The sequence below is a fragment of the Pseudomonas sp. GNP013 genome (assembly GCF_054343995.1).
In genome coordinates this window covers 4004027-4061697 of sequence record NZ_JBTGUT010000001.1, presented here as the reverse complement: position 1 = coordinate 4061697, position 57671 = coordinate 4004027, and the positions used below count along the sequence as shown (strand labels likewise).

The window sequence follows — 57671 nt, the reverse complement described above, 5'->3', positions numbered from 1 at the left end:
GCAATCTGGACCTGGAGGCCGGGTTGTATAAAGACGGCCCCGGCCAGAGTCAAAAATCAGGGTACGGCGCGCATAATCAAATTCCGCTGGCCCCGTCGGATTTTATGCGCGGCGTCTGGAAGTACGATTTGCAGGCGAAGGTCACCGAAAAAATTACCCGTTTCTGGAAAGATCATGCCGATGACTACCGAACAGTCCTGAAAGGCGAATTCATCTACCAGGCGCGTCAGCAACTGCAAACCCAATTGAACAGTCTGCCTGCCGAGCGGGCATTGCAGGTCCCTGAGCATCAGTTCTCCCGTAATGATTTTCGCAGGCTGATGGAAGCGATAGGCGGCGTGCCTGTGGATGAAAACCAGCCTCTGGGCGTCGAACAGTTGAAGGCCCCGTTTCCGGTCAGCGGCAGCGTGGACGTCCATGCCTTCGATATCAATGGATTCAAGTCCACTGATATTTTGCGTTTCACTCTGCCCGACACAGGCCCGCGCGAGTACTTGAAGGGCCGCCTCAACGGCAGGCAGATCCTCTATATACCGGGCGCCAGGCCCGCATTTCTTACATTCGCCTCACTGGAGAAAATGGACCAGTGGGTCGCCGACCAAGCCCGTTCTGCATCAACGCGAAAAGCTCTGGAATCGCACTTCTCATTGGAAAATCGGCAGGACAGGGGGGCCGATACCTTTTGGCTGAACCTGCTTTACGCCGTGAACCCGCTGACCGAGCTGATCGCGCTGATTCCCAGCCGCCCAAAGGAAGGCGTCGACGTGTCCCTGGAACATCTCGGTACGGGCGCCAGCGATAATCTGGAAGGTACCGTCATTGACCGCAGCAATTTCGCCATCAAGGACGATATTTTCAGCCACATGGCGCAACTGACAGCCGAGCGTATGTACAGCGACGCGGATGTTGCCATCAAATCCGACAGTGAAGTCACCCGCGACACCTGGCTTAACGACCTGTCGGTTGCTGCCCAATTGTTGGCCAGATTGGCGCCTCTGGGCGCGCCTGCTGCTGCGGCGGCCGTATTCACAGGCCTTGCGGAAGCTGCAGTGGGGGGCGAAAAAACTGTTTCTGGCGATACACAGGCAGAGCGTGCGGTTGGAAACGCCAAGGTGATCGACGGCATGCTCAACACCCTGTTTTCGATCAGTGGCGGGGCGAAAGTCGACGACCCCTTTACGCTTCCCCAGGAAGGGCCTCCCGTGATCGTGCCGGCGTTCAGCGAGGCCGATATCGGGTTACCTGACTTCAGCGAACACGCGTTGCCCGATGCCCTGTTGGAGGGCTGCACGATCAAGGGCGACGGTACTTACCAGGTCGGGGAGCAGCATTATGTGCGCTACGGCGAAGGCGGGGGTGAACGCGGGGTTTTCGAAATCAGTCGTGTCTACAAATCCGGAGGGCCTGTCTGGGTCATCAATCCGGTGACCAGAGCCAGGGTGATGCTGCTGGAGCCGACAGGCAACGGCCAGTGGCGTATGAACAGAATGCTCGGCGGTGTCAGGGAAGGGCAGCAGTTACCGAGCAAGCGCCCGCGAGACGCGACTGGGACCTCGGCTTCAGCAACGTCCAGCGACGGCCAGACCGGGCAATCCACGTTCAAGCGGCCCAGGTTGGCTGAAGCCTTTCCCGGTGAAAAGGCTGAGCTGGAGCCGCCCGTCAAAGGAAAGAACGTGTTCTACAAATATACGTCGCAAGACCGTCAGGCTTCGTTCGCCGCGCAACGCGCCTTCGAGCCATCCTCCACGCATTTGAACGGAACCCCTCTGCCCCGAGGGCAGGGCAGGCACTACTTTACGGACCTGGCCCCTGAAGACAGGCCAACGGAGCAGATATCCCGGCTGATTTTCGGGCGGCGAAAATATGGCAACACGCTGGATAAAATGACCAACTATTTCGAGGTCAACACCTCAGGCCTGGTGCTGTTGAGCGACCCGGATTACCCACATATCTTCTATGTGGACACCAAGTTCGACATCCCATTGCAGTACAGGACCGGCCCTGGCTCGGGGCTGACCAATCGAGTCATCTCTCGTGGTGAGACGCCCTATATGCCGCCTAATCCTGGCTAGGCAAAAGCGCAGGGGCCTTCACAATCGCCAGCAATCCAAAAAAAAGCCCCCACCCGGCCCACTGCGGATAGGGGACGCAGTGGGCCGGGTGGGGGCTTGTTCTACGACCGTGTTACTGCGCGATAGTTTTCACCGACACGCCACGTTCAATCGGCGTCGAGCGGCCGTAGATGTCTTCGAAGCGCTCGATGTCGTCTTCGCCCAGGTAGCTGCCCGATTGCACTTCGATGATCTCCAGCGGGATCTTGCCCGGGTTGCGCAGGCGGTGCACCGAGGCGATCGGGATGTAGGTGGACTGGTTCTCGCAGAGCAGGAACACGTTCTCGTCACAGGTGACCTCGGCGGTGCCGCTCACCACGATCCAGTGTTCGGCGCGGTGGTGGTGCATCTGCAGCGACAGGCACGCGCCCGGCTTGACCGAGATGTGCTTGACCTGGAAGCGCCCGCCCATGTCCACCGAGTCGTAGGAGCCCCACGGACGATAGACTTCGCAGTGGTTCTGGGTTTCGCTGCGGCCCTGCTCGTTGAGGGTGTTGACCATCTGCTTGACGCCCTGGACCTTGTCCTTGTGGGCAATCATCATCGCGTCCTTGGTTTCCACCACGACGATATTGTCCAGACCGATCACCGACACCAGCTTGCCGTTGCCGTGCACCATGCAGTTACGGCTGTCCTGGATCACCACGTCGCCCTTGCTCACGTTGCCGTTGGCGTCCTTTTCGTTGACCGCCCACAGCGAGGCCCAGCAGCCCACGTCGCTCCAGCCGGCGCTCAGCGGCACCACGCAGGCGCGCTGGGTTTTTTCCATCACGGCGTAGTCGATGGAGTTGTCCGGGCAGCAGGCGAAGGTGGCTTCGTCGAAGGTCACGGTGTCGGCGGTCTGCTCGCTGCGCTCCAGAGTCAGCAGGCAGGTGTCGTAGATGTCCGGATCGTGCTTTTTCAACTCTTCGAGGAAGCGGCTGGCGCGGAACAGGAACATGCCGCTGTTCCAGAAATAGCCGCCGCTTTTGACGAACTCGACGGCGCGCTTCTCGTTTGGTTTTTCCACGAACTGCTCAACACGGCTGACGCCTTCGGGCAGCAGCGAGTCGTTGGCCGACTTGATATAGCCATAACCGGTTTCCGGGCGGGTGGCCGGGACACCGAACAGCACCATCTCGCCGCGCTCGGCGGCCACGGTGGCCAGGGCCAGGGCGCGTTGCAGGGCTTTCTGGTCGTCGATCACGTGGTCGGCCGGCAGCACCAGCATCAGGTCGTCACGGCCTTCGTTGACCAGCATCATCGCGGTCAGCGCCACGGCTGGCGCGGTGTTGCGGCCGAAGGGTTCCATCAGGATGCGCTGGCACTCGAGCTTGCGGGCGCTCAACTGCTCGTTGACGATGAAACGGTGGTCCTTGTTGCACACCACAATCGGCGCGTCCATGCCTTCGAACACCAGGCGCTCCAGGGTTTGCTGGAACAGGGTGTGCTCACCGGTCAGGGCCAGGAACTGTTTTGGGAACTGTTTGCGCGAAAGCGGCCAAAGACGTGAGCCGCTGCCACCGGAAAGGATTACTGGAATCATCGGTATTTCTCCTTGAATCGATTGAGTCAGAGTCAATTTCAAAAGCTAATCAGCGGGTCGATACCGGGCGTTTCACCCACACTGGCGACAGGCTCGAACCTGTGCCGGTGACATACAGCACCGCCGCTTCACCACGTTCCAACGCAACCGGCTTCACATCGCCGACTTTCTTGTCACCGTCATACAACGCCAGGCTTACCTTCACCGGGTTGATTTCACGCTCGCCACGGCCCTTGGCGGCCACCGACTTGACCACATCGGTCTTGCCGTCGGCGGTTTTCAGGGTCAGGGCCTTGTCGCTGAGGTTCTGCACGCGCACCAGGGATTTCTGTTTGTTCTTGAACGGCGGCTCTTCGATCAGCTGCGGCTGGCCGCTGCCGCTGTTGACCAGGGTGTAGTAGTGATCGGCGGCCAGTTTGACCGGCACGGTCTGGCTGCCGACCTTGGCGCTGTAGTCACCGCCGGGCATGAAGCTGAAGTCGCTGCTGGCCAGTGGCGCAACCTCACTGAGGTTGGTGTTGCCCACGGTGGCACTGACTTCCTGGTTGCTGGCGTTGTAGATGCGCACAAAGCTCGAGCCTTTTGGCGCGGTGGGGCCGTACAGGGCGGCGTCACCACCGGCGAAGGCGGACATCGATACGAAGCTTACGCCGGCAGCGATGGCCAGGGACTTGGCGAGATGGCGCGCAGTTGTAGTGAAAGTCATGTGAGTTACCTCTCTTTCAGTTTTGCGCCCGGTCGGGCGTCTCGGATTTTTTAAGGGTGTTGTTCAACGCCATGTCTTGCTGGCGCATACCGGCTTGTTTGAGCTGCGCAACCCAGTCGGGGTCGGCGTCGCCGATTTCGTTGTTCACAGGCAGATAACGTTCAGGAAATTCCCAGATCAGCACTTGCGGCGGGTTGTTCTTGAAGTCATCGCTTTTCAGGTAGCTGAGCATCGGCAGGATCGGGCCGTGGCCGTCTTCGGAGTAGTTGATGACGTCGCTGTGCAGGGCCTGCTTGAGCGCGCCGACGAAGTTCCAGTTGGGGTTGGCGCTGTAGCTGGTGCCCACCAGTGCCACCGGGGTCTCGCTGTCGGCAAACAGGGCGTCGTCGCCTTTGTCTTCAGCCAGGTGCGTCACGCGCTTTTGCAGGGGCTCCTTGGGCGGCATCAGGTTTTCGAACAGCGGGTCCAGGGGCAGGAACAGGCGCAGGTCACCTTTGTGCGGCTCGGTTTTTTCCGCCTCCGTGACAAAGCGCTGCGGCTCGCCGCTCAACGGCGTTTTCTCGGAGATGGTTTTGGCCAACTGCCTGGCCGCGATTTCCGCGCCGTCCGGAGTCCAGTGGGTGTCGGTGCGCAGGAACACTTGCGTGCCAGCCAGCTTGGCCTGTTGCAGCGGCCCCAGCAGGTCCGGCGCGACGATCTTGTCGGCGGCGACACGGGCGTGGAAGTCCTGGTACAGGTTGGCGTGGATGCTCGCCGGTTTCACCTCATCCAGGTGCTCCGGGTACAGGCGCACCTTGGCCGGCACAATCGCCATCACCAGCTGGATGCCACGGGCCTTGAGCTGCTGGCGTACGCCCTCGACCAGCGCGTAGTTGTCTTGCAGGTTCTGGTCCTGGTTGGCGATGGCGTTGAATTCCTCATCGCTGTACAGCCAGTGATCGCGACCCAGTACCACGCCGGTGCGGCCTTCGTTGAACAGCTTGTAGTCCAGCGCTGCCCACAGGTTGGTGCCCAGGCGTTTGATCGGGAACTCTTCGTCGTAATGGGTCTCGACGGCCTTGGTCCAGCGACCGTTGAGCACGGTCGCGTCGGCGTTGGTGCTGAATCCCATGAAGCTGCGCAGCGACCAGGCGCCCAGGGCCAGCAGCAGCGCCAGGAACAGGCTGATATAGAGGACGCGTAATGAACGGGTCATGGTCGGCTCCCTCAGAATTGGAAGTAAAGGAACGGCGAGAAACTCTGCGCCGACAGTTTCAGAATCGACGCCACGAACAGCAGCAGCACCGCTGCGCGCATGGCGTAGCGTGGCCAGTCAGCGGTCCAGTAGGCCGGTTGCACGGCCGCATCGCGACCCACGCTGAAACCGGGCTGATGGATGCTGCCGGGGTTGTCGCCCGGTACCGCCTTGATCAGGCTCGGGTCGGCCGGTTTGGCTTTATCCGCAGGGCGGTTGGTGTAGAAGTCGCGCAAGCCGAAGAACGCCAGGGTGGCGTAGGCCACCACCAGGGTTGCCACTTGCAGGCCGGTGAGGCTGGAACGGTTGAGTTCCGACAGCGACCACTCGCCAAAGCTGAACATGGCGCCGTACATACGCCCGGCCACGTGCAGGTTTTCGGCGCGGAAGATCACCCAGCCCATCACCACCAGCAGGAAGGTGAAGGCCCAGCGCACCACGTTGAAGCTGCGCGGCGCGGTGTTCAGGCCAATGGCTTTTTCAATCGCCAGCCACATGCCGTGCCAGGCGCCCCACACGATGTAGGTGATGTTCGCGCCGTGCCACAGGCCACCGAGCAGCATGGTCAGGAACAGGTTGCGGTAGGTGGTCAGTGTGCCTTTGCGGTTGCCGCCCAGGGTGATGTAGAGGTAGTCACGCAGCCAGGTGGAGAGGCTGATGTGCCAGCGCCGCCAGAACTCGGTGATCGACTGGCTGATGTACGGCTGCTTGAAGTTTTCCATGAAGCGAAAACCCATCATCAAGCCCAGGCCGATGGCCATGTCGCTGTAGCCGGAGAAGTCGAAGTACAGCTGCGCGGTGTAGGCCAGCGCGCCGAGCCAGGCATCGCCCGTGGTGGGGTTTTGCAGGGCGAAGCAATGGTCGGCCACCACCGCGAGGGTGTCGGCAATGAATACCTTCTTGATGAAACCCTGCATGAACCGCGTGCAGCCCTCGGAGAATTTATCGAGGGTGTGCGTGCGGTTGTTGAACTGGTCGGCCAGGTCGCGAAAACGCAGCACGGGGCCGGCGATCAAGTGCGGGAAGATCGCCACGAACGCGGCAAAGTCGATGAGGTTGCGCGTGGCCGGGGTGTCGCCGCGATACACGTCGATGATGTAGCTGATGGACTCGAAGATGTAGAACGAGATGCCGATCGGCAACAGCACGTGGGTGAGGATGAACGGCTCCAGGCCCGCCGACTTCATCATCACGTTGATGCTGTCGACGCCGAAGTTGGCGTACTTGAAGTAGCCGAGAATGCACAGGTCGACGGCCACGCCCAGCAGCAGCCAGCGTTGGGCCGGCTTGGTGCGCACGCCCGCCGCACCGACCTTCAGGCCGATCCAGTAATTCCACAGCGTGACGGCGGCGAACAGCGCCAGGAAGTCCACTCGCCACCAGGCGTAGAACACATAGCTGGCAATCAGCAGCAGCAGGTTGCGATAGCGTTGCCCGCTCAAGTAGTACAAGCCGAGAAAGATCGGCAAGAACAGAAACAGGAACACATTGGACGAGAAAACCATCCCGATCTCTCCATGTTTAACCAACAGTCAAGGGCCAGAGCCCCCCCAAACCCCCCACGAAAAGACGGGGAGGGCGGTACAACATTCCCACTGAAGAAACCGGCTCAAACTGTGGGAGGGGGCTTGCCCCCGATAGCGGTGTGTCATTCAACACAGATGGCGACTGTTACACCGCCATCGGGAGCAAGCCCCCTCCCACATTTCTAACCGAGTTTGCTCAGGAACCTTTGTTGCCTTTTTCATGCGCCGGGTCGTAGACCTTGGTCAGGTCACCGCCCAGGCGGAAGGTCTTGAACGGTTGCATGCCGTGCTTGCGCTCGATCACGTCCGGGGCGCAGGTGTAGAGGGTGCAGAAGGGTTCGAGCCAGGCAAATTTCATGTCCTGTTTCAGGTCCTTCATGTCCTGCTCTTTGCCGTTCTTCTGCTCGAAGATCTCCGGGTCCTTGACCCCGGCCAGCACTTTGTCGCCCAGGCGCTTGAGCGCGCTGTTGTTTTCCTGGCGCAGGTCCACACCGTTCACCAGCGCGAAACTGGCGATCATCGACAGCGGCGGCAGGGCGTAGTTGTGGTACGACAGGGCGCGTTGCTGGCGCTTCAATTCATTCGGCAAAAAGCCCTGGTCGTCGACCTGGTTCACGCCGACCTTGTATTCCTTCACGGCCCAGTCAAACAGGTCGCGACGGTTGGTGGCGACGGACGTGGCCATCACCGACCAGGCGGCCCAGTAGGAATGGTTGTTGGTTTTTTCCAGCGGCAGGTTGTCCCAGTCGCTCACCACCTGGTCGGCGAGTTTGTTGAACCAGGCTTCGATCAACTGCGATTCCTGCTGGTGATTGGCCAGCGGGTGCGAGTCGGAGAACTTCAGGCGCACATAGGCCGAGGCCATGCTGCCCAGTGCCCATTTGCGCATGGACTTGCCGGTGTGGTTGAAGTCCTTGGACATCAAGGCGTCGGCCTTGGCCCACGACACCAACCAGTTCAGTGTGCATTCAAGCTGCTGCGGACGGCCGTCGCGCATGAACTGCATCACCCGCTTGCTGGTGTCTTTTTCCAGCTTGGTGATGTCGGCGGTGCTGTCGCGAAAGGCTTTTTCCGACTGCAGGTTCAGCGTGGAACGTGCCTTGTCGGAGCCTTCGTATTTGCTGCGAAACTGCAATGGCCCGGTGTAGGGCGTGGGCATGGTGTCGCAGTTTTCCTTGAAGTCGCCGGTCTTGAACGCTTCGATCGGGGCGAAATAGCCCTGGGGCGGACGCAGCGGCGCGGCGGCGTTGGCGGCGCCGGCAAAGATCGCCAGGCCGAGCAACGATGGAATCAATAACTTTTGCATAGGTAACCTCACTTTCCGAGTTGGGCGGTCTGTTGACCACCGCCTGGAAATACGTTGCGTGTGCAAATTTTCGCTTCGACTTTCTGCGCGGCAGCGCCCGCTTCGGGGCCCTGCACTTCCACGGCCAGCAGGTTCTGCGAGGCCCAGTCTTCATCGGTGCGCAGTTCAAAGGCGAAACGCCCGTCTGTATCGGATGTTTCGGGTTTCTCGATCTTGATGTCCTCGTGGCGCCCGTTCATGTACCAGAGGGTGGCTTGCAAGGTTTTCACCGACGGATCGGCGAAGCGGATATCGACCTGGTGGTTCACGTTACGCAGGTCTTTGTTCGAACTGTTGACCATCAGTTCGTTCTTGCCGGGTTTGAGCGTGGTGCTGGCACTCATCTGCGCAGGCTTGCCTTCGCAGCCGTTGTCGAGCAGCGCCATCATCTGGCGGTAGATGGTTTCCTGGTCCAGGCGATACAGCGGCGAGAATTCCCAGATAAGGATTTTCGGCGGGGTTTTCTGGAATTCTTCGCTGCCCAGGTACTGGATCATCGAGCCTTCCAGGCCACCGCCGGGGAAGGCGACATTGAGGATGTCGGCGCCGATTTCCTGTTGGAGGAAGCCGGCGAAGTTGTAGTTCTTGCCGCTGTGGCTGGTGCCCACCAGGGTGATCTGCGGGTTGCCCGAATCGCTGAACAGGTCGCCGTCGCCCGCTTCGCCCTTGGGCTCGGTGGTGAACTGGTCCATGTACTGGATCGCGTAGCTGGTGCCGCACAGCTGGCCGGCCATGTTGTGCAGGGTGCCGGTCTTGCCCATGCGCCCGGAACGCTTGGTTTCGAATTCCTGGCGAGGAATATCGGCAAATTCCGGCAGTGAGCGCACCTTGGCGCCGACGATCTTCGCGGTGCGCTGGGCGCCGTACGGGGTCCAGTGCTGGTCGCCGCGGAAGTAGAAATCGTGGGCCGGCAATTCATCCGGCAGTTGCTCGTTGGTCAAGGGCGACAGGTCCGGCACCACGTAGCCCATTTTGGCGAAGCGGCCGAGCATGGTTTTGTAGTTGCCCAGTGCCTTGTCGAAATCGAACGAGGCTTTTTCCGCCGGGTTGAGCTTGTTGCGGTTCACCAGGCCACGGGTCGGCTGGTAGACCAGCACCAGTTCCACGCCCTTGGCCTTGAACGCATCGTGCAGCTGTTGCAGACGCTTGTAGCCGGCGGGGCTGGTGTCGAATTCGGTGCGCAGGTCTTCCTGGGTACGGAACAGCCAGTCGCCCTGGGCTTGCACCAGGGTGGTGAAGTTCTGCTGGTAGCGCGTGGTGTAGTTCTTCGCGTCATGGGCGGCCGGGCACAGGCTGCAGCACGGTTCGGCGGTGAAGGTCGGCGCCTTCACTTCGTCGGCGCGCACGCCCTGGCTGGCCGCCAGCAGGCCGAGGGTCAGACCCGAAAGGCTCAGCAGTTTGATCATGTGTGGGTGCATAAGGGTCATCCTCAGTCCAGCATTTCGGTCTGGCGTTCGACAGGGTCGATCAGCACGGCTTTCTGCTGGCGCACCAGCAGGTCGAGAATTTCTTCCTGGCGTTCACCGAGAATCCCGGAGAAGCTGATGCCACTGGTTTTGGTCGGTGCCAGCATCGACACGCGGTACAGCTCGATGCTCAACGGCGAGTCGATCGACAGCGGCCCGCTGCCGTTACCGGCCAGTTCACCGCCGACCACGATCAGCGAGACCTTGGCGTCGAACGGGTCGAGGGCGATGTCGCGGTCGGTGTCGGTCAGGTCCTTGATGTGGCCGTACACGCCGGTCAGCCCGTTGGCCATCGAAGTGTTTTCGTACAGCTTGATGTTCACGCTGTTACGCACGCGGATGCCGTGACGACGGTTGCTGATCACCTTGTTGCCCCACAGCAGGTTGTCGCCGCTCTCATAGAGGGTGATGCCGTCGGTGTGGTTGCGGTAGATCTCGTTATCGGCGATCAGGTTGTTGACGCTGTTACGGTCGATCACCAGGCCCGAGAGCTTGTTGTCGTAGCTGCGGTTGTTGAAGATGAAGCTGTCGTTCACTTCGCGGGAAATGATGATGCCGTGCTTCTTCTTCGTGCCGTACACGGTGTTGTCCGCGATGATCAGGCCGTGGGACCTGTCGTGGGGGTCAATGCCGTAGACGATGTTGTCCTTGTAGGTATTGCCCTTGATCACAAAGCCCGTGGTCTCGTAGCAGTAGAAGCCGTACCACATGTCCGAGAACTCTGAATCGATGATCCAGCCAGTCGGCTCAGGGCGCTTGAGCACCTTGGCCATGTTTGGCGTGTACTGGGAAATACTCACCCCGTACGACTTGCTGTTGGCGTAGCCGAAGCTGGCCATCTTGCTGTTGGCGATATAGGTCTGGGTACCGCCCCAGGCCAGCAGGAACGGGCGGAATTCGTTGGGCGACTTGAACAGCGCCGGGCCGTTGGCTTTTTCATCCCAACCGGTAATTTTGGTGTCGCGCACAAACAGCTGGCCGTCGTTGATCAGGAACGAACCGGCTTGCTGGGACAGGCGCAGCTCCTGGGTTTTCCCGTCGATTTCGAGGATGCCCTTGCGGCCCACCACGATTGGCAGCTTGGCCAGGAACACTCCCGGCGACGTTTCGCTCAAGTACTGTTTGGGCACTTTGGCCAACAGGTCCTTGAGGTTCATGTAGCCGTCGTCGACAAAGATCGCCTGGGGAATGCCGTGCTGGCGCACCACCCATTCGGCCATCTTGTTATCACCGCCGATAAAGTCCTTGAGCGCGTCTTCCTGCATCATGCGACGGATGCTGACCTTGCCCGGCTTGCTGCGCACGATCTTCTTTTCCATCGCCGCCGCGGTGTAGCCCGAGAGGTCGGGCAGCGCCGGCTTGGCCATTTCCAGCGGCGCGGTGGGCGGGCTGGAAATGGTGTAGGTCTTGGCCTGTTGCAGTTCCTTGGCGATGGTCGGCGCCTTGGCCGCCGTGTCGGCAAAGGCCGTGGCGCTGGCCATCAGCATTGCCGCGACGAGTAGGCTTTGAGCATTCATTGCACAGGCTCCCATCAGAACTTCCAGATCACGTCGACAAAGGCGCGATGCATGTACGAGTCGACCTGGCTGCCATAGGCGTCGCCCGGCTTGAACACGCCGGCGCGAAAGCGCACCAGCGCCGACGGCTCGTCAATCGACTGGCTGAGCGCGGCCGGCAGCAGGCCTTTCTTGAAGTATTTGGTGACGACCAGATCCATCTCCTGGCCCAGGTCTTTCTTGCCGTCTTCAAGCGGCAGCGAGGTACTGGAGAGGATCGCGCCGGTCACGTCATCGGTGTTGTTCTGCACCGCGTCGATGCCGTTGCTGCCCACCGGCTTGTTGCCGTCCACGCGCCAGAACTTGTGGTACACCAGGCTGGCGTCGTAGTCCTCACGCAGCTGCCAGGAACCGAACAGGCTCATGGACTGCATGTTGTTCATCTCGCCGCGAAACGCTTCGCCGAAGCGGTGCACGCGGGACTGGGTGCCGGTCCAGTTCGAACGGTTGCTTTGCAGGCCGTTCTGCTCGTACTCGGCGCTGGCACGGGAGTACGCCGCGCCCACTTGCCACTGCGGGTCCAGGCGCAGACGCACGCCCAGGTCGGTGGCCCAGCCGCTGATGTTGTCGCTGCGCTTGGCGGTGGCAGGGCGGCTGCCGTCGGCGTTCAGCGCGTTGACCGTGTCGCGATCGCCTTTCATGCCGGTGACGCTGGCCCAGTAGTTGACGGTGTTGGTGTTGCGCCAGTTATAGGCGTCGCTGTTGGCTTCGATGCCGAGCCAGGTCAGGTCGCCGTTTTCGCGCTTGTCCAGCGAGTCGGTGGCCACGCCCGGTTCCGGGAAGTCGAGCTTGCCGTTGTCATGGGTGTGGTGCCCGCGCAGGCCGATCCACTGGCCCGGCGTCCACTGGTAGGCGGCGTCGGCGTAGAGGTGCTGGCGGTCCTTGTCGACCGGGGACAGTTCCTTGAGGTCGGTGCGGTATTCGCTGAAGCGTTCGGCGGCGCCCACATTGGCCTTGAGCAGGGTGGTGTCGAAGGTCCAGTTCAGCGCTTCGATGTTGGTGTCGCGCCATTGGCCGTCGTCATTGCGCAGGCGCTGGCGACCGAACTTGAGAAGCTCGCCGGGGTAGGGCGTGAAGCCGCCGTACGCCACCCAGAATTCGCGCATTGCCAGGTAATTCTTTTTGGTCTTGCGGTCGCTGTTGCTGGTTTGCTGGTTCTCGTCATCGGCCGACTGTTGCAGGGTGTCGGTTTCGATGATGTCGCTGGAGGCCACGGCTTGGCCCATGGCGTAAGCGCTCCAGTTGCCGCTTTCACCGTAGATCCACGGGCGCAGGTCGATACCGATACCGTTGACGTCGCCGCCTTTCTGGGTGCCCAGGTCGCGGTCGTCCTCGGACTGGCCGGTGACTTTGACTTCCAGGCCGAAGTTCTTCGCTTCGGTGAGCGCGGCCAGGGTCGGGCACGACCACAGCAGGGCGAAGGTCAGGCCGATTCCGGCCTTGACGAATGGGTTGAGCTTCATAGGGATTCCTCGCCGTCGTCTTCTTCATCCAGGGCGTGCAATTGCAGCGTGCTCTGGGCCAGGGTGCCGCGGGCGGCCAATTCCTGTTGCACCAGGCGTTGGCCTTCGGTGCGTTGCTCAGGCGTCAGCGGTGCTTCGAGCTGGGTGGCCAACTCATTGGCTTCCGGGGTGTCCTGGGCCTTGGCCAACTGGCTGAAGACATAGGCGTTCAATGGGTCGGGCTTGGTGCCTTTGCCTTGGGAAAACAGTTGGGCGATGGCGAAGTCGGCGCTGTTCTGGCCGTTACGCGCTGCGGTCAGCAGGTGGTCCAGGGCCTTCTGCGGATAGACCTTGCCCAGGTAGCCACGGCGGTAGATCTGGCCGAGGTAGTAGTCGGCAGCGACTTCCCTGCCCACGGCTTTTTCGAAATGCGCTTCGGCGGCCTTGGCGTCTGCCGGCACCCACTTGCCTTCGTAGTAGAGCTTGCCCAGCAGCAGTTCGGCGCGCGGCTGGTCGGCGGCGCGGCCGTTGTCCAGGTACTGCATCATCTGGTCGACGTCGCCCAGTTCCGGGAAGTCGTAGAGCAGTTGCGCCAGGCTGACCCAGGAGGCCGGGTAGCCGGGGGCGATTTTTTCCAGCAAGGCCTGGGCGGTTTTTTCATCCGGGGTGCCGAGGGTGGCATCGCCAAGCACGCGGGCGACGCTGTCGACGCGCTGCGCAGTGACGGTGCCACGGCTGTAGCCGGCTTCCAGTTGCTTGAGCAGTTCGGCCTGTTTTTCCGGCGCGGCCTGTTTCTGGTACACGGTGGCCAGCTCGACATAGCAGATATCGGTGGTGTTGAGCGCGGCCTTGCAGATGCGCTCGACGTCAGCCAGATGCTGGTCGTAGGTGTCCTGGGTGCGATACAGCAGCACCTGGGCCAGGCCGGCTTCCGGGTAACCGGCGGCTTGCCACTTGGTGATCTGTTGCTGGGCGTTCACGTTCGGGAAGCTGTGCGGGTATTGCAGGTACAGCATCGCCAGCGGGATCAGCGTGTTGCCTTCGCCATTGGCAAAGGCTTTTTTCAGCAGGCCTTCGGCTTCATGGTGCTCGGCTTCGGTGCTGCCTGGCTTGGCCACCAGCAGGCGGCCGAGGCGGGCCTGGGCGCGCGGCGAGGTGTCGGCTGCGGCGCGGTAAGTGGCTTCGGCCTGTTTGATTTGCTCGGGGTCACGGGTACCGACCTGGATATCGGCCAGGCCCACTTGGGCCTCGCTGTAACCCAGCTCCGCCAGCTGCTGGTAGTTCTGCTGGGCGGTCACGGTGTCGCCGCGCTTGAGGGCTTCGTTGGCCAGGCGCTGGTCGGGCAGGCCGGCACAACCGGCCAGGCTCACCGCAACCGCCAGCAACGCCACCGAACCCATGTGGGAGGGGGCTTGCCCCCGATGCGGGCGACTCGGTGAATCAGGCAAACCGCGCTGATCCCATCGCGAGCAAGCCCGCTCCCACAGCGATTGTGTTGTGCTTGAAATAGGCTTCACAGGCATGTCCTCGCTTACAGACCGTGAGCCATGGCTTTGTCGATCAGCCAGTTCAGCGACGGGCCACGGTCGCTGGTGACTTCGACCGGGCGGCCGGCGTAGGCGCTGTCCAGCGGTGCATCGGGCTTGATCTGCACGCGGATGTCGGAGGACAGGTCGGCGCTGTTCAGGCTGGTGCTGCTGACGATGGTGCCGGTACGCACCTGTTCTTCATCGGCCACCTGGAAACTCACCGGCGTGCCTGGGCGCACGTCGCCGAACTGGCGATAGGTGAAGCGCGCTTCGACGTTGGCCTGGGCGCCGCGCGGCACCAGTTGGAAGATCACATCGCCTTTGCTGGCGTATTGGCCGTCGGCGACCATTTGCTGGGCAACCACGCAATCGCACGGCGAGGTCAGGGTGCCGGTCATTTGCTTGCCGAACAGCTCTTCAACCTTGGCCGGTTGCAGCTGGTCTTCGTCCAGATGGCCCTTGAGGACGTCGAGCATGCTGGTGCTGAAGGTGGCCAGCGGTGCGCCTTTGGCGGCAATCGCGTCACCTTTGAGCAGGCTCTGCACGGTGCCGTCGCGCGGCATGGTCACGTTCATGCCGGGCACGCTGACCAGGCCGGCCTGGGCGTGGCTGACAAAGTACATGCCGTACACCGATTTGAAGACAAACCCGAACGCGGCCAGGCCGACGATGAAGATACCGGCGCTGAACACCACGGCGCGCAGGCGACCGAACGCGGTCATGCCGCTGCCGCCGTCCTTGACCTTGCGCGCCTTGGTGAAGTTGTCACGCTGCAGGGTGGCGAGCACGTCGCCCATGGTCACGATGTCGCCGGACAGGTGCGAGGTGATCAAGTGGCGCAGGGTGGAAATATCCTGGGCGTCGAGGTTCTGGAACTGGCAACCGGTGCGGCCGGTCTGGCGGTCGTAGGAGCGGATCTGCAGCTCCACGTCCATCGCCAGACCGAGGTTATCGATCACAAATTGCAGGCGGCCCTTGTGCACTTCACCCACGGTCAACGGCTGGGTGGCGGTGAACGCCAGGCCGCCGGCGGACAGGTCGATCACCCGTGCTTCGGTCTGGGTGCGGTCGGTGTTGAAAAAGCGCAGCTTGGCCGGGATTTTGACCCGGGCATGTTGGCGCTGGGCTTCGGACTCGTGGACAACGTTGGCGTTTACTTGGCTATTCATCGGTGTAATTCCTAGGTTAATTCAGGCTTGGCAGGGTCAGACCATCATCAAGAGCACGGCGACGAAAATGCTGCCGGCGGAGAAGGTCATGGTCCGAGACGACCAGGTGTTGAACCAACGTTGAAAGCTGGCCAAATCGCGGGTCAGTTTGGTGTCCTGGCGGGTCCAGGACTGTTGATCAAGGCGGAAGAACACGTAGATCTTCACCAGCGCGCCCATGATCTGGTTGTAATAGAGAATGACCGGGTAAGCCGGGCCGATGGTGTGACCGGAGCACGACAGCAGCAGGGTCAGGATCAGGCGGGTGATGCCGATCCACAGCAGGTACGCGAGGATGAAGGCGCCGCCGTACTTGAAAGTGGCAATGATCGCCACGGTCAAGCCGAGCAGGGAGGTCCACATCGACACGCGCTGGTCGAACAGCACGATGCTGGTGAACACGCCCAACCGACGCACACCCAGGCCCAGGGCACGGGAGTTCTGGCGCAGGTTGTTGCCATACCAGCGGAACATCAGCTTGCGGCTGGCCTTGATAAAGCTCTTTTCCGGCGGGTGTTCCACGGTGTTGATCGCGGCGTCCGGCACGTAGAAGGTGTCGTAGCCCAGGCGCATCAGGCTGAACCAGCTGGACTTGTCATCACCGGTGAGGAACTTGAAGCGGCCCAGGCGCCAGTGTTGCAGCGAGTCGCTTTCCACGTCGGCGATAAAGCCCGGGTCGGTGACCACGCTGGCACGGAACACTGACATGCGTCCGGTCATGGTCAGCACGCGCTTGGACAGGGCCATGGAGCACATGTTGATGTGGCGCTGGGCGAAGCGCAGCTTGTGCCACTCGCTCATGATGTAGCCGCCGCGCACTTCGCAGAACTCGTTGGTGGTCAGGCCGCCGACGTTGCCGAACAGCTGGAACCACGGCACGGTCTTGCGCACCACGCCTTCGGCCAGCACGGTGTCGCCATCGATCACGGCTACCACGGCGCGGTCATCCGGCAGGTGGCGGGAGATGGCGCGAAAACCGAAGGCCAGGCCGTCGCGCTTGCCGGTACCGGCGATGCGCACGAAGTCGAGCTTCACGTGCTCGGGTGGGTTCATCTTCTCCCACAGGCTTTTCACCAGCAGCTCATCGGACATTTCCACCAGCGAGCAGACCACGGTGGTGGGGAAGCCGCATTCGATGGCTTCGCGGATCACCGAGCTGTAGACCTGCGCGGTGGTCAGCGCATCGATACGAAAACTGGTGACCATCAGGAACACATGGGACGGGTCGGCAGCCTTGCCCAGCTTGCGCACTTTGCGGCGCAGGTGCGGGTACACCACGTACAGGAACAGCATGCCGCGAAAGAAATGCGTCGCACCCATCGAATAGCGCCAGATACCCACGGCGCCAATCAGGAAAATAAAATTCTTCGACTCGGAGTCGAACGTGCTCGCCGGCAGCAGCAGGGCGAGTCCCATCAGCAGGCTGAGAAAGAACAGCCAGCCAGCCGATTGCAGGAGTACATGTTTTAACTTGGACATAAGTGTCATCCGAAGGTGAAGAAGGCTTCAAGCCGCAGGCGCCGAGTGCGCCTGCAGCTTGAAACTCGCCGTTGCTGTTACCAGCAAATGCCTTCGGTGCGGCCGCTGACGCTGGTGGCCTTGGACATGAAGCCCACCAGGTCGACCACTTGCTTGCCGTGCGGTGCGTTATGCGCCAGGGCGCGGAATTTCTCGTCACGGTTGCCGAGGATGATCACGTCGGAGTTGTTGATCACATCGTCGAAGTCGGCGTTGAGCAGGGACGACACGTGGGGGATCTTGCCCTCGATGTAGTCCTTGTTCGCGCCGTGGACACGGGCGTACTCGACGTTGCTGTCGTAGATGCTCAGGTCATAGCCCTTGCCGATCAGCATTTCGGCCAGTTCCACCAGCGGGCTTTCGCGCAGGTCATCGGTGCCGGCCTTGAAGCTCAGGCCCAGCAGGGCGATTTTGCGCTTGTCGTGGCTGGAGACGATGTCGAAAGCGTTCTGCACCTGGGACTCGTTGCTGCGCATCAGCGAGTTGAGCAGCGGCGCTTCCACATCCAGCGAACCTGCGCGGTAGGTCAGGGCGCGCACGTCCTTTGGCAGGCACGAGCCGCCGAACGCGAAGCCAGGGCGCATGTAGTACTGGGACAGGTTGAGGGTCTTGTCCTGGCAGACCACTTCCATCACTTCGCGACCGTCGACGCCGACGGCCTTGGCAATGTTGCCGATCTCGTTGGCGAAGGTCACTTTGGTGGCATGCCACACGTTGCAGGTGTACTTGATCATCTCGGCAACGGCGATGTCCTTGCGGATGATCGGTGCGTCGAGTTCTTCGTACAGCGACTGCAGGACGTCGCCGGAGGCTTTGTCGAACTCGCCGATAACGGTCATCGGCGGCAGGTCGTAGTCGGCGATGGCAGTGGATTCACGCAGGAATTCCGGGTTGACCGCGACGCCGAAGTCGACGCCGGCCTTTTTGCCCGAGCAGTCTTCGAGAATCGGGATGACCACGTTGGCCACGGTGCCTGGCAGCACGGTGCTGCGCACTACCACGGTATGACGGGTGGCCTTGTCACGCAGCACAAAACCGATTTCGCGGCACACGGCTTCGATGTAGTCCAGTTCCAGGTCGCCGTTCTTCTTGCTTGGCGTACCGACGCAGATCATCGACAGGTCGGTGTCACGAATCGCTTCGGCGAAGTCGGTAGTGCCACGCAGTCGGCCGGTTTCGATACCCTGGCTCAACAGCTCGCCCAGACCGGGTTCAACGATAGGCGATTTGCCAGCGTTGATCAGGTCGATCTTGTCCTTGGAAATGTCTACGCCAACCACATCGTGGCCACGGGCAGACAGGCAACCGGCACAGACTGCGCCAACGTAACCCAAACCAAATATGCTGATGCGCATCGCAATTACCTCTGTATTTAAATCAGTGCCATTAGATGGCCGGAGTTCATGTTTGCAAGCGTCATTAATGCCGCGAAAGTTAGGCGAATAGACGCCGACTTGCCGCATACAGGCATGTTGAATAACGAGTGACTAACGATTGCACTCAAGTTGTGCGCAACGTGGCCTTATTATTGGGGCCTGCCCTCAAATGCAGCCAGCCTTCCTGGGAGAAGGACGTGGCGCCAGTGCCGCAAAGCCTTGATAGTGGCTATAAGCCTTTAATTATCAATAGCTTGGGTAGTCTCACTGACCCATCAGGGGAAGTTCGGCCTTGGCCTTATAGTGTGTGGCAATGCATCCTTATCGCCGCTCTTAACTAGTGGGTTGGTGTTGTGACCCCTGAGCGAAAGTTGATGTGACAACTTCGCTACTTCCGTTGGTCTGCCATGTAAGTCATCTCCTACAGAAACATAGAATTTCGTTACCGGTGGTATGAGCAGTGCTTTGAGGTGAAGTTCCTGGCCGCTCATCCTGTTTCTGGAAATTTCTTGAAATATTAGAAAAGATGGCACTGGTATTATATTGATAGCACTTGCTATTTAAGCCAGTAGTCATGGGGACATGGTGCGCAAAGATAGTTTTGTGCCACTAGTGTTTTGGAAAAGTGGTGCCACTACGAAAAAAATCGCCGAATGTCGAGTGAAAGATTTTTCAGGATTTCATGTGAATTTTTTTTGACGCCAATAAAACGCCATTTCATGGCGTGAGAGGCAGGTAGAAATGTGGGAGGCTGCGTGCTCCCACCTTTGGATGTCAGTGTCGATCAGGCGCTATTGCGGTGCGTGATCGCGCAGGAACACCAGCTTGTCCGGTTTGGACTGCTCTGCATTGAAGCGATAGCCCTGCACGTCAAACTCCTTGAGCCTGGCCGGATCGTTGATGCGTTCTTCGATGACAAAGCGGCTCATCATGCCCCGGGCTTTTTTCGCGTAGAAGCTGATGATCTTGTACTGGCCGTTCTTCAGGTCCTTGAACTCGGTGTTGATGATCCGCGCCTTCAGGGCCGGACGCTTGACCGCCGAGAAGTATTCGTTGGAAGCCAGGTTGAGCAGCACGTCATCGCCTTGTGCGGCCAGCGCTTCGTTGAGCCATTCGCTGATGCGCGTGCCCCAGAAGGCGTACAGGTCCTTGCCACGGGCGTTGGCGAGTTTGGTGCCCATTTCCAGGCGGTACGGCATCATCAGGTCGAGCGGGCGCAGCAGGCCGTAGAGGCCCGAGAGCATGCGCAGGTGGTCCTGGGCGTAGCTGAAATCGTCGTCGCTGAGGGTGTCGGCGTTGAGGCCGGTGTAGACGTCGCCCTTGAACGCGAGCAGCGCCTGCTTGGCGTTTTCGGGGGTGAAGGAGGGCGTCCAGCTGCCGAAGCGCGCGGCGTTGAGGCCGCCGATCTTGTCGGAGACGTGCATCAATTCGCTGATTTGCGCTGGGGTCAGTTGGCGCAGTTGTTCGATCAGTTCCTGGGAGTGGTCGAGGTATTGCGGTTGGGTGAAGCGCTGGGTAGCCGGGGGGGATTCGAAGTCTAGGGTTTTGGCGGGGGAAATGACCGTCAGCATGGGTTGGCTCCTTTAGTCGTTGGGGGATTGTAGGGGGTTGCGGGGATTGGGGGTATATCCGTTGCTGCGGTAATGGCTGATAGGGGTTCCGCCCTTGCGGCGCGCCCAATAGCCGACCGGAATGGTTTGCCGAGCGCTGTGCAAAATGTGGGAGGGGGCTTGCTCCCGATAGCAGTGGGTCAGCTACCAATAAGCTGACTGACCCACCCTCATCGGGAGCAAGCCCCTCCCACATTTGGATCTCCATTTGTCTGATGGAGATCACACTGCTTTTGATCTGCTTGGCTCTGGCTTTTGATCTTGATCTCAAGTGCCCCGTCAACCACGCTGGCCTGCGTTTGGGCATGCCGAGCCTAAGCGAGGCACCGAGTGGTGGGCACCCACCCCAATCCCTCGAGTCGATCAGCTATAGTGCCCAACAATTCCGGAAGGGAGTCCCCCTGTGCGATTAGCACTCTTATTGTCTGCATATCTGCTATGCCTGAACGCCCAAGCCGCCCCCGCTGACGTCGCCAGCCTGGACCGCGGCACCTGGCCCGAAAAGCTCGGCAGCCCGGCGCTGTTCGACGTAGCTTCACGCGCCGAAATCCTGATGTTTTCCCGCAGCCTGTTGGCCAGCGAGTCCCTCGATGAGCCCGCGCTCAAACAGCGCCTGGGCTTGAAAATCATCAACCTGGCCGCCATCGACGATCTGCGCCGCCAACTGTGGAAACGCCTGCTGGCCAACTACACCTTCGCCCAGCAGAGCTGCGAGGAAGATGCCTCGTTCTGCTACCTGGTGGAGAGCATGGACGACCTGCGCGAGCAGGCCGGCAAGCTGGAGCTCAGTGAAGACTCCTTCTATATAGGCTGGGCAGCACCGAGCCATGCCTTCCATGAGCGTTACCTGGACGAATTACTGCGCAAGGCGGCCCTGTTCCCGCAGATCAGCAGCGAAGTTGCGCGCTTCGGCGACCATGAACGCAACGGCGACGAATTCAATGACCGCCTGTTCCTGCTCACCTTCGACGGCGGCCCGGCAGCGGTCGGCGGCAATACCGACTGGCTCACCGATTACCTGCGCAAACAGAAAATGAACGCGACCTTCTTCGTGCTCGGCAGCAGCCTGCAAACCCGTGTGGAGCGCAGTTCGGCCAGTGACGTGCAGGCGTTGTATCAGGGGCAGTGCGTGGGGACTCAGGGTTGGCAGTACCGTTCCCACAGCCACTGGGTCGACTGGCAAAGCTCCATCACCCGCAGCGCCGCGCTGGCGCAGAACCTGATGCCGGAAAACTATGTGCCGCAGTTCCGGCCGCCGTATGGGCAGCGCCGTGCCGACAGCCAGGGCTTTTTCCAGTCCCAGGGCTTGCAGGTGGCGTTGTGGGATATCGACTCCCAGGACGAGCCGGGCAAACTCAAGGCCGATGAGTCGGCGCAGCGGGTGCTCACTCTCATGCTGTTATGGCGCAAAGGCGTGATCGTATTCCACGACACCCAGGACCGGGCGCGGTTGGCAGTGCCAATGTTGCTGCATGAAACGGCGCAGAGCGGGCTGGGATGGCAGGACTGTCGGGAGGCGTTTCGCTGAAAAGCGCAAGTGCCCGGCCCTGTTGGGTATGAGGCGTTTTTGCGGTGAATTTTCGAAGTATTTCAAGGCAGGCGGACTTCCGACTTTAGCGGGGTAGATGGCACTCGGCTAGTGCTATTCGTCATCCTGAAAAATAAACTTCAAAAAAGCGTCAAAGTGCTTTTTTCTGTCATGGGTTTTGCGGTATTACGAAGTCAGACCGCCGAACCCTGCAACACAGGTGGCGTCTTCCAAGACTCCTCCTGTGGGCAATGCGCTTGACGTCACTCAGGTGTGCGCGGTGGTCGAATCGAGGCGCAGCACCGCTCAGGTATTGCGTCGAATGGCTCCCACAAAGGTGACCGAGTATGGATGATCATGGACGTAACCCTTCTTCCGACCAGCCAATCCTTTATGTGCTTGATACCAACGTATTGATCCACGATCCAAACGCACTGCTCAACTTCGAAGAACACCACGTCGCCATCCCCATGATCGTGCTTGAGGAACTCGACAAACTCAAAAGCGGGCACCACAGCGTGGCCGCCGAATGCCGCCAGGCCATTCGCTTGATCGACAAGACGCTGGGCGAGGCTTCGCCCGAAGACGTTGAAGTAGGCGTGCCGATCCAGCGTGGCAAAAGCGGACCCAAGGGCCTGCTGTCGATCCTGATGAGCAAGCGCGGCGAGCCCAACAGCCTGCTGCCGGAAAACCTCAACGACAACAAGATCATCAACCAATTGATCGACCTGCACGCGCGCGACAAGGACCTGCGCCTGGTGCTGGTGACCAAAGACATCAACATGCGCCTCAAGGCCCGCGCCTGCGGGATCGCGGCCGAGGATTACAGCACCGACCAACTGGTCGACGACGTGTCGATGCTCTCGCGCGGTTATCACACGGTGCCGGGCTCGTTCTGGGACCTGGTGGCCAAGGTCGAGACCCGTCAGGACCATGGCCGCACCTGGCACCAGGTGCAGTTGATCGACAATCTGCCATCCGTGCACATCAACGAGTTCATCATCGACGAACAGGGTTTTGTAGGCTGGATCAAAGAGATCCAGGTCGACAAGCTGCTGATCCTCGACCTGCATCAGGAGCCCCTGTTGCACCAGGAAGCCTGGGGCCTGAAACCGCGTGACATCTACCAGAGCCTGGCGCTGTATGCGTTGCTCGACCCGGACATTCACCTGGTCAACCTGACCGGCGCCGCAGGCTCGGGGAAAACCATCCTCGCCCTGGCGGCCGCCATCGAGCAGACCATGGTCACCAAGCGCTATCGCCGCATTATCGCGACCCGCAGTGTGCAGGGCCTGGACCAGGAGATCGGCTTTTTGCCCGGCACCGAGGCGGAGAAAATGGAGCCGTGGCTGGGGGCGATCACCGACAACCTCGAAGCCTTGCACATGGATGATGAAAACACCCATGGCAGCGTCGACTACATCCTCAGCAAAGTGCCGTTGCAGTTCAAATCCCTCAATTACATTCGAGGTCGCAGCTTCCAGCAGAGCCTGATCCTGATCGATGAATGCCAGAACCTCACGCCGCACCAGATGAAAACCATCATCACCCGTGCCGGCGCCGGTTCCAAAGTGGTGTGCCTGGGCAACCTGGCGCAGATCGACACCCCTTACCTGTCCGCGACCAGCTCCGGGCTGACTTACCTGACGGAACGCTTCAAGGACTTCCCGAACGGCGTGCACATTGCGCTGCAAGGGGTACCACGCTCGATTCTGGCTGAATACGCAGAGTCGCATCTCTGACTGTTGGTTCTGAGAAAAAAACGGGCGTCCCCGGGGGCGCCCGTTTTTGTTCACTGGTCGGGCCGATTGTTCGAACAGTTTCCAGTCAATCGCCGGTTTATTCGCTTTGGAACACAGGGTGTACGCCGACGGCATTAAAAACAGCGTGCCTACCAGCGTGCCGATGACCCGCCAAGTCAAAACGGCTCATGACGCCGTTGTTTTAAGTTAAAAATAACTGACTAAGCTTTAAAAGCACTTGCCACTGAAATTAATGCCAAAACAAACAATGAGGAGTTTTCGTATAACATCCTAGGACTGGGGTGTAAGAAAGTTCTTGCGTGTGGTGGCTATTTTTTAAATTGGTTGTTAGAGCTGGATTGGCTTGATGTTGCTCAAGGATGTTTTGAATAGCCGGAATTTTTTCCGCTTATAGAGTCGTCAGTACTCTTTAAAAGGCTGCAGTCATGGCAAGTGGCTTCACCTCCCTCCTGCTTTTCGCGTTTCTAGACCCCTGTATAACCCGTGTCGGCGCAGATTAGTTTTTCTTCGCCATTTGCAGGTTGGTGACCTGCATGACGTTCGCCACATTGGCTGCCGTGACCGTCATGCTATTTGCCCTGTCGAAACGTTGGATGATTCATGTTGACTTTACGTTGACTGACTACGAGTATTCGCCTTCACGCACGTGGCTTGGTTAAACGTATTGCCGTCGCACAGAGCGCGAACCCGTTCACTTAGTAACAAGGAAGTTATCTGTTGCGTCCTCTAATCTTGATCAATGATCCGACCTCAGACGGAGGCCGCGTACTTGAAGGCTCCCTCGAAACCACCATCAACGGCTTAGCCGTAGCACGGCTTGGCGATCGGGTATCCTGCCCTCATGGCATCGGCACAATTGTCAGTGGTGACGAAACTCTACTGGTGGAAGGACGTCCGGTAGCGCGCGAAGGCGATCTTATTTCTTGTGGAGCAACCCTGATCGCAACGCAGACTGACACCTGCGATCTTTAAAGGAATAGAGATGCAACCGTACCGTAGAAATATATACGATCGCCTATCCGAACAGCGTGTGGCCAAACTTGAGCAGCAGCGCTTGATCAAAGCTCAGGTGCCCATTGGTGAATACACTTCTGACGGAGTGATCATTCTCAACGCGTGGGTATGGCTGCCCGGTGGAGTATTTGACACCCCGCTGCCAGCAAATAAATTGGCCCGAATGCGCGCAGACTTCGACCATGACCCGCGCTTACTCGATGCGCGCGGTTTGCGTCGCCCAATACGTCGCTTGGAAACGCCCGGGATCAGATTTCCCGCCGTTGACTGCGCTGGCCGTGCGGGGGAAATCCTGAGCACTGTATTCGCTAAATGGAGTAAATCGTTCTATACCAGCATAGACTGGGAAACTACCCAAATTGTGCTTTTTGCCCCTACATCGATCACCCCCATAGACTGGTTTGCACAAGCGATAAACATGTGGCCCCGTGACCAGCTACCTGGATATGGATTCGATGTACAAAGCCAGCCCCCCTCGCAGTGGTTGCCGCAGATACTGACCTACAGCGCTGGAGCCGAATGTCTGCTATGCCTCAGCCTCGACAGTTGGGCATGTAATGAACAAATGCTGGCCTGCGCCGAAGGCGAAATGGTGGGCGAAGCTGTCAGCGCCGTGCTGTTACAAAGGCAGTCGAACGCGTACCGGCCTGACAGCAACGATAATCTGAAACTATACGCCCCTGAGCTTGTGCAACACCCTCCGCGCGCCAGTCAATCACGCCAAGACATCGAAGCGTTGCAGCAGATCCTTAGCTTGCTCATCGAGCGCAGTGGCATTGAAACTGCGCGTTTGAGCGTTCTGATAGGTGATGGGGAGCTGGCCGATCAGCGTTTGCAGCAGCTATACGCATTTGCCCAAAGCTCGCTGCCAAACCTCGATCTGGAAGTGCAAGTACGCCTCAATGCCATCAGTGGTCGTATCGGCATCGCTGCGGAACAGTGGGTGCAAATTGGTTTGGCTTGGTTGGTGGCCAGTGCCGAGCCGGGCAGTGCTGCATGGGTGCTGGAGCGCCGCCAATCTGACTTGACTCAGGGCTGGCTGATTGGCTGAAGCACTGAATCAATTTTAGAACAGGAGTTTCAAGGTGGATTCAATCATGGAAAGCTTCACCGCTATATTTGGAGCGACGATGGATCAAACTGAACGTCTACTGCAAGTGACCGCGCCAAAAGGTCAGGACCTATTCGCGTTACGAGCCCATGGCGTTGAACGGCTGGGACGATCACCTCGCTATACAGTGGATGTTATCAGTCAAGCGACCGAATTTAATCCTGATCAACTTATCGGCCAAGCCCTGCTATTGAGCATTAAACTTGCCGACGGTAGTTTGAGTCCGCGTCATGGCTGGGTCGAAAGTGTACGCTACTTGGGGAGCGACGGTGGCTTAGAAGATTGGCAACTCGTTTTCTCGCCTTGGTTCAGCTTGCTGGAATACCGCACCGACTGTCGTATTTGGCAAGAGCTGGCGCTGCCAGAGATCCTGATCGATGTTTTCAAAAACTACGCCCAAGCACAGAATGCTTACCGCTTTGAGTTGTCGCAGGATTACCCGCCGTTATCGTATGTGACCCAATTCAACGAGTCAGATGCCAACTTCGTGCAAAGGTGGTGCGAGCAGGAGGGCATATTCTGGTATGTCGAACACTCTCCAGACAAGCACTGCATAGTGTTCACTGACAACCTTGTTGCGTTACCAATGATGGACCCTGCCACTCTTAGGTTCCACACACAGCAAGCTGCCGACAACCAGGACAGCATTACACAATGGAGTTCCGGCGCACGGTTGCTCAACGGTTTGGTGCAATGGAGCAGTAACGATTATCGCAGCCACGCTCGAACACAGATAACCCAAGTGCGGGCATTAGAGTCTGCATCGACACCCACTGCTTTGGAGCGTTACCAGTACCGCGGGCAATATGCTTGGCAGAGCCTTGAGCGAGGAGAGTGGTTGGGCCGTGTACAAATTGAGCAGGACGAGTCCGCTGCCAAGCGCATTCATGGGCAGGGCGGCGTGCGTGAAATGCTACCCGGTTACGGTTTCGAGTTGAGCCAACACCCTTTGTACGAGCGCAAGCAACTTCAGGAACGACAGTTTCTGATCATTGGGGTTGAGTTCTTTGCCCGGAGTAACCTGCCTGTGGGCGCCGTGCGCCGAGACCCGCCAGGAAGCCTGAAAGCCCTTCTCGATAGTGTTGAGGATCAGCCCTGCGCTCAGCAAACTAACAATGCGCTCTACATGAATCGCTTCGAAGCCCAGCGTCTCGATGTACCCTACCGCAGTCCCTTCGAACATCCCAAACCAGCAAACCCAGGACCTCAGACAGCCGTAGTGGTAACCCCCTCAGGTCGCGAGGTCTTTACAGATAATCTAAACCGCATCTGCGTGCGCTTTCATTGGGACCGCCTTGTTAAGGATGGTGAACTGGGCTCGTGCTGGCTGCGCATGATGCAGGCAAGCAGCGGACAAGACTGGGGTAGCGTTAATGTCCCACGCGGTGGAGAGGAGGTGCTGATCACCTTTTTGGATAATGATATCGACCGTCCGCTGGTGTTGGGCCAAGTTTACGGTGGGCACAAGCCGGCTTGGCATACGAATGGGTTAATGAGCGGTTATAAAAGCCAGGAAATCGGCGGACGTGGTTACAACCAGTGGGTGATGGATGACTCTACGGGCCAAGTGCGTACCCAAATCCACAGCAGTCATGAGCATAGCCAGTTGAATCTTGGATACCTGATTGATCAACAAGGTAATAACCGGGGCGCTATGCGTGGTGCGGGCTTCGAATTGCGAACGGATGCCTATGGTGCGTTACGCGCGCAAAAAGGTCTGTATCTAAGCACTTGGCCACGAACCAAGGCTCAAGGCGGACAGGTCGACACTGATGAAGCGCAGCAGCAGTTAAGCAACGCAGAGCAAAGGTTCAAGACCTTGTCGGATATCGCCAGTCAGCATAACGCCTTACCCATGAAAGGCGCGGTAGATAGCCTTACCCAACTAAATGCAGACACCCGGTTTAATTACGGTAGTACTGGCGAAGTAGCCACCGACACCTCAAAGCCCCCCCGTAATGGCGGTGATACCGATGCCGCGATTCGTAGCGGTGGTCACGGCCAGACTGCTGGTTACCGCAAACCATTACTGATCGTATCGGCACCGGCTGACATCGTAACCTCCACGCCAGAAAATACCCACCTGCACAGCGGTAAACAGCTAAGTATCTCGACGGGCGCGGATATAAACCTGGCCAGCAGCCAGTCCTTACTCGCCAGTGTTGCTCATAGCATAAGTTTGTTCGCCCAGGCAGCAGGTGCAAAACTCTTCGCCGCTAAAGGAAAAATTGAGATACAAGCGCAAACCGACAGCATCGAACTAACCGCCAAAGATAGTGTGCGCATAACGTCGACCGCTCGCACGGTAGAGATTGCGGCTCAAGATGAAATTCTTTTGACAAGCGGAGGAGCCTATATTCGCATTAAAGGCGGCAATATCGAGATCCATGCCCCCGGAACGGTGGACGTCAAGGGAGTGAAAAAGTCCTTTAGCGGTCCTGCCCAACTCAACCGCGACAACCCCGCATGGCCGAGAGACTCTGTCACACAGAAACTCAGCTTTGTTGCCGGTCAAAGTAACGCGGCCGGCTACCAGGCGTGGGCGGGCATGCCTTACAAGATCTTCGCAGACGGGGCCATTGCTAGCCAAGGGGTGATGGACGAGACAGGTAGCATTGCAGTGGATCACCACGTTACGACCAGTCGCTACCGGGTTGAGCTGGCCAATGGCGCTAGCTATGAGGTTCCAGTAAACGGCGACTACGTCGGCGAACCACGCAACGCCGAACTCGCTAACCAAGGTTTACATCGCCATCAAAGCCAACCACACCCAGACATTACCCCTCCGGGGAGTCGGAGCGAGTTCCGAGAGTCTTACACCCAGTTGACCACCCCAGATACGAAGGCTTGAGCATGAGTGTACCCATTACTACTCCCATCGCGACCAGCAAGACCAGCTCATGCAACCTCAACTTGCGGTGGTTCGTGGAAAACACTGAATACCCTCCAGTAGCTGCCACGTTTGAGCCGTTGGTCAATGGTGAGCGCGCCTTTGGTGCTTTGTACGACGCAATCATGGCTGCTAAGCACAGTGTAGAAATCATCTGTTGGGGCTTTCAGCCGTCGATGTATTTCAAACGGGGAGATACCAGCACCTTGTGTATTGGCCAATTGCTTTGTTTAAAAGCGAATCAAGGGGTCAAGGTGCGCGTTTTGTGCTGGTCAGACAGTGCGCACGTAACGGCTGCTTTTTCGGAAAATATGACACCCGGTCGCAATGCCGCATCATTCATGTCTGGCGGGAGAAATGACGAGCAACGCGAGTTTGATTGGGAATGGCAAAAACGCGCGACAAGTGCACAAATTCAAAAACATTCTTGGGTAGAACGCAAAACGCCCCTTGGTCTACTTTCACGTGGTGGCAGTAATTTATTGGCCGAGCTTTTCAGCGCAGGTAAAGAAGCCTTCACTAATATTGAGTTTGTAGCACGTGATTTGGGCCTCATTGACCGAGTGGAGATTGCTTGGCAAGTGGCGATGAGGAGTGCTGACAGTGGCCGTTCATTGTACAACAAGGCCATTACGGCGGGTTCGATGGCGGCGGTTCCAACACACCATCAGAAGATGGTGCTGATCGACTACGAAACCCCGACTGAGGCCGTTGGCTTCGTCATGGGTCACAATATGCTGGATGCCTATTGGGATAAGGACGACCATAGCGCTGCGAAGATGCACGCGCAGTTTGGGCGTAATGGCCAAACCCCACGGCAGGATATTTCCAGTCGTGTTACCGGGCCGCCGTTGGAATATTTGAATCAGAATTTCGCAGAGGCTTGGTTGAAGGAGACGAATGTGGATCTTTTAACACCGAGAAAACCTATCGCAAAGGCCCTTAAAGTTCGTACCGGTTTCGGCCCACCTATGCTGGCTCAGGTCTTGCGAACGCAGACGCAGAGAGGTGTGCGAGACATAAAGAAGCTTTATCTGCAAACGCCCTTAAACGTAACCAAATATCTGTACATAGAAAATCAATACTTTCGCTGGCCGCCATTGGCTGAAAAAATCAAAGAGGCTGTTCGAATTCAGTTCAACGCGGGGCGACGCTTAGATGTTGATGGTCCAATCTATCTATTTGTAGTCACCAACTCTACACAAGAGGGTATGGGGGACGGTACAGTAAATACCTACAGAATGCTAAAACAACTAGGTCGCCCCGATATTATTCCCAGCGTAGCCCGATTGGAGCGTAATGACGAACTGCAAACTCAAGTTAAGCAAGCCAAGGATCGCTACGATTCTGCGAGAAGCAAGATCACTATCATCGAAGGTACTTATGGGACTTCGTATAACGCTTCCAATACTAAGCTTTGGGAGGCGCAAAGACGAGAGCTACAAACATCCGAAGAGGAATACAGAGCGCTGAAGGCCAAACTGCCTGAGGAAAGTGCTAAGTCTTTAGTCATGGAGGAGATTGCAGGGTTAAAAGTCCTTGTGTGTACATTGGTGGCGCCCGACTCCCCACCGGAAAATTGGCTTGATGTTTACATTCACAGTAAGCTGATGATTATTGATGATGTTTTTACCACTTTGGGATCGAGTAATATAAATAGTCGGAGTATGGAAGTCGACAGCGAGCTAAATATTTGCGTCGAAAATCCGGCTGTATCTAAGCCTCTGAGAAAGCAATTGTGGAGTATTCATACGGGTGGGACGGAGGCGATAGATAACATAGCAGAATCATTTAAAGTGATGACCAAGATCGCCCTTTATAATGCAGCTGCGAGATCTTCTAAGAGCAGCAAAATATCTCCGATAGCGTCGCTAACTGAATTCAGAAGAGAAAGCGACAGCCGCACATATAAGGATTGACAATGTTTATTCGGATTATTATTTTATTTTTTTTGGTGGCTAATCTTGGCGGTTGTGAAAAGGAGAAGGATTTGGACATATCAGCGAACGACATGAGTCAAGCTTTGGATAAGCTGTCTTTTGTTTGTATAAATGAAAAGGATCACCTGCCGGCTATTAGCGAAAGAGCACTAAGCCTCTATCATTATGGTAGATTTCTGGCGTCGAGCCCAGGCGAAAAAAATTACGCAGACATTGGCAGATTTTATCGACTTGCTTATGCTGACGGCAATTACAAAGCAGCCACAAACTTGCATGCTTTAATATCGCAAGGTCTCATCACAAGCGAAAATCCCGAAAAAGAAGTGATCGATATTGTCGAAAATCTCATATCCCAGGGCATCCCCGGCGGATACTATGACATGGGTCATTATTTAGAGGCCGGCTATGGCGTCAAGCAAGATACGAGTAGGGCACATGCCTATTTTCGTAGAGCGGCAGATATGGGCAACCCTGACGCACAGTTTTACGTTTCAACATTACTTGAGGAGATTGAATCCGCAGAACCTGTCGTTATTGCCATGAGGCGTTGCGCAATGAATCAAGGGCACGCCAAAAGTGCACTTCATTACGGTCTTTTTTATAAAGTCCGAAGTGACTACCCGGAAGCGATTAAGGGGTTTCAGGCTGGCACTCGTAATGGCGATAGCACCAGTGCCAGTTTTTTGAGTGAGGGGTTTTCAACATCAGACCCGAAAGACAGACTAAATTACTTCGCATTATCGAAAGATTCAGAACGTGCTCGTCGGTACGAAAAAATCAGTCAGTTTTTGGATCGCTACGAATCCCTTGGTGCCACCGTTCCCGATATCGACAATATCGTCCCCCTGCCTCCAGCGAAGCTACCGGATTGGGACGGCACATTCGAATGGCAGAAAAAACGGGACTCAACGCCACCACCCGAAAAACCGTCGGAAGAAATGATTCGCGCATTGAGTCAAGAGAAAGGCCTGGACTCGGAAACCGGCCTGCCTCTGATCACAATCAAATAAACGCAATTGCGGCAGATGAGCGTCGTCTTCATCATCTTGGCAAGGCCCGGACAATCAGACGTGCACCGGCTTGAGCCTCGGGTTTACAATCCCTGCTCCTGTTCAGGAGTAACGCTGTGCTGACTCATCTCGATTCCCAAGGTCGCGCCCATATGGTCGACGTCACCGACAAGTCCGTGACGTTCCGTGAGGCGGTGGCCCAAGCGCGGGTGCGCATGTTGCCGGCCACCCTGCAAATGATTGTCGACGGCGCCCACCCCAAGGGCGACGTGTTCGCCGTGGCCCGCATCGCCGGGATCCAGGCGGCAAAAAAAACCAGTGATCTGATCCCTCTGTGCCACCCGCTGATGCTCACCGGCGTCAAGGTCGAACTCAGCGCCGAAGGCGTGGATACCGTGTGCATCGTGGCGCGCTGCAAACTCTCCGGCCAGACTGGCGTGGAGATGGAAGCCCTGACCGCCGCCAGTGTTGCCGCGCTGACGATCTACGACATGTGCAAGGCCGTGGACCGTGGCATGACCATCGAAAGCGTGCGTCTGCTGGAAAAGCACGGCGGCAAGAGCGGGCATTTCAAGGCGGATGAGCAATGAGCATCAATGTGCTGTTTTTTGCGCGCTACGCCGAAGCGGTAGGCTTTGATTCGCTGGAGATGGAGGGCGATTTCGCCACCGTCGATGCAGTGCGCCTGGCGTTGGCGAGCGACCCTGAATTCGCAGTGCTCAACGAGAGCAGCTTGATGTGTGCGCGCAACGAGGAATTGTGCGACCTCAATGAACCGGTGCAGGCCGGTGATGAAATCGCGTTTTTCCCGCCCGTGACCGGAGGCTGAACATGGCGATTCGTGTGCAGGCCGGCGCCTTTGACCCGGGCGTCGAGGTCAATGCGATGCACGCGGCCAATGCCGGTGTGGGCGCGGTGGTCAGTTTTGTCGGCTATGTGCGCGACTTCAATGACGGGCGCGATGTGTCGGGGATGTTTCTCGAGCACTATCCCGGCATGACCGAAAAGGCCCTGGCGAAAATCGGCGTGGAGGCCGAGCAGCGCTGGCCGTTGCTCAAGCTGGAAGTGCTGCACCGCATTGGCGTGCTGGAGCCGGGCGAGCCGATTGTGTTCGTCGCGGCCGCCAGTGCGCATCGCCAGGCTGCGTTTGATGCCTGTGCGTTTGTGATGGATTACCTGAAGACCCGGGCGCCGTTCTGGAAGAAGGAAAACACGCCGGACGGGGCGCGTTGGGTGGAAGGGCGCAGCAGTGATCACGCGGCAGCGGATCGCTGGAAATAGCCAGCCGGACACATATCTCAACACCAGCAGAGATCAAAATGTGGGAGGGGGCTTGCTTCCGATAGCGGTGGATCAGTCACAACATCATTGACTGACAACCTGTTATCGGGAGCAAGCCCCCTCCCACATTGTTGACCGCGTTTTAGCCCTTATGGGCGTTTGCGTTCCACAGCCCGCAATAGATGCGTCGACGGCGTTTCACAGCTGATCTTGCGCCCCAGCAGCGTCTCGATCGACGGCAACTGATACGAGTCATCTTCCCCGGCAAAGCTGATCGACACGCCAGCGGCACCCGCACGACCGGTCCGGCCGATGCGGTGCACGTAGTCGTCCGGCACTTCCGGCAGGGTGAAGTTGATCACGTGGCTGATGCCGTCGATGTGAATCCCGCGTCCGGCCACGTCGGTGGCCACCAGCACGCGAATCTTGCCTTCGCGGAAGCCTTCGAGGGTCTTGATGCGCTTGTGTTGCGGCACATCGCCCGACAGTTGCGCGGCGTTGACGCCATCGCGCACCAGGCGCTCCTCGATGCGGCGCACTTCGTCCTTGCGGTTGGCGAACACCATCACGCGCTCCCAACCGTTGTCGTTGATCAGGTTGTAGAGCAGCTTGTACTTGTCGGCACCGGCCACGGCGTAGATGTGCTGTTCGACGTTTTCGCTGGCGACGTTCAGCGCTTCGATCTCGACGATGGACGGGTCAGTGGTCCACTGCTTGGCGAGGTTCATCACGTCTTCGGTGAAGGTCGCGGAGAACAGCAGGGTCTGACGTTCGTCTTTTGGCGGGGTCTGGCGAATGATCTGACGCACTTGCGGGATGAAGCCCATGTCGAGCATGCGGTCGGCTTCGTCCAGCACCATCACTTCGACCATGTCCAGGTGCACGTCGCCGCGCTGGTTGAAGTCGAGCAGGCGGCCTGGCGTGGCCACGAGAATGTCGCAGTGGCGGGCTTCGAGGTGCTTGAGTTGCTTGTCGAAATCCATGCCGCCCACGAACGTCATGACGTTGAGGCCGGTGTACTTGGTCAGGTCGGCGGCGTCCTTGGCGATCTGCACCACCAGCTCGCGGGTGGGGGCGATGATCAGTGCGCGCGGTTCACCCATATAGCGCTCTTTGGGCGGTGGCGTCTGCAGCAGCTGGGTGATGATCGAGATGAGAAACGCGGCGGTCTTGCCGGTGCCGGTCTGGGCGCGGCCGATGGCGTCCTTGCCGGCGAGGGTGAAGCCCAGCACCTGCGCCTGGATCGGCGTGCAGTACGGGAAGCCCAGGTCCTGGATGGCGTGCATCAGTTCCGGGGCGAGCTTGAAATCGTGGAAGCGGGTCTTGCCTTCCTGAGGCTCGACGACGAAGTCTTCGAGTTTCCAGGGGATGACTACCGGTTTGGGCTTGGGCGCACGTTCGCGAGGTGGCCTGGGAGCGGCGACGGGTTCCACCGCTGCGGCAGGTTCAGGCGGTTGGGCAATCGGCGCGCTGCGTCCTGGCTGATGAGCGTCCGTGCGCCGAGGGGCGGCAGGGACAGGCGCACTGGCAACTGGCGCGAGCGGCTCAGCCTCGCTTTTGCCGAACATCTTCTTGAGTGCTTTGAGCACGGTGATCTCATTAATGGGTTAAGGAATGTACGCCGGCCAGTGTAATGCAAGAATCGGGCGCGGCGTAGTGCGTCTGTCATACGGCTACATAAAGGCCGGGTTCAGCTCAGTCGCGCGAGCAACCAGGCACCGATGTCGTGAATCTCCTGAGGTAACACTTCGTGGCCCATTGGGTATTCCTGCCATGTCACGGTGACACCACGGCTCTTCAAATGCTCGAAGGCGCTGCGGCCCATGGCGTTCTGTACCACCTCGTCGTACTGGCCATGCAGGCACAGCGCCGGAATGCGCTGTTGGCTGGCGGACAAGTGCAGCTCGTCTTCGAAGGTAGGCGCATAGGTGGAGAGGGCGATCACGCCACCCAACGGCCCCTGCCAGTTCAGATACGCGGTATGAAATACCACTGCGCCGCCCTGGGAAAAGCCTGCTAGAAAAATCCGCGAGGCGTCTATTCCGGTTCTCTTCTGCGCTTCGATGAGGTCCGTGACCCTCTGCGTGGACGCGTCCAGCTCTTCCAGGCTGATCGAGCGTGCCGGGCTCATGGCCTTGATGTCGTACCAGCTGGGCATCGCGTAACCGCCATTGATGGTCACCGCGCGGGTCGGCGCCTGGGGCAGCACGAAGCGGGTCGACAGCAGGGTTTCCTGCAGCGCTTCGGCCACCGGCATGAAGTCGTAGCGATCAGCGCCCAGGCCATGCAGCCAGATAACGCAGGCGTCTGCGGGCTTGGCGGGCTGAAGAATCAAGGGGTCGGTCATGTCTGCTCCATAAATGTGCGGGCGCTCCGATTGGGTGCGTCGGAACGGTGCGTAGCGGGTTGATCTGTTAACAAAGTGTCGCAAGGTTGAATCTTTTGCTCTTGACCCTGTGCTGAATCGACTCAGTCGTCACTCTGGTACGGCGCTTGCTATGCACAGAGCGATGTCAGGTCTCTTCCACGTCGGTAACACTATCAGTGACGCCGCTTGTGGGATAGCAACTGGACTTATAGCGACAGCCTCAAACCGTTTGACCCCAAAAAAAGCCAACACGGGTCAAAGTCGCCTCAAAAGGGTGCGGTGGGGTTCGAGCTCCGACACAACAAGAGCAAAACTGGAGGTTTGAATGAAGGTATTGAAATCCACCCTGGCCATCGTCACTGCGGCCGCTGTATTGGGTGTCAGTGGTTTTGCCCAAGCTGGTGCCACCCTGGACGCCGTGCAGAAGAAAGGCTTTGTGCAATGTGGCGTGAGTGACGGCCTGCCGGGTTTCTCGGTACCGGATGCCAGCGGCAAGATCCTCGGGATCGACGCTGACGTGTGCCGCGCCGTAGCCGCTGCCGTCTTTGGCGACGCGACCAAGGTCAAGTTCAGCCAGTTGAATGCCAAGGAGCGTTTCACCGCGCTGCAATCGGGCGAAGTCGACATTCTGTCGCGCAACACCACCATGACCAGCTCTCGCGATGCGGGCATGGGCCTGAAATTCCCGGGCTTCATCACCTACTACGACGGCATCGGCTTTCTGGTAAACAACAAGCTGGGCGTTAAAAGTGCCAAGGAACTGGACGGTGCAACCATCTGCATCCAGGCCGGTACCACCACCGAGCTGAACGTTTCCGACTACTTCCGTGGCAACAACCTCAAATACACCCCGATCACCTTCGACACCTCCGATGAAAGCGCCAAGTCGCTGGAATCCGGGCGTTGCGACGTACTGACCTCCGACAAGTCCCAACTGTTCGCCCAGCGCAGCAAGTTGGCTTCGCCGAAGGACTACGTGGTGCTGCCGGAAACCATTTCCAAAGAACCGCTGGGCCCGGTCGTGCGTAACGGCGACGACGAGTGGCTGGCCATCGTGCGCTGGGTTGGCTACGCCATGCTCAACGCTGAAGAAGCCGGCATCACCTCGAAGAACGTTGAAGCCGAAGCCAAGTCCACCAAGAACCCGGACGTTGCACGTCTGCTCGGTGCCGACGGCGAATACGGCAAAGACCTGAAAGTGAAGAAAGACTGGGTCGTGCAGATCGTCAAGCAAGTCGGTAACTACGGCGAAGTGTTCGAGCGCAACCTGGGCAAGAGCACCCCGCTGGAAATCGACCGCGGCCTGAACGCACTGTGGAACAACGGCGGCATCCAGTACGCACCCCCTGTGCGCTGATCGCTGATGGTTCTGTCACCCGGTGGGCCAACCGCCGGGTGATGTTCTGTTCCATTCTTTTCGGGGCACTTCATGCAAAATCAAATCGGCGCACCCAAGCAGAAGCTCAGCTTCAGCGATCCCAAAGTGCGTGCGTGGCTCTTCCAGATCATCACGATTGTGGCGGTGGTCTCGCTGGGCTGGTACCTCTTCAACAATACGCAAACCAACCTTCAGCACCGGGGCATCACCTCGGGGTTCGACTTTCTTGAGCGCAGTGCCGGCTTCGGCATCGCGCAGCACCTGATCGACTACACCGAATCGGACAGCTATGCCCGGGTGTTTGTGATCGGCTTGCTCAACACCTTGCTGGTGACCGTGATCGGTGTGGTCCTGGCGACCCTGCTCGGCTTCATCATCGGCGTGGCGCGCCTGTCGCCCAACTGGATGATCAACAAGCTGGCGACGGTGTATGTGGAAGTGTTCCGCAACATCCCGCCATTGCTGCAGATTCTGTTCTGGTACTTCGCGGTGTTCCTGACCATGCCGGGGCCGCGTGCCAGTCACAACTTCGGCGATACCTTCTTCGTCAGCAGCCGTGGCCTGAACATGCCGGCAGCGCTGGCCGCCGATGGGTTCTGGCCGTTCGTGATCAGTGTGGTACTCGCCATCGTCGCCATCGTGCTGATGACGCGCTGGGCCAACAAGCGCTTCGAGGCCACGGGCGTACCGTTCCACAAGTTCTGGGCCGGTCTTGCACTGTTCATCGTGATCCCGGCGTTGTGCGCCTTGATCTTCGGCGCGCCGCTGCACTGGGAAATGCCCAAACTGCAAGGCTTCAACTTCGTTGGCGGCTGGGTATTGATCCCCGAACTGCTGGCGCTGACGTTGGCGCTGACGGTCTATACGGCGGCGTTCATTGCCGAGATCGTGCGTTCGGGCATCAAGTCCGTCAGCCACGGCCAGACCGAAGCCGCGCGCTCCCTGGGCCTGCGCCCCGGGCCGACGCTGCGCAAGGTGATCATCCCGCAGGCGCTGCGGGTGATCATTCCGCCGCTGACCAGCCAATACCTGAACCTGGCGAAAAACTCGTCACTGGCCGCCGGTATCGGTTACCCGGAAATGGTTTCGCTGTTTGCCGGCACGGTGCTCAACCAGACCGGCCAGGCGATTGAAGTCATTGCCATCACCATGAGCGTGTACCTGGCGATCAGCATCAGCATTTCCCTGCTGATGAACTGGTACAACAAGCGCATTGCGCTGATCGAGCGGTGAGGAAACCTGCATGAGTTCGCATACGTTCAAACCTGATATGCCGCCGCCGAACAAAGTCTTCGGGCCGATGGCATGGATGCGCGCCAACCTGTTCTCCAGCTGGCTCAATACCCTGCTGACCCTGTTGGCGTTTTACCTGATTTATTTGGTGGTCCCGCCGATCCTCAGCTGGGCCATCCTCGACGCCAACTGGGTTGGCACCACCCGCGCCGACTGCACCAAGGAGGGCGCCTGCTGGGTGTTCATCCAGCAGCGCTTCGGGCAGTTCATGTACGGCTACTACCCGGGCGACCTTCGCTGGCGCGTGGATCTCACCGTGTGGCTGGCCATCGTTGGCGTGGCGCCGTTGTTCATCTCGCGCTTCCCGCGCAAGGCGATCTACGGCCTGGGCTTTCTGGTGCTGTACCCGATCATCGCGTTCTTCCTGCTGCACGGCGGCGCCTTCGGCCTGACCAACGTGGCGACCAGCCAATGGGGCGGCCTGATGCTGACCCTGGTGATCGCCACGGTCGGCATCGCCGGCGCCTTGCCGCTGGGCATCGTGCTGGCGCTGGGACGGCGCTCGAACATGCCGGCGATTCGGGTGGTCTGCGTGACCTTCATCGAGTTCTGGCGGGGCGTGCCGTTGATCACGGTGCTGTTCATGTCGTCGGTGATGCTGCCGTTGTTTTTGCCCGAAGGCATGGGCATCGACAAACTGCTGCGGGCGTTGATCGGCGTGATCCTGTTCCAGTCGGCCTATGTGGCCGAAGTGGTGCGCGGCGGTCTGCAAGCCATTCCTAAAGGTCAGTACGAAGCGGCTGCGGCGATGGGCCTGGGTTACTGGCGCAGCATGGGTCTGGTGATTCTGCCGCAAGCGCTGAAGATGGTGATCCCCGGCATCGTCAACACGTTTATCGCGTTGTTCAAGGACACTAGCCTTGTGATCATCATCGGCCTGTTCGACCTGCTCAACAGCGTCAAGCAAGCTGCCGCCGACCCGAAATGGTTGGGTATGGCCACTGAGGGCTACGTGTTCGCTGCCCTGGTGTTCTGGATTTTCTGTTTTGGTATGTCGCGCTATTCCATTCATTTGGAACACAAGCTCGACACAGGCCACAAGCGTTAGGAGTTGATGTGATGAGCGAAGCGATCAAACAGCCTGTGAGCCCTGAAGGCATTATCCAGATGCAGGGCGTCAACAAGTGGTACGGCCAGTTCCACGTGTTGAAAGACATCAACCTCAACGTCAAGCAGGGCGAGCGAATCGTGCTGTGCGGCCCGTCGGGGTCGGGCAAGTCCACCACCATCCGCTGCCTCAACCGTCTGGAAGAGCACCAGCAGGGCCGCATCGTGGTCGATGGCGTGGAGCTGACCAACGACCTCAAGCAGATCGAAGCGATCCGCCGTGAAGTCGGCATGGTGTTCCAGCACTTCAACCTGTTCCCGCACCTGACCATCCTGCAGAACTGCACGCTGGCGCCGATGTGGGTACGCAAGATGCCCAAGCGCAAGGCCGAGGAAATTGCCATGCACTACCTGGAGCGCGTGCGCATTCCGGAGCAGGCGCACAAGTTTCCGGGGCAACTTTCCGGTGGTCAGCAGCAGCGTGTGGCGATTGCCCGCGCGCTGTGCATGAAGCCCAAGATCATGCTGTTCGACGAACCGACTTCAGCGCTTGATCCCGAGATGGTGAAAGAGGTTTTGGACACCATGATCGGCCTGGCCGAAGACGGCATGACCATGTTGTGCGTGACCCACGAAATGGGCTTCGCGCGCACCGTGGCCAACCGCGTGATCTTCATGGACAAGGGCGAGATCGTGGAACAGGCGGCGCCGAATGACTTCTTCGACAATCCGCAGAATGATCGGACCAAGTTGTTCTTGAGCCAGATTTTGCATTGATCGAAGCGTGAATGAATAAACCCGGCCTGGCGCCGGGTTTGTTTTTTGGGGCTAGGACGCCTTGAGTGCTTCTGCGTCGTCGTTCACGGTGTAGGTGAAGGCGCCACGCAGATCAGCGCCGTCTGCCAGGATCTTCGCATCCGCAAGCAAGTGCGGGTGACGATCCAGAAGCCGCATCAGCAGTACCAACGGTTTGGGGGCAAGCAACTCGCCACGTTCGTAGCGAGAGAATGCGTTGTGACCGCCGCCGGACAGCAACTCCACCGCTTCCTTTTGTGTCAGGTGCAGTTTGCGGCGGATGCGTTTCATCTCGGCGCCGATCATTTGCCGAGCGGCGAGGATCAACTCATCCTTTGCTTGGCCGTAGCGGTCTGCGCTGTCGTTGTCCTGGTCCCAGAATCCGTCGCCGCATACCTTGCATTCCCAGCCTGATAGATTGTCGATCCGACGTTCCATGCCCTTGATGCTGATGGTTTCGCTGCGACCCTCGAAGTGGTGCAATGCGTCGGGGGCGCCGCAGATGTAGCACAGCTCTGCTTTTTTCATGGATTTTTCTCCTTGAAAGAGACTACCGGAGGTCTACCGTTTGTTCGGTACGTGACCTTGATGTAAATCTGCGTGCCTGTTGAGTGAGTGTGGTACACGTCCTGCCAGACTCGATGGTCTCCATAAGTGGTCATCGACTTGTACAACATCCAGTTCTGTAACTCATAAATGACGGCCTGCATGTCTTCGATGCTATAGCCAAGAGCCTCACCGCACTCCTCTGCCGTGCGGGTAAACGCTTTCCTGCCAAGCCGCCTCACATCCGCCTTTATCACCGCCAAATCGTAATGAGGTGTGTACTTTTCCATAAGACACCTGAGTCCAATAATTACCCTATAAGGGTAATTTTACCAATCGAAAATACTGCTCCTTTTCCTGCTTCAGAACCCTAGTGCCTTGCCTTTGTAGGCAACTCCGAATAGGTTGTAGGAAAATTCATCCTATGATTGGACGAAAGCACGAAATCCATGACAGACATCGCCCCCCTGATCAAACGCTCCCTGGTCGACCAGGCCTTGGAGCAACTGCGCTGGCGTATCACCGAAGGCAAATGGGCCATCGGCGAGCGCCTGCCCACCGAGCCGGAGTTGTCCGCCGAGCTGGGCATCAGCCGCAATACCGTGCGCGAGGCGATGCGTGTATTGGCGTTTTCCGGGTTGATCGAAATTCGCCAGGGTGACGGCAGTTACCTGCGTTCGATGAGCGACCCACTGGGCACGATGCGTGTGCTGTCCCATTGCTCCCTGGAGCAAGCGCAAGAGACGCGGCAGATTCTGGAAGTGCAAGCGATCGGCCTTGCAGCCCTGCGCCGTACCGAGCACGACCTCAAGGTCTTGCGGGTGGCACTCGAGGCCAGCGCCGCGCTGTACCACGGCGACCTGGAGGCCTATATCAGCGCCGACCTGGTCTTCCACCAATACTTGGTGGATGCCGCGCACAACACCGCGTTGAGCGAGCTGTACCAATACTTTTCCGCGATCGTCGGCGCGCAGTTGCGCCAGACCCTGAACATCACGCCACGTCGCCAGGCGGTGTTCGACCTGCACACCGAACTGCTCGATGCGGTGGAACAGCAAGATCCGCAGCGCGCCAAATCCCTCTGCCGGCAGTTGATCAATGAACCGTAAAACCAAACCTGCGACCGAACTCGAAGAACTGTTGATCGACGCTGAAATCGACGACGAGGTGGTGCAGCACAGCCATCCGGTCGTCACGCGGCCTTGGTTGCTGTTGCTGGGGTTGATCCTGGTGGCGCTGAATCTGCGTCCGGCGTTATCGAGCCTGGCTCCGCTGCTCAGCCAGGTGTCCGACAGCCTTGGATTATCGGCAGCCAGGGCCGGGTTGCTGACCACCTTGCCGGTGCTGTGCCTGGGCCTGTTCGCGCCGCTGGCGCCGATCCTGGCACGGCGCTTTGGCGCCGAGCGCGTGGTGCTGGGGATTTTGCTGATGCTGGCCGCTGGTATTACGCTGCGCAGCGCGTTCGGTGAGGCGGGCCTGTTTAGCGGCAGCCTGATTGCCGGTGCCAGCATCGGCATCATCGGCGTGTTGTTGCCGGGTATCGTCAAGCGCGACTTCGCCAGGCAGGCCGGTGCCATGACCGGTGTGTACACCATGGCCCTGTCCCTGGGGGCGGCGCTGGCGGCGGGGGCGACGGTGCCGTTGAGCCATTACTTTGCCGACAGCTGGTCGCTTGGCCTGGGCTTCTGGATGCTGCCGGCGCTTATCGCGGCGTTGTTCTGGTTGCCCCAGGCCCGGCACAAACACACCGCTCACCCTGTGGCTTCGCGGGTCAAAGGTCTGTTGCGCGATCCGCTGGCCTGGCAAGTGACCCTGTACATGGGGCTGCAATCGTCGCTGTCATATATCGTGTTTGGCTGGATGCCATCGATTCTGATCGACCGGGGCCTGAATGCGACGGACGCGGGGTTGGCGCTGTCTGGATCCATCGTCTTGCAACTGCTCAGCGCACTGACCGCGCCGTGGCTGGCCACGCGGGGCAAGGATCAGCGCCTGGCGATTGTGGTGGTGATGCTAATGACGCTCGGTGGCTTGTTCGGCTGCCTGTATGCGCCGATCGACGGCCTCTGGGGTTGGGCGGTTTTGCTCGGCCTGGGGCAGGGTGGCACGTTCAGCCTGGCGCTGACCCTGATTGTGCTGCGTTCGCGGGACGCACACGTGGCGGCCAGCCTCTCGGGCATGGCCCAGGGTTTCGGCTACACCCTGGCGTCGATGGGGCCGCTGGCCGTGGGTTTGATCCACGACTGGAGCGGCGGCTGGAGCGCGGTCGGCTGGGCGTTCGGCGTGATCGGGGTGGCCGCCATCATCGCCGGCCTTGGCGCTGGCCGCGCGCTGTACGTGGGTGCCGGCCGCGCGCGGCGCTGAGGGCTACAGGTATTTGACTTCCAGCGTGGCTGAGCCGTCGATCGGCAGCTCATAGTCCACGTTCAGGTTGTCGGCGCGATAGATGATGGTGTCGACGCGCAGGTCGACCACCAGGTCTTTGGCCGGTAATACCTGGGAGGCATCGTCCTGCGTGGCGATCGAGGTGTAGCGGCCGGGTTTCATGAAATCGTGCTTGTACCAGGTGTCGCCCTGGTTATCGGAGCCGATTGTCTGCACCGCCACGTTGTCGGCGATCGCATTGGCCAGGCCCAGTGTGTAATGGCCCAGCCGCTGACCGCCCGCGATGAAACCCAACCCGTATCGGTCGTCAAAAACGCTCGAACCGACGCGATTGTCGATCGAGTGCAAGGCGAGCGTGGTGGCGGCCTCACAGTTCACGTCCAGGGTCAGCAGGTGGCTTGCGATGAGGGTCGGTTCGGTCAGGTTCAGGTCTTTAATGGAGATTTTACCGTGATCGATCACGCCGCCACCGGACAGGCTCGGGGTGCAGGCACTGGGCGTGATCAGGCCGCGAACGCCAAGGTCGACGCTGGACGCTGCGACCGCGTGGCCCGCGCTCGCCATTACGGACGCGGCAAAAAACATGTTCAGGCGCTTCATGAGGTGTTCCTTTTTTCAGGGAAAGGGCGGGTGTCGTGTGTTTGTTTACAGGTACACAACTTCCAGGGTGGCCGAGCCGTCCATCAGCGTTTCCACACTGAGATCAAGGTTCTGCCGGGCGTTGATCGTGGCTTCAAGCGTCAGCGTGCTGGTCAGGCTTCGGATGGCCGAGGGGCCGGCAACGCTGCCCATCACGTCGGTGAATCCCAACAGGCTGCGCGAGCCAATATCGATGGGGTTGAGGTTGGCGGTGCGCCAGGCCACGCCGCCGGTGGTGGACTCGGTGCCGTACGCCACCGCCAGGTCGTCGACGACGGTTTGTTTCGGGTCGAAACTCACCGAATACACACCGATCTTGTTGCCGCTGGTGTCCAGTCCCAGGCCGTAGAAAATTTCGCTGTTGACGTGGGCCGTGCCGTCGCGGTTGTCGCGCATGCGCAGGGCGAAACGGCCGGGGGCGTTGCAGTTTACTGTCAGCGTCAAGTATTTAAGGGGCAGGCGGGTGCCTTTGGTGAGATTGAGGTCACTGCGGGAAATCTTGCCGAAGTCGATCAGGCCGCCGCTGGATAACAGCGGCGTGCAGGCCATCGGCGTGATCAGGCCCGTGACGGTCAGGTCAACGGTCGATGCGGCGTGCGCGGCGCCCGTCAGCAGGGGTAATGCAATAAGTGGCATCAGCAGGGGTTTCATGGCGGTGCTCCTAGGGATAGTGAATTTCGAGGGTGGCCGCGCCGTCCAGCCGCACCTCGCTGGCCAGGTCCAGGGAACCCAGCGGTGCGATCACCGCTTCCAGGCTCGCGGTGGCGCTGAGTTGTTGAATTGGCAAAGGGCCGCTGGTACTGCCGACGCTCGCGCTGAAGCCCAGGTAACGGCTGGCGCTTATCGAAAGCGGGCTGGCGCTGGCGCTGCTCCAGGCCGAGGTGCCCGTGGCCGAATCGGTGCGATACAGCTGTGGCCAACTGTCGGCGGTGGTGCGTGCGGGATCGAATATCAGGCGATAGCGGCCAATTCTGTTTTGCCGGGCGTCCAGGCCAAGGCCGAAGAGGGTGTCGTCGGCCGGCCCCGTTGCTGAGCCGACGCGGTTGTCCCCCAGGCGCAGGGTGAAGGCGCTGGGCGCATCGCACGCCACGCTGACGATCAAGGGACGTGCGGGCAGCGCGGTCTCCTTGTGCATGTTCAGGTCCATCACCGACAGTTTGCCGAAGTCCACCGTGCCGCCGCCGGACAGGCTCGGCGTACAGGCTGCCGGCGCAAAGCGTGCCTGCAGGCGCAGTTCCTGCGAGCGGCCGCCATTGATGGCATCGAACACGCCGCTTTCGTCCCATGTCACCGCATCGTTGACCCGCGATGCGTCTGCGCTGGCCCAGGCGCTGACCTGAATCTGCACTGACAAGCTGCGCCCGCTCACCGGCACGCCGGCGCGCATCGGCACGATGCCGTGTTCCGGCCGCCAGCGCAGGCTTGTCGCGGTGCTGATCGGGGACTGGCCGCTGCCGGCGAGCAAGCCCAGGTCTACCGCCCGACCATCGAGCAGTGCATCGCCCACCTGCAACCCGTAGCTGCCGCGCGCGGTGAACGCGAAGCGCTCGATGCCTGCGCCCATGGCGCGATAGAACAGGCTCATGTCGGTGGTGTTCGGGCAATTGAAGGTCAGGCTCAAGCGCCGTTCGCCCAATAAACGGTCGGCCTTTGGCGTCAATGCGACGGCGCGATTCATCAGGCCGAAATCCACCAGCGATTCGCTCAGGTTCAACTGGCACTCATCCGCGCCGAAGGCGCAGGCGCCCGGCAGCAAGGCGAGGGCGAGCAAGGCAGGTTTCAAACCCATGGTTAAGGTCCTCATGGTTGGCACCGCGCCGGTGCGGTTTCGTAATACGCGTCGGGATTGCCGCGTTCGGGCAGCTCGAATTCGAGGCGGCAGCGGGCCTGGCCCGGCTCGCTGATCCACAGCGCACGGCGGTTGAGCACGTCGGGCAGGAACACCTGGCTGCCTTCCTGCACCAGGGTCACGAACTCGCCGTCGTCCGTACTCACGGCTGCGCCCCGTGCGAGCGGTCGGCCATCGGCAGTGCTGACGTTGAGCAGCGCGCGGCGCGTCAGGGCGACGCCGAACTCGACTTTATCCACCGCACCACGCCCGGCGGACAGCACCGCCAGGCCGTTGCTGATATCGGCATTGCGCGGCAGCGAACGGGTTTGCACTTCCACCGGGCTGCGCCCATACGGACTCAGTTGCGGCACCACGGCCTGGCCTTGCCAGTCGGTCCACACCGGGCCGCTGGGGGTGCTGACCTGGATACCGGCCATGTCGCCCACCGACATCACTGCAAAGGTCTCGCGCACGGGGTAGGGCGAGAAGGTCAGGCCGTCGCCGTGCAGCACCACGCCACCGCGCGCGCCGCCCTGATAGCTGGAACGCTCGGCATTGTTGCGGGTGTAGTTGAAGTCCAGTTGGCTGTAATAGGGCAGCGCCGAGACGCCGAGGGACGATTCCACCTCACGGTCGCGGCTGTCGCGCTCCACGCCCACGCGGTAGCTCAGTTGGTCGTTGAGCTGTTCGCTGAGTCCGGCGCCTGTACGCTGTTCGCCGCCGGCATTACGGGTCCAGGCGCGACCCCTGCGGTTTTCGCCCAGGGGCACGCTGATGTTCAGGTACACGCTGTCATCGCTCTGCTGGCGCCCGCCGACTTGCCACTCGGCACTGGCCGACACCGACACCCGACCAACACGGCTACCCCACGACGCCAATGCCCTGCTGCTGTTGTCGCCGGTGAAGTTGGAGGAGCGCGAGACCCCGGCGCTGAACGCGCCGAGCATCGGGTGCGACCAGGACGCTGTGGCGCTTTGCTGGTCGCGGTAGCGCGTACGTTGTTGTTCGCGGGTCGTGGTGGTGTAGGTGGAGTCTTCCAGGTCGCGGTAGCCCAGGCTGCGCCAGGAGCCGGCCGTGGTGATCGACCAGCTTTCGGACACGCGTTGGGACCACGAAAAATCGCTTTGCACGCCGCGTTCGTTGCCTTGGCGGCTGGCCTGGGCGAACTGGGCCGAGACCTGAAACTGGCCGTCCTGCCAGGGCAACCACCCCAGGTTCAGGCCGCTGGCGCGGTAGTCTTCAGCGGCCAGCACGCCGGCGCCAATGCTGACCTGCGGGTGCAGCGCGCCGCTCCAGCCGCCGCTTAGCACCCACGGCTCGGCGCCTTCACCTCGGCCGACCTTGCGCACCCGACCGGCGGCCACCGAATAGCCCGGTGCCGGCAGTCCCAGGCCGAGCATGGCGGCCGGCACCGTGAAGCGTCGCTCTTGCCCCGTGGTTTCCCTGATCGTGACTTCCACATCGGAGCGCCCGTTCAGGCGTCGCACGTCAGTCAGCGAAAACGGCCCGGCGGGCACCACGGTGGAATGAATCAGCGTGCCGTTCTGGCGCACCTCCACCTGGGCCGGACTGTTGGCGATGCCGGTGATCGTTGCGCCCTGGTTCTGGTCCTGCAGTGCGGTTTCGTTCAGCACCTGGGCGCCGGTAATCTGCGCGCCGGCCAGCACCGGGTTGTACAGGGTGAGCTGTCCGGCCTGGAACACCGCCTGTTGTTCGGCGAAGGTGCGTTGGGCGTAGGCGTCCAGGTGCGTGGTGCGCGAGACCTTGTCCTGCCAAGTGCGCACCTGGCGGCTGCGCACGATCCAGTCACCGGCATTGAAGCCCACCTCGGTGTTGGCCGAGCCGAAGCGGCTGTTGTCTTCGCCATACTCGTTATACAGACCGGTGAGGTCGTAGTTGAGCAGCCCGGCAAACCCGCCGGTCTGGTAGCCGGACACGTCCTGCTCCGCCGGACGCAATGCGTCCGTGGGCACCACCAGCGACAGGCTGAGGCTGGCCGGGTCTTGCTCGATGACGGTTTGCGGGTAGGCGTCGAGAAAACCGTGGCACTCGGCGTTGGCGTCCGGCGCGCGCAAATTGCCCGCGTCCAACAGCGCCTGGTTAAAGCACAGCGCGCCGCGGTCATCAAACACCACCTCCACGCGCCCGCGCCGCTGGCCATTGACGTTGAGGTTGAGGGCATGACGCCCGGACGCGAATCGGGGCGCCTGTAGCAGCAGGTTGGCAAGCTGCGGGTCGATGCCGCGCTGGGACAGGGTTTGAGGGTCGAACGAACCGGCGCTTTCGTCGGCCAGGCTATCGCCGTTCGGCAGCGTGGTGCCCAGGCTCAGCGCCAGACCTGCCAGCAGTCGGCGCAGTGTACGCGGTGAAACGCCGGGCATGGCTTTGCCGTCACGATCAGTCTTAACTGTGCTCACAAGGTGTACTCGTATTAGAGAGATGCGCCGCGCCACTCCCTGACTCGGGCACACTCCTGGTGGCCTTCAATGGGAGGCCACTTCGTCGTCAGGGCGCCGCAACCCGTCCTACGGCGCTGTGATCAAAGGGTGATCGGTGCTTCGTAAGGCCCCACGGCAAACCCGTAGACGGTGGCCGGCTGCAATTGCACGGTGCTGGCCCGGGTCTGGCTGGCGGTGACCGTCAGGGTTTCGCCCGGCAACACATAGGTGCGTGGCAACAGTGCCGAACCGTTGCCCGGTAACAGCCTCAGCTCCTGGGCCAGGCGCACCACGTAGGGCGTCGGGTTATGCACGCTCAACTGGTTGTTTTGCAGGCTCCAGGTCAGGCCAGTCCAGGGCGTGCGGTTGGGGGCCAGGCCCTTGGGATGCAGGATCACCGGCAGGTTCTGGCGCACCGTTACGCCCACGCGGGCATGGCCGGCCTCGGCGGCGGCACGGCCCTGGGGCATGCCTTCGAAGATCACGCGTTTCAAGCGTTGCGTGGTCAGTGGCGTCGGTGATTGCAGGATGAAACGGATCAGCTGGCTTTTGGACGGCTCAACCCGCGTCAGCGGTGGTGTGACAAACAGCAGCGTTGCGGTGTCTTCCGGAATGTCTTCGAGGGTCACATGCAGCAGCGCCAGCTTTGAGTCGGTGTTGGTGACCGACACCGAGGCTTCGCCATCGGCTTCATTGACGATCACCACCGAAGTATCCGGCACCATGCCGTCGGCCAGCACCAGGGTCGGCCCCCACAAGGTCAGGGCCACGGCGGCCAGGTACAGGCCGGTGTAGCGAACAAGGTTGAACAGCCGTGAGAGCAGGGCAAAACGCGGGGCGGGAAACATGGCTAGAGGTACCTCAGGTCGAGCACGATGGAGCCGTCCAGCGGCACGTCCTGGTCGAGAGTCAGAAAGGCGGCGGCGTTGATCGACGTGTCGATCTGCAAGGTGGCGTCGATCCTGCGATGGGGTTCAGGGATCAGCGTGCCGGGCGTGGCGAAGCCCATGTAATTGTCTGGATACGCATTGTCTTCCGGAAACCAGGTCTCGCCCTGGTTGCTCGACGCCAGGACCAGCACGCGCAGGCTGTCGCCGTACGCTTCGCGAATCGCCAACGAGACCGATCCCAGGCGCTCACTTGGCGCATGAATGTTGTGGCCCAGGCCGTAATAAAATCCCGGCCCTACAGACGACGCGGCGCGGTTATCCACACCCACCAGCACAAACAGCACTGGCTGATTGCAGCTCACGTGCAGGTCAAGGTTGCGCGTGGGCAGCGCGGTGAATTCGTAGTGGTTGAGTGAGCGCGCCGGCACCCGTCCGTGATCGACAACGCCGTCGGAGGACAGGGACGGTGCGCAGGCGCTGGGCGTGATGACGCCGGTTAATGTCATCTCGGTGGACGACGCACACAGCGCAGGTGTGGCGGGAAGGCAGAGGCACAGCGTCAGCAGACGGCGCGAGAGCATGTTCATGGTCAGGTTTGAAACCGTGATTTAAGGAGACATCCGTGGCAATCGCGCCACGCCGTGCAGGCATGGCGGACCGGGCGTTAGAGGTACTTGACGGTCAGGGTGACAGAGCCGTCGATGGCCACTTCGTTGTTCAGGGTCAGGCCATTGGCGGGGGCTATCACCGGGCGGATAATCATGTCAGCGGTCATCTGGCTAACCGGCGTGGGCGTGTTCACGTCGCTTGCGGTGACCGAAAGAAGGGCGCCCTTTTGAAACATGTGCATCGGTGTCCAACTGGTGCCGTTGTTGAACGATGTGATAACTCGGGAAGCGACGCCATCGGCGGTTGCATTCAAGAGCGTCAGCTCCATCCCGCCGAGTTTCTCGCTGTCGTTGGTCATGCCCAGACCGAATAACCCCGTGTCGTTTTCGTACTCCGAGCCTGCGCGATTGTCCTTCGGCTCCAGGGCCATCAGGGTTGCCGCATCGCACCTCACGGTCAGTTGCAGCGACTGGAAGGGCAGAGCGGTATAACTGTCGGCCTTCAGATCTTTCGCGGAAATCTTGCCAATATCCACATTGCCACCATTCGGCAGGCTTGGCTCGCATGCACTCGGGGTGATCAGCCCGCGTACAGTCAGGTCAACGCTGGAGGCCGCCACTGCACTGCCGGCAGTGGTCAGCAACAAGGCGGCGAAAAGGGTATTGAGGGGCTTCATGGTGGTACTCCTACAGGGGGAAGGGGGCAAACGGATTTACAGGTACTTGAGCTGCAACGTGGCCTGGCCATCGACGGGTACTTCGTCGATTAGCGTGAGCGCATTGGCCGGCACGATGATCGAGAACGCCCGCAGCCGAGCGTTCAGTTCCTTGATGGCGATAGGGGTGTTGGTGCCGATGGCGGCGAACGACGTCAGCCCATCGTGGCCCAGGTAATTGGACGCTGACCAACTGCTGCCGCCATTGCGCGAGACGATCACGTTGACCGCGTTTTCATCGGCCACCGGATCGAACAGGGTGAACGTCACGCTGCCGAGCTTCTCGTCTTTGGGGGTCAGGCCCAGGCCGTGGTCTTGCCGGTTGATGGCCGAGGTGCCCGCGCGGTTATCGATGGTGGTCAGGGTAAAAAACGTTTCACCCTCGCAGTGCACTTCCAGGCGCAACTCAGCCGGGGCCAGCAGCGTGGGCTGGGTCTGCTTGAGGTCCTTGGCGGTCATCTTGCCGTGGTCGATCAAGCCACCATTGGTGAGGGTGGGCGTGCAGGAACTGGGCACAATCGCCCCGGAGACGCTCAAGTCGGTAGTGCTGGCGGCGAAGGCGCCTGGCGCACAGGCCGCAAGCAGGAAGGCGAGGGTGGTTCTGTCCATAGGTACACGTCCTTGGGTTCTAAGAAAATTCCTGGGGGAAAGCCAAACCACCCTGGTGGTGCAGTTGCCCAGGGCCGTCGTTAAAGCGCTGAAGGGCGCGTGGGAGTAAATTTAGCGCCGGGCCGGCGGAACGGAAATACAACTAATACGAATGACACGGTGGCAATGGAATTGAGGCCTGTTGTTGAGGGCATCGCCGCCGGTTGTGGTGTGGCGACCCTGCAGTGGAGCGCGACGTTGCCCTCTTCAAGCGTGTTGCACGTCAGAGGTACTGGATGGTCAGCGTGGCAGAGCCGTCGATTTGCACTTCATTGGCCAGGTTGAGGTCTTTGGCCGGGGCAATCATCGGCGCGACCACCAGGTCAGTCGTCAGCGCCTTGATCGGAATCGGCACCCACGGACCGTTCAAGCCGGCCCCGAAGGCTGCGAGGTTGTTGCGTTGCCATATGGCATCGTCAAGTTCCATCCACGTCACGCCGCCGTCGAATGATTCCATGGCCGCGACGACCGCGGTGTCCGCGACGGAATTGGCCATCAGCAAGTAGTAACGCCCGATTTTTTGCGTGTTGTCGATCAGGCCCAGGCCGTAGCCCGTCGAGGCCGTTGAGGACGAGGCGCGATTGTCGGTGCCTTGCAGGGCGAACAAGGTGCTGGCGTCGCAATCGATGCTCATCCGCAGCGTGCGTCTGGGCAGCACGGTGTTGGTGTCCTGCTTGAGGTCTCCGGCCGAAATCTTGCCCAGGTCAATGTTGCCGTTGCTGGACAGCCCGGGCGTGCACGCGCTCGGTGTGATCACGCCACTGACGCTCAGGTCGACGCTGCTGGCGGCGAAGGCGTTGCTCAGGCATCCAGTGAGAAGAATGGCCGAGCAGGCGGCTAAAGGCTTTTTCATGGGGTGCGGCTCCGGTGTCTGTTTTTTAAGTGGGGTAGGTCAGCGTTGTCCCCCTTGATGAGGCGCCGGGGAATTTAGCCAGAGGGGCTCCGTGGGGAAATGCAACTAATGCGAGACTGAGCGAATGTCGTACAGCCACGGTCGGCAATGTCGGATCGCTTTATCAGATGGGAAGCGCCTACTGGAGTTTTCGTACTTGTTGTATCGCTGATGTGCATTCGTCCGGATATGTTCAAAGCTCGAAGCGCATTTATTTGAATCTCATCGTTGAGGTTCAGGGCATCGTCTTTGGGCGAAAGGTTCGCGTGTGACCACCGTCATGCCGGCTGGGCAGTTCGCTCTCGTGAAGAGGGCTTTATGTCGGGCACGTTTCCAGAAGGAAGTTCATGCCAGGCAGACCCCGACGCTGCTTGCGAGTGGCGTGAAAGTGGCGCTCGCGTGTTGGTGGTGGACGATCACGGCACCTACCGCCTGTTGCTCGGTTCTCTGTTGGAAAAGCTTGGCGTCTCGCATCTCTGTTGCAGTGATGGTCGTCAGGCGTTGAAGGCGTTGGAGGCGCTGCACTATGACGTGGTCATCACCGACTGTTGCATGCCGGTGATGGACGGCTACGCAATGACGCGTGAACTGCGCCGTCGCGAGCGTGCGGCGCGCAGCCCAGCCTGTTGCGTGCTGGCCTTTACCGCGAGCCTGGGGCCCGGGGATATCCAGCGCTGCCTGGCCTGTGGCATGGATGGCTGGCTGGTCAAGCCGATCGGCCTGGCCAAACTCCGTGAGGTGTTGCGCTATTGGTTGGCCGCGCCCCAGGTACGGGTGGGCGCAGTCGAGCCTTTCTCTTTGTCTGTGCACGGCAGGCGACCCACGCGCGCCAGTCTGGTCGCCATGTTCGGTTCCTGGGAAATGACCCAGCCGCTGTTAGTCAGCCTGATCCAGGAAGCCCGCGATGATCTCTTCATTCTGAAGCACGCCCTGGCCTGTCTGGATGGGACGTTGACCAGTCAACGGCTGCACCGTTTGATGGGCAGCGTCGCGTTTCTGGGCAACACCGGCCTTGAACCACGGGCCGTGCATTTGATTGAACGGGTCAATCAATCGGGTGTTTCGGACAATGCAGTGGCTCTGCAGGATTTTTTTTGGGATGTGGAACATTACCTACAGTACTTGGGAAGTCTCTAATCCTTAGTTGCTGTAGGAATACATCCTTCTGAGTCGTAATACTTTTCTGTATGTAATTTCTTTTATTTCTGTGGGTAACAACTGATGGCACTTAAAACATTGGGTGGGGCCAATTTCACGCAGTTATTGACGGTTGTTGCCTACAGCCAGTCGGGATATTTTGCTACTAACTAATTGCCGTCATGGGAAAAACCGATGCTTCGCATAATTATTGCTGACGATCACCCTATCGTCCGAGTCGGGCAAAAAGTCGTGATAGAGGCGAGTGGTAAATGTAAAGTCGTGGGCGAGGCCAATGGCCCGGACGAACTGCTGGCGCTGGTGGCCAAGACCCCCTGTGATGTGATCGTGACGGACTTCGCCATGCCGGGCGACCAGCAAGCGGATGGCTACGGCCTGCTGGGCTTGTTGCACCGCCAGTTTCCCAAGGTGCCGGTGATCGTGGTGACCATGTTCGCCAACGTTGCGACCTTGCGCACAGCGCTGTCCCACGGTGCGCGGGCGGTGGTGGCCAAAAGTGCGTCGGCGCGTGAGTTGCCCCAGGCCCTGCAAACCGTAGTGCAAGGGCGCAACTTTATCAGTGAGTCCCTGCGTGCGCAGCTCGACCTGGCGGGCCTGGCCCAGCCCACGCAGGCACCGCAGCTGTCGGGCAAGGAACAGGAAGTGGTCAGGATGCTCGCCAGCGGCATGACCGTCAGCCAGATCGCGGCGCGGGTCAATCGCAGTATTTCCACCATCAGTAAACAGAAAAGCACTGCCATGCACCGCTTGTGTATCTCTACCGATGTGGACTTGTTTGCTTACGCGCGGGATGCAGGCATGGTGCCTTAGTGAATGCCCGTGGCTTTCCATTGCCGTGCAGACTATTGTGCGCTCCTACAAAAACGATTCACGGAGCTGCACATGAGTGATGCCCACACCGCGTTGATCACCCGTTTTTACGAGGCCTTCCAACGGCTGGATGCCGAAGCCATGGCCGCCTGCTACACCGACGACGTGGTGTTCAGCGACCCGGCCTTCGGTGAGCTGCGCGGGCGCGACGTGGGTGACATGTGGCGCATGCTCACCACGCGGGCCAGGGACTTTTCCCTGACCTTCGACCACGTGCGCAGCGATGACTCCACCGGCAGTGCGCACTGGGTGGCAACGTACCTGTTCAGTGCCACCGGCAATACGGTGGTCAATGACATTGGCGCGCGGTTCGTGTTTCGCGATGGCAAGATCTGCGAGCACCATGACCACTTTGACCTGTGGCGTTGGTCGCGCCAGGCGCTGGGCCTCAAGGGCTGGCTGCTGGGCTGGTCGCCGGCGCTGAAAAACGCCGTGCGGGCCCAGGCGCGCAAAGGCTTGCAGGCATTCCAGGCCGGGCGTTGATAAGCTTGGCGCTTTCCCATTGTGCCGAATCGCCCCGTGACCCCTCCGACTGAAGCCAAGCCCTGGTACGTTTATCTGGTGCGTGCCGCCAATGGCTCCCTCTATTGCGGCATCAGCAACGATCCGCAACGCCGTTTTTCCATGCACCAGAGCGGCAAGGGCGCGCGGTTCTTCCTGTCCAGCCCGGCTGTGGCGCTGGTGTACACCGAGCAATGCGCGACGAAGGGCGAGGCGTTGCGTCAGGAACGGTTGATCAAGAAATTGAAAAAAAGCGCCAAGGAGTGCCTGGCCCGTAGTGGTGCATTGATCTGACTGATAGCGTCTCATCACGCCACCTGAGCACTTGGCGCGTTAAGCTGCGGGTTCATTCGCCAAGTGGACCGCCACATGTCTGAGCTCATCCTGCATCACTACTCAACGTCACCTTTCGCAGAAAAAGCTCGGCTGCTGCTGGGCTTCAAAGGCTTGTCGTGGCATTCCGTGCATATTTCGCCGGTGATGCCCAAGCCGGACCTGACCGCCTTGACCGGCGGTTATCGCAAGACCCCGGTGTTGCAGGTGGGCGCGGATATCTATTGCGATACCGCGCTGATCGCGCGCCGTCTGGAGCAGGAAAAAGCCAGTCCTGCGCTGTTCCCGCCGGGCCAGGAAATGATCACCCAGACCTTCGCCACCTGGGCCGACAGCGTGGTATTCGCCCACGCCGTGAGCCTGGTGTTCCAGCCGGAATCGGTGGCGGTGCGCTTCGGCAAATTGTCCCCGGACGCGGTCAAGGGCTTTCTTGCCGACCGCGCCGCACTGTTCAGCGGCGGCACGGCGAGCAGGTTGCCGGTGGAGCTGGCCAAGCATCAGTGGCCGGCGATCATGGCGCGCCTGGAGCAGCAGCTTAAGGCCGGACATTTTCTGTTCGGCGAACCCTCGATTGCCGACTTTGCCCTGGCTCATTGTTTGTGGTTTCTCACGGCCACGCCGGTGACTGCGCCGCTGGTGGATGCGTATCCGGCGGTGACCGCGTGGTTGGCGCGGGTGCTGGCGTTCGGTCACGGCAGCGCCAGTGAAATGAGTGCCGAACAGGCGCTGGAGATTTCCCGTAATGCCACGCCGGCCGCGTTGCCGGACGAGGTGTTCGAGGACTTGAATGGCTTCCACCCCGGGCAGGCAGTCACTGTCAGCGCAATCGACTACGGTGTTGATCCTGTTGCGGGTGAGCTGCTGTTTGCCGGGCGCGAAGCGCTGATCCTGCGCCGTACCGACGAACGCGCAGGCACCGTGCATGTGCACTTCCCGCGCTGGGGTTTTCGCATTCAGGCGCAATAATCGAAAATATTTGCAAACACATGTGAGGTAAACCGCCTGCCCATCCGTGTAGTGCTTGAAACTGCGAGCTATTCGCATTAACAGCTTTTCTACACGGGTTCCTTTAAGCATGAAATCGATGGCGGGCGGTTGGGTTAAACAGTGGCTGGGAGCCTCGGCATTGGCGGTCTCGGGGCTGGCGTTGCTGCCCCTGTGCGTCGCGCAGGCGCAGGAGCAGCACAGTACCCGGTTCAACTTTGCCCTGGCAGCCAAGCCGCTGCCCCAGGCGCTGAGCGATTTCAGCCGGGTGACCGGGATCAGTGTGATCTACACCGACGAGGCGCCCTACGGCCTCAACGCGCCGTCGATCAATGGGCTGATGAGCGCCACCGACGCCCTGCAACGACTGTTGGGCAACTCCGGCTTTACCTTCCGCCAGATCGACGCCCGTACCCTGGCCCTCGAACCTGTACCCACCAGCGGGGCAGTCAACCTCAGCGCCACCACCATCAGCGGTGCCGGCCTTGCCCAGGACAGCACCAGCTATCAGCCGCCGCCCACCAGCTCGGTGATGCGCTCCCAGGGCTTGCTGCTGGAAACCCCGCAGACCGTCAACGTGGTGCCCGCCCAGGTGTTGCGCGACCAGACCCCGCGCAACCTCGACGACGCCCTGGCCAATATCAGCGGCATCACCCAGGCCAACACCCTCGGCAGCACCCAGGACGCGGTGATGCTGCGTGGCTTCGGCGACAACCGCAACGGCTCGATCATGCAGGACGGCATGCCCGTGGTGCAGGGCCGTGCGCTGAATGCCACGGCCGATCGCGTCGAAGTGCTCAAAGGTCCGTCGTCGCTGTTGTACGGCATTCAGGACCCGGGCGGCGTGGTCAATATCGTCAGCAAAAAGCCTGAACAGGTGCAGTCCACGTCCCTCACCGCGCGCGGCTCGACCTTCGGCGACGGCAAGAACGGCAGCGGCGGCAGCCTCGACACCACAGGCCCCATCGGTGACAGCGGGCTGGCGTATCGGCTGATCGTCGACCACGAAGACGAGGATTACTGGCGCAATTTCGGCACCCACCGCGAGACACTGGTGGCGCCGTCCCTGGCCTGGTATGGCGACACCACCAAGGTGGTGTTTGCCTACGAGCATCGCGAATTTCTCTCGCCGTTCGACCGTGGCACCGCCATCGACCCCAAGACCAACCACCCGCTGAACATCCCCGCGACCCGTCGCCTGGATGAGCCGTTCAACAACATGGAAGGGCGCTCCGACCTGTACCGTCTGGAAGTCGACCACGATCTTAACGACGACTGGAAGGCTCACTTCGGCTACAGCTGGAACCGCGAGACCTACGACGCCAGCCAGGTGCGTGTCAGTGCAGTGAACGCCAACGGCACCCTGACCCGCAGCATGGACGGCACCCAGGGCGCGATCACCACCGACCGTTTCACCACGGCCAGCCTGGAAGGCAAGGTGCAGGCCGGCGGGCTGCAACATGACCTGGTGTTCGGCCTGGATGACGAGTACCGCAAGGTCTACCGCGCCGATTTGATTCGGCAGAAGCCGCGCGGTGTCTTCAGCTACCTGAACCCGGTGTACGGCAACGAAGTGGCGGGCTCTACCGTCAGTGCCCCGGACAGCGCCCAGACCGACCTGCTGCGCAGTGACTCACTGTTCTTCCAGGACGCGATCCACCTGACCGACCAATGGATTCTGGTGGGTGGCGCGCGTTACCAGATGTACGACCAGTACGCCGGCAAAGGCGTGCCGTTCAAGGCCAACACCGACGGCAACGGTCAGAAGTGGGTGCCGCGTGCCGGCCTGGTGTATCGCTACACCGATGAACTGTCGTTCTACGGCAGCTACACCGAGTCGTTCAAACCCAACTCCACCATCGCGGCGCTGGCCGATGGCAGCACCCTGAGCGGCAGCCTCACGCCGGAAGAGTCCAAAGCCTGGGAGCTGGGCGCCAAGCTGGATATACCGGGGCGCATCACCGCCAGCGCCGCGTTGTTCGATATCAACAAGCGCAATGTGCTGGTGTCGGTGGGCACCGGGCTGGACACGGTCTACAGCGTCGCCGGCGAAGTACGCTCGCGCGGCCTGGAGCTGGATGCCACCGGCCAGCTCAGCGACAACTGGAGCCTGATCGGCAGCTATGCCTACACCGACGCTGAAGTCACCAAAGACCCGGCCCTGGAGGGCAAGCGCCTGCAGAACGTGGCCAAGCACACCGGCTCACTGTCGGCGGTGTACGACTTCGGCAGCTTGGTGGGCGGCGATGACCTGCGCGTGGGCGCCGGCGCACGCTATGTGGGCCAGCGCGAAGGCGACGCGAACAACAGCTTCAACCTGCCGGGCTACACCGTGGCCGACGCGTTTGCCACCTACGACACGCGGATCGAGGGGCAGAAGGTCAAGTTCCAGTTCAACGTGAAGAACCTGTTTGATCGCACCTACTACACCTCGGCGGCGAGCCGTCTGTTTGTGTCGATGGGCGATGCGCGGCAGGTGTCGGTGTCCAGTACGCTGGAGTTCTAGCGCTGGGCGGGTTTGCTGCGAAAAGGGCTGATGGGGGGCTGTTGTGGCGAGCGGGCTTGCCCTAATGCCGTTCAGTTAAGCGCAGCTCCCCTGTGGCGAGCAGGCTTGTCCTGCGTTGGGCTGCGCAGCAGCCCCAAAGCCAGGCGCTGAGCCGTA

The 57671-nt window shown here is 59.9% G+C and carries 49 protein-coding genes (1 of these 49 cut by a window edge); 23 read left to right on the top strand and 26 right to left on the bottom strand.

Features of this window, described 5'->3' with window-relative positions:
• Window positions 1-2072: the 3' portion of a dermonecrotic toxin domain-containing protein gene (locus ACXX81_RS17865; RefSeq protein ID WP_458572141.1), read on the top strand. 442 nt of this gene lie to the left of the window's left edge; only the last 2072 of its 2514 coding nucleotides appear in the window; its start codon lies off the left edge, out of view; the stop codon is at window positions 2070-2072.
• 112 nt (window positions 2073-2184) lie between these two features.
• Here ACXX81_RS17865 and ACXX81_RS17860 read toward each other — a convergent pair whose 3' ends face one another.
• The 13 genes from ACXX81_RS17860 to yaaA form a co-directional block, all read right to left on the bottom strand.
• Window positions 2185-3636, bottom strand: a complete 1452-nt coding sequence (locus ACXX81_RS17860) for a mannose-1-phosphate guanylyltransferase/mannose-6-phosphate isomerase (protein WP_209988827.1) — start codon at window positions 3634-3636, stop codon at window positions 2185-2187.
• A gap of 49 nt (window positions 3637-3685) precedes the next feature.
• Window positions 3686-4342: an alginate O-acetyltransferase AlgF gene (locus ACXX81_RS17855; RefSeq protein WP_209988831.1), complete on the bottom strand. Its 657-nt coding sequence runs from the start codon at window positions 4340-4342 to the stop codon at window positions 3686-3688.
• Window positions 4343-4358: 16 nt separating this feature from the next.
• Entirely contained in the window at window positions 4359-5537 is a 1179-nt protein-coding gene (locus ACXX81_RS17850; protein ID WP_458572140.1) for an alginate O-acetyltransferase, read from the bottom strand.
• A gap of 11 nt (window positions 5538-5548) precedes the next feature.
• On the bottom strand, window positions 5549-7081 hold the full coding sequence (locus tag ACXX81_RS17845) for an MBOAT family O-acyltransferase (protein ID WP_015371217.1): 1533 nt from the start codon (window positions 7079-7081) through the stop codon (window positions 5549-5551).
• Between the two features lie 217 nt (window positions 7082-7298).
• Entirely contained in the window at window positions 7299-8408 is a 1110-nt protein-coding gene (locus tag ACXX81_RS17840; protein ID WP_209988839.1) for a mannuronate-specific alginate lyase, read from the bottom strand.
• 8 nt (window positions 8409-8416) lie between these two features.
• Window positions 8417-9865: an alginate O-acetyltransferase gene (locus ACXX81_RS17835; RefSeq protein ID WP_231423005.1), complete on the bottom strand. Its 1449-nt coding sequence runs from the start codon at window positions 9863-9865 to the stop codon at window positions 8417-8419.
• Between the two features lie 11 nt (window positions 9866-9876).
• Window positions 9877-11445, bottom strand: a complete 1569-nt coding sequence (algG, locus tag ACXX81_RS17830; RefSeq protein ID WP_231423006.1) for a mannuronan 5-epimerase AlgG — start codon at window positions 11443-11445, stop codon at window positions 9877-9879.
• Window positions 11445-12932 (bottom strand): alginate export family protein, encoded by a 1488-nt coding sequence (locus tag ACXX81_RS17825; RefSeq protein ID WP_209988848.1) that lies wholly within the window; start codon window positions 12930-12932, stop codon window positions 11445-11447. The genes algG and ACXX81_RS17825 overlap by 1 nt, the downstream gene beginning before the upstream one ends.
• Window positions 12929-14311: an alginate biosynthesis TPR repeat lipoprotein AlgK gene (gene algK, locus ACXX81_RS17820; RefSeq protein WP_458572600.1), complete on the bottom strand. Its 1383-nt coding sequence runs from the start codon at window positions 14309-14311 to the stop codon at window positions 12929-12931. The genes ACXX81_RS17825 and algK overlap by 4 nt, the downstream gene beginning before the upstream one ends.
• Before the next feature lie 131 nt (window positions 14312-14442).
• A complete protein-coding gene (locus ACXX81_RS17815) occupies window positions 14443-15609 on the bottom strand; it encodes an alginate biosynthesis protein Alg44 (RefSeq protein ID WP_209988867.1) in 1167 nt (388 codons plus the stop codon).
• A 36-nt stretch (window positions 15610-15645) separates the two neighbouring features.
• Window positions 15646-17127, bottom strand: a complete 1482-nt coding sequence (gene alg8, locus ACXX81_RS17810; protein ID WP_209988870.1) for a mannuronan synthase — start codon at window positions 17125-17127, stop codon at window positions 15646-15648.
• A 77-nt stretch (window positions 17128-17204) separates the two neighbouring features.
• Window positions 17205-18521 carry a nucleotide sugar dehydrogenase gene (locus tag ACXX81_RS17805; RefSeq protein WP_209988873.1) on the bottom strand — a complete coding sequence of 439 codons (1317 nt, stop codon included), beginning with the start codon at window positions 18519-18521 and terminating at the stop codon, window positions 17205-17207.
• Between the two features lie 812 nt (window positions 18522-19333).
• Window positions 19334-20113, bottom strand: a complete 780-nt coding sequence (gene yaaA, locus ACXX81_RS17800) for a peroxide stress protein YaaA (RefSeq protein ID WP_209988876.1) — start codon at window positions 20111-20113, stop codon at window positions 19334-19336.
• A gap of 442 nt (window positions 20114-20555) precedes the next feature.
• Between yaaA and ACXX81_RS17795 the strand changes: the two genes are divergently transcribed.
• The 10 genes from ACXX81_RS17795 to moaE all read left to right on the top strand — a co-directional run bounded on the left by ACXX81_RS17795 (window position 20556) and on the right by moaE (window position 32689).
• Window positions 20556-21680 (top strand): polysaccharide deacetylase family protein, encoded by a 1125-nt coding sequence (locus ACXX81_RS17795; protein ID WP_458572139.1) that lies wholly within the window; start codon window positions 20556-20558, stop codon window positions 21678-21680.
• 347 nt (window positions 21681-22027) lie between these two features.
• Window positions 22028-23422, top strand: coding sequence for a PhoH family protein (locus ACXX81_RS17790; RefSeq protein ID WP_209988883.1), 1395 nt, complete (start codon window positions 22028-22030; stop codon window positions 23420-23422).
• Between the two features lie 738 nt (window positions 23423-24160).
• Window positions 24161-24415, top strand: coding sequence for a PAAR domain-containing protein (locus tag ACXX81_RS17785; RefSeq protein ID WP_209988886.1), 255 nt, complete (start codon window positions 24161-24163; stop codon window positions 24413-24415).
• Window positions 24416-24425: 10 nt separating this feature from the next.
• Complete coding sequence (locus tag ACXX81_RS17780) at window positions 24426-25508, top strand: hypothetical protein (protein ID WP_458572138.1); 1083 nt, start codon at window positions 24426-24428, stop codon at window positions 25506-25508.
• A 46-nt stretch (window positions 25509-25554) separates the two neighbouring features.
• Window positions 25555-28419: a type VI secretion system Vgr family protein gene (locus ACXX81_RS17775; RefSeq protein ID WP_458572137.1), complete on the top strand. Its 2865-nt coding sequence runs from the start codon at window positions 25555-25557 to the stop codon at window positions 28417-28419.
• A gap of 2 nt (window positions 28420-28421) precedes the next feature.
• Complete coding sequence (locus tag ACXX81_RS17770; RefSeq protein ID WP_458572136.1) at window positions 28422-30377, top strand: phospholipase D-like domain-containing protein; 1956 nt, start codon at window positions 28422-28424, stop codon at window positions 30375-30377.
• Window positions 30378-30379: 2 nt separating this feature from the next.
• Entirely contained in the window at window positions 30380-31408 is a 1029-nt protein-coding gene (locus tag ACXX81_RS17765) for an SEL1-like repeat protein (RefSeq protein ID WP_458572135.1), read from the top strand.
• Window positions 31409-31524: 116 nt separating this feature from the next.
• Window positions 31525-31998, top strand: a complete 474-nt coding sequence (gene moaC, locus ACXX81_RS17760) for a cyclic pyranopterin monophosphate synthase MoaC (protein WP_209988905.1) — start codon at window positions 31525-31527, stop codon at window positions 31996-31998.
• Window positions 31995-32237, top strand: a complete 243-nt coding sequence (moaD, locus tag ACXX81_RS17755) for a molybdopterin converting factor subunit 1 (protein WP_209988908.1) — start codon at window positions 31995-31997, stop codon at window positions 32235-32237. The genes moaC and moaD overlap by 4 nt, the downstream gene beginning before the upstream one ends.
• Window positions 32238-32239: 2 nt before the next feature.
• Complete coding sequence (moaE, locus tag ACXX81_RS17750; protein WP_458572134.1) at window positions 32240-32689, top strand: molybdopterin synthase catalytic subunit MoaE; 450 nt, start codon at window positions 32240-32242, stop codon at window positions 32687-32689.
• 149 nt (window positions 32690-32838) lie between these two features.
• Here the strand turns inward: moaE and rhlB are convergent, their stop codons facing one another.
• Complete coding sequence (gene rhlB, locus ACXX81_RS17745; protein WP_231423044.1) at window positions 32839-34284, bottom strand: ATP-dependent RNA helicase RhlB; 1446 nt, start codon at window positions 34282-34284, stop codon at window positions 32839-32841.
• 95 nt (window positions 34285-34379) lie between these two features.
• The gene (locus ACXX81_RS17740; RefSeq protein ID WP_458572133.1) at window positions 34380-35036 is read right to left on the bottom strand and encodes an alpha/beta hydrolase; all 657 of its coding nucleotides are present in this window, start codon (window positions 35034-35036) and stop codon (window positions 34380-34382) included.
• Between the two features lie 346 nt (window positions 35037-35382).
• On the opposite strand from ACXX81_RS17740, the gene ACXX81_RS17735 reads away from it, so the two are divergent.
• The 4 genes from ACXX81_RS17735 to ACXX81_RS17720 all read left to right on the top strand — a co-directional run bounded on the left by ACXX81_RS17735 (window position 35383) and on the right by ACXX81_RS17720 (window position 39552).
• Window positions 35383-36414 carry an amino acid ABC transporter substrate-binding protein gene (locus ACXX81_RS17735; protein ID WP_053254520.1) on the top strand — a complete coding sequence of 344 codons (1032 nt, stop codon included), beginning with the start codon at window positions 35383-35385 and terminating at the stop codon, window positions 36412-36414.
• Window positions 36415-36486: 72 nt separating this feature from the next.
• Complete coding sequence (locus ACXX81_RS17730; protein ID WP_209988917.1) at window positions 36487-37668, top strand: amino acid ABC transporter permease; 1182 nt, start codon at window positions 36487-36489, stop codon at window positions 37666-37668.
• A gap of 10 nt (window positions 37669-37678) precedes the next feature.
• On the top strand, window positions 37679-38776 hold the full coding sequence (locus ACXX81_RS17725) for an amino acid ABC transporter permease (protein WP_057006782.1): 1098 nt from the start codon (window positions 37679-37681) through the stop codon (window positions 38774-38776).
• A gap of 11 nt (window positions 38777-38787) precedes the next feature.
• Window positions 38788-39552, top strand: a complete 765-nt coding sequence (locus tag ACXX81_RS17720; RefSeq protein WP_003171943.1) for an amino acid ABC transporter ATP-binding protein — start codon at window positions 38788-38790, stop codon at window positions 39550-39552.
• A gap of 51 nt (window positions 39553-39603) precedes the next feature.
• Here the strand turns inward: ACXX81_RS17720 and ACXX81_RS17715 are convergent, their stop codons facing one another.
• Entirely contained in the window at window positions 39604-40098 is a 495-nt protein-coding gene (locus ACXX81_RS17715) for a type II toxin-antitoxin system MqsA family antitoxin (protein ID WP_209988921.1), read from the bottom strand.
• Entirely contained in the window at window positions 40095-40406 is a 312-nt protein-coding gene (locus tag ACXX81_RS17710; protein ID WP_209988923.1) for a type II toxin-antitoxin system MqsR family toxin, read from the bottom strand. Before ACXX81_RS17710 ends, ACXX81_RS17715 begins: the two co-directional genes overlap by 4 nt.
• A 159-nt stretch (window positions 40407-40565) precedes the next feature.
• Between ACXX81_RS17710 and ACXX81_RS17705 the strand changes: the two genes are divergently transcribed.
• On the top strand, window positions 40566-41225 hold the full coding sequence (locus ACXX81_RS17705; protein ID WP_209988926.1) for a FadR/GntR family transcriptional regulator: 660 nt from the start codon (window positions 40566-40568) through the stop codon (window positions 41223-41225).
• Window positions 41215-42480, top strand: a complete 1266-nt coding sequence (locus ACXX81_RS17700; RefSeq protein WP_458572132.1) for a CynX/NimT family MFS transporter — start codon at window positions 41215-41217, stop codon at window positions 42478-42480. Before ACXX81_RS17705 ends, ACXX81_RS17700 begins: the two co-directional genes overlap by 11 nt.
• Before the next feature lie 3 nt (window positions 42481-42483).
• On the opposite strand, the gene ACXX81_RS17695 is transcribed toward ACXX81_RS17700, so the two are convergent.
• The 9 genes from ACXX81_RS17695 to ACXX81_RS17655 form a co-directional block, all read right to left on the bottom strand.
• Window positions 42484-43101, bottom strand: coding sequence for a DUF1120 domain-containing protein (locus ACXX81_RS17695; protein WP_458572131.1), 618 nt, complete (start codon window positions 43099-43101; stop codon window positions 42484-42486).
• 45 nt (window positions 43102-43146) lie between these two features.
• Window positions 43147-43791: a DUF1120 domain-containing protein gene (locus tag ACXX81_RS17690; RefSeq protein ID WP_458572130.1), complete on the bottom strand. Its 645-nt coding sequence runs from the start codon at window positions 43789-43791 to the stop codon at window positions 43147-43149.
• A 10-nt stretch (window positions 43792-43801) separates the two neighbouring features.
• Window positions 43802-44929: a DUF1120 domain-containing protein gene (locus ACXX81_RS17685; protein WP_458572129.1), complete on the bottom strand. Its 1128-nt coding sequence runs from the start codon at window positions 44927-44929 to the stop codon at window positions 43802-43804.
• A gap of 11 nt (window positions 44930-44940) precedes the next feature.
• A complete protein-coding gene (locus ACXX81_RS17680; RefSeq protein WP_245229387.1) occupies window positions 44941-47352 on the bottom strand; it encodes a fimbria/pilus outer membrane usher protein in 2412 nt (803 codons plus the stop codon).
• 158 nt (window positions 47353-47510) lie between these two features.
• On the bottom strand, window positions 47511-48257 hold the full coding sequence (locus ACXX81_RS17675) for a fimbria/pilus chaperone family protein (protein WP_231423015.1): 747 nt from the start codon (window positions 48255-48257) through the stop codon (window positions 47511-47513).
• Window positions 48258-48259: 2 nt separating this feature from the next.
• Window positions 48260-48886, bottom strand: a complete 627-nt coding sequence (locus ACXX81_RS17670) for a DUF1120 domain-containing protein (protein ID WP_209988943.1) — start codon at window positions 48884-48886, stop codon at window positions 48260-48262.
• Window positions 48887-48963: 77 nt separating this feature from the next.
• Window positions 48964-49584 carry a DUF1120 domain-containing protein gene (locus ACXX81_RS17665; RefSeq protein ID WP_209988946.1) on the bottom strand — a complete coding sequence of 207 codons (621 nt, stop codon included), beginning with the start codon at window positions 49582-49584 and terminating at the stop codon, window positions 48964-48966.
• A 36-nt stretch (window positions 49585-49620) separates the two neighbouring features.
• Entirely contained in the window at window positions 49621-50232 is a 612-nt protein-coding gene (locus ACXX81_RS17660) for a DUF1120 domain-containing protein (RefSeq protein ID WP_209988949.1), read from the bottom strand.
• 262 nt (window positions 50233-50494) lie between these two features.
• A complete protein-coding gene (locus tag ACXX81_RS17655) occupies window positions 50495-51124 on the bottom strand; it encodes a DUF1120 domain-containing protein (RefSeq protein ID WP_209988952.1) in 630 nt (209 codons plus the stop codon).
• 357 nt (window positions 51125-51481) lie between these two features.
• On the opposite strand from ACXX81_RS17655, the gene ACXX81_RS17650 reads away from it, so the two are divergent.
• The 6 genes from ACXX81_RS17650 (at window position 51482) to ACXX81_RS17625 (ending at window position 57515) form a co-directional block, all read left to right on the top strand.
• On the top strand, window positions 51482-52300 hold the full coding sequence (locus ACXX81_RS17650; protein ID WP_209988955.1) for a response regulator: 819 nt from the start codon (window positions 51482-51484) through the stop codon (window positions 52298-52300).
• Window positions 52301-52495: 195 nt separating this feature from the next.
• Entirely contained in the window at window positions 52496-53131 is a 636-nt protein-coding gene (locus ACXX81_RS17645; RefSeq protein ID WP_209988959.1) for a response regulator, read from the top strand.
• Between the two features lie 72 nt (window positions 53132-53203).
• Window positions 53204-53674 carry a nuclear transport factor 2 family protein gene (locus ACXX81_RS17640; protein WP_231423019.1) on the top strand — a complete coding sequence of 157 codons (471 nt, stop codon included), beginning with the start codon at window positions 53204-53206 and terminating at the stop codon, window positions 53672-53674.
• A 36-nt stretch (window positions 53675-53710) separates the two neighbouring features.
• Window positions 53711-53986, top strand: coding sequence for a GIY-YIG nuclease family protein (locus ACXX81_RS17635; protein ID WP_209988965.1), 276 nt, complete (start codon window positions 53711-53713; stop codon window positions 53984-53986).
• Window positions 53987-54061: 75 nt separating this feature from the next.
• Window positions 54062-54991, top strand: a complete 930-nt coding sequence (locus tag ACXX81_RS17630) for a glutathione S-transferase family protein (protein ID WP_209988968.1) — start codon at window positions 54062-54064, stop codon at window positions 54989-54991.
• A 109-nt stretch (window positions 54992-55100) separates the two neighbouring features.
• Window positions 55101-57515 carry a TonB-dependent siderophore receptor gene (locus ACXX81_RS17625; protein WP_458572128.1) on the top strand — a complete coding sequence of 805 codons (2415 nt, stop codon included), beginning with the start codon at window positions 55101-55103 and terminating at the stop codon, window positions 57513-57515.
• Window positions 57516-57671 lie beyond the last annotated feature (156 nt).

Excerpts from the sequence above, each read along its gene's own strand:
- ACXX81_RS17860 (WP_209988827.1), bottom strand. The coding sequence starts at position 3,636 with ATGATTCCAGTAATCCTTTCCGGTGGCAGCGGCTCACGTCTTTGGCCG.
- ACXX81_RS17855 (WP_209988831.1), bottom strand. The coding sequence starts at position 4,342 with ATGACTTTCACTACAACTGCGCGCCATCTCGCCAAGTCCCTGGCCATC.
- ACXX81_RS17850 (WP_458572140.1), bottom strand. The coding sequence starts at position 5,537 with ATGACCCGTTCATTACGCGTCCTCTATATCAGCCTGTTCCTGGCGCTG.
- ACXX81_RS17845 (WP_015371217.1), bottom strand. The coding sequence starts at position 7,081 with ATGGTTTTCTCGTCCAATGTGTTCCTGTTTCTGTTCTTGCCGATCTTT.
- ACXX81_RS17840 (WP_209988839.1), bottom strand. The coding sequence starts at position 8,408 with ATGCAAAAGTTATTGATTCCATCGTTGCTCGGCCTGGCGATCTTTGCC.
- ACXX81_RS17835 (WP_231423005.1), bottom strand. The coding sequence starts at position 9,865 with ATGCACCCACACATGATCAAACTGCTGAGCCTTTCGGGTCTGACCCTC.
- algG (WP_231423006.1), bottom strand. The coding sequence starts at position 11,445 with ATGGGAGCCTGTGCAATGAATGCTCAAAGCCTACTCGTCGCGGCAATG.
- ACXX81_RS17825 (WP_209988848.1), bottom strand. The coding sequence starts at position 12,932 with ATGAAGCTCAACCCATTCGTCAAGGCCGGAATCGGCCTGACCTTCGCC.
- algK (WP_458572600.1), bottom strand. The coding sequence starts at position 14,311 with ATGGGTTCGGTGGCGTTGCTGGCGGTTGCGGTGAGCCTGGCCGGTTGT.
- ACXX81_RS17815 (WP_209988867.1), bottom strand. The coding sequence starts at position 15,609 with ATGAATAGCCAAGTAAACGCCAACGTTGTCCACGAGTCCGAAGCCCAG.
- alg8 (WP_209988870.1), bottom strand. The coding sequence starts at position 17,127 with ATGTCCAAGTTAAAACATGTACTCCTGCAATCGGCTGGCTGGCTGTTC.
- ACXX81_RS17805 (WP_209988873.1), bottom strand. The coding sequence starts at position 18,521 with ATGCGCATCAGCATATTTGGTTTGGGTTACGTTGGCGCAGTCTGTGCC.
- yaaA (WP_209988876.1), bottom strand. The coding sequence starts at position 20,113 with ATGCTGACGGTCATTTCCCCCGCCAAAACCCTAGACTTCGAATCCCCC.
- ACXX81_RS17790 (WP_209988883.1), top strand. The coding sequence starts at position 22,028 with ATGGATGATCATGGACGTAACCCTTCTTCCGACCAGCCAATCCTTTAT.
- ACXX81_RS17780 (WP_458572138.1), top strand. The coding sequence starts at position 24,426 with ATGCAACCGTACCGTAGAAATATATACGATCGCCTATCCGAACAGCGT.
- ACXX81_RS17775 (WP_458572137.1), top strand. The coding sequence starts at position 25,555 with ATGGAAAGCTTCACCGCTATATTTGGAGCGACGATGGATCAAACTGAA.
- ACXX81_RS17770 (WP_458572136.1), top strand. The coding sequence starts at position 28,422 with ATGAGTGTACCCATTACTACTCCCATCGCGACCAGCAAGACCAGCTCA.
- ACXX81_RS17765 (WP_458572135.1), top strand. The coding sequence starts at position 30,380 with ATGTTTATTCGGATTATTATTTTATTTTTTTTGGTGGCTAATCTTGGC.
- moaD (WP_209988908.1), top strand. The coding sequence starts at position 31,995 with ATGAGCATCAATGTGCTGTTTTTTGCGCGCTACGCCGAAGCGGTAGGC.
- moaE (WP_458572134.1), top strand. The coding sequence starts at position 32,240 with ATGGCGATTCGTGTGCAGGCCGGCGCCTTTGACCCGGGCGTCGAGGTC.
- ACXX81_RS17740 (WP_458572133.1), bottom strand. The coding sequence starts at position 35,036 with ATGACCGACCCCTTGATTCTTCAGCCCGCCAAGCCCGCAGACGCCTGC.
- ACXX81_RS17735 (WP_053254520.1), top strand. The coding sequence starts at position 35,383 with ATGAAGGTATTGAAATCCACCCTGGCCATCGTCACTGCGGCCGCTGTA.
- ACXX81_RS17730 (WP_209988917.1), top strand. The coding sequence starts at position 36,487 with ATGCAAAATCAAATCGGCGCACCCAAGCAGAAGCTCAGCTTCAGCGAT.
- ACXX81_RS17725 (WP_057006782.1), top strand. The coding sequence starts at position 37,679 with ATGAGTTCGCATACGTTCAAACCTGATATGCCGCCGCCGAACAAAGTC.
- ACXX81_RS17720 (WP_003171943.1), top strand. The coding sequence starts at position 38,788 with ATGAGCGAAGCGATCAAACAGCCTGTGAGCCCTGAAGGCATTATCCAG.
- ACXX81_RS17715 (WP_209988921.1), bottom strand. The coding sequence starts at position 40,098 with ATGAAAAAAGCAGAGCTGTGCTACATCTGCGGCGCCCCCGACGCATTG.
- ACXX81_RS17710 (WP_209988923.1), bottom strand. The coding sequence starts at position 40,406 with ATGGAAAAGTACACACCTCATTACGATTTGGCGGTGATAAAGGCGGAT.
- ACXX81_RS17705 (WP_209988926.1), top strand. The coding sequence starts at position 40,566 with ATGACAGACATCGCCCCCCTGATCAAACGCTCCCTGGTCGACCAGGCC.
- ACXX81_RS17700 (WP_458572132.1), top strand. The coding sequence starts at position 41,215 with ATGAACCGTAAAACCAAACCTGCGACCGAACTCGAAGAACTGTTGATC.
- ACXX81_RS17695 (WP_458572131.1), bottom strand. The coding sequence starts at position 43,101 with ATGAAGCGCCTGAACATGTTTTTTGCCGCGTCCGTAATGGCGAGCGCG.
- ACXX81_RS17690 (WP_458572130.1), bottom strand. The coding sequence starts at position 43,791 with ATGAAACCCCTGCTGATGCCACTTATTGCATTACCCCTGCTGACGGGC.
- ACXX81_RS17685 (WP_458572129.1), bottom strand. The coding sequence starts at position 44,929 with ATGGGTTTGAAACCTGCCTTGCTCGCCCTCGCCTTGCTGCCGGGCGCC.
- ACXX81_RS17680 (WP_245229387.1), bottom strand. The coding sequence starts at position 47,352 with ATGCCCGGCGTTTCACCGCGTACACTGCGCCGACTGCTGGCAGGTCTG.
- ACXX81_RS17675 (WP_231423015.1), bottom strand. The coding sequence starts at position 48,257 with ATGTTTCCCGCCCCGCGTTTTGCCCTGCTCTCACGGCTGTTCAACCTT.
- ACXX81_RS17670 (WP_209988943.1), bottom strand. The coding sequence starts at position 48,886 with ATGAACATGCTCTCGCGCCGTCTGCTGACGCTGTGCCTCTGCCTTCCC.
- ACXX81_RS17665 (WP_209988946.1), bottom strand. The coding sequence starts at position 49,584 with ATGAAGCCCCTCAATACCCTTTTCGCCGCCTTGTTGCTGACCACTGCC.
- ACXX81_RS17660 (WP_209988949.1), bottom strand. The coding sequence starts at position 50,232 with ATGGACAGAACCACCCTCGCCTTCCTGCTTGCGGCCTGTGCGCCAGGC.
- ACXX81_RS17655 (WP_209988952.1), bottom strand. The coding sequence starts at position 51,124 with ATGAAAAAGCCTTTAGCCGCCTGCTCGGCCATTCTTCTCACTGGATGC.
- ACXX81_RS17650 (WP_209988955.1), top strand. The coding sequence starts at position 51,482 with ATGTCGGGCACGTTTCCAGAAGGAAGTTCATGCCAGGCAGACCCCGAC.
- ACXX81_RS17645 (WP_209988959.1), top strand. The coding sequence starts at position 52,496 with ATGCTTCGCATAATTATTGCTGACGATCACCCTATCGTCCGAGTCGGG.
- ACXX81_RS17640 (WP_231423019.1), top strand. The coding sequence starts at position 53,204 with ATGAGTGATGCCCACACCGCGTTGATCACCCGTTTTTACGAGGCCTTC.
- ACXX81_RS17630 (WP_209988968.1), top strand. The coding sequence starts at position 54,062 with ATGTCTGAGCTCATCCTGCATCACTACTCAACGTCACCTTTCGCAGAA.
- ACXX81_RS17625 (WP_458572128.1), top strand. The coding sequence starts at position 55,101 with ATGAAATCGATGGCGGGCGGTTGGGTTAAACAGTGGCTGGGAGCCTCG.